Genomic DNA, 57671 nt, shown 5'->3' with positions numbered 1-57671 from the left:
CCGAAAGCAGCGCGAGCAATTCGAGCGCCGATGCGCGCGGCAACATCGTCGTCCGCTCCGGCGACCGCATTCCGGGGATTCCGTCGAGCACCGTGAAGCTGCGGCTCGACTATGCGGCGACGCCGACTTGGACCGTCGGCACCCGCATCACGTATCGCAGCGGCGTGTTCGCGCGCGGCGACGAGAACAACCAGGACGAAAATGGCAAGGTGCCCGGCTATTTCCTCATCGACCTCGACACGACCTGGCAAGTCACGAAGCAGCTGCAACTGTTCGCGTCGGTGACCAACCTGCTCGACAAGCGCTATGCGAGCTTCGGGATGCTCGGCCGGAACGTATTCAATGGTCCTAACCATTCGTTCGACGGGTTCAATGCCGTCAACGAACAGTTCGTCGGGCCGGGCGCGCCGCGCGGCGCGTGGGTCGGCGCGCGCTATGCGTGGGACTGAACGGGCGGCTCGGCGTGTTGCGGTGCGACTGCCGCCGTGACGTCGAGCATCTTGCGTACCGCGTGGGCAACGCCACGCGCGAGCGCAGCATCGCTCGCGAGATGCCCGGCCGGCACGCGCTCGACGATGGCGGCCGGCACCGCGCGCGAGAGTCGATCGACGTTGTCGACCGGGCACACGCGGTCGCGCGTGCCGTGCACCGCATGTATCGGCACGCCGGCTTGCGCGGCCTGCCGGGCGAGCGCCAGCAAGCGGCGTTCGCCGAGCCAGCAATGGCGTTGCAGGTAGTGCGCCTGGATCCGGTACTTGTCGATCAGCCGGTCGATCGCGGCTTGCGTCGGCCGCGCGCCGCGCGCCGGCCGCCCGGTCAGGATCGCGTCTTCATACGCGTTCCATGCGAGCGCGACCGCGCGCTGCCGCGCCGCGCCGGCGCCCGGCTGGAGACGCCGCGCGCAGCAGGCGATCAGGCGATCGGCGCGCGCGGTGCCGGCGGCGGCCGTCAGGCGCTGCCAGGCCCGCGGCGCCCGTGCGCGTGCACCGACGAACAGGCCGCGCACTTCGCGCGAAGACGTGAGGAACAACCCGCGCAGCACGACGCCGGTGACGCGCGACGGATGCCGTCCCGCGTAGGCGAGCGCGAGCGCCGCGCCCCACGACCCGCCGACGACGCCCCAGCGTGTGATGCCGAGCCGCGCGCGCAGCGCGTCGAGATCGCCGATCAGTCGCATCGTGTCGTTGTGACGCAGGCCGCCGCGCGGCGTCGACGCACCCGCGCCGCGCTGGTCGACCAGCACGACGCGTGTGCGCGTCAGGTCGAACAGGTGCAGCACGGCCGGCCGGCTGCCGCTGCCGGGCCCGCCGTGCAGCACGACGACCGGAGCGCCGCGCGGATTGCCGGCTTCAGTCCACGCGATCGTGCATGCATCGCGGGACAGGCGGCGCACGGGGAGGGCGGAGCGTTGGCTGCGTGATGGCGACATGTCGGCCGGGTATAGACGGAGAGGGAAAGGCAATCGCGCGATGCGGCCGCGCCCGACCCGTATGAAGCCAGATTCGCGCCGGCGATGAAGATAGGGATTCGTCCGGGTGGCGGCACGCGTGCGTTTCACGTTATCACGTCGATCACGCGCTCGGGACGCCGCATCGACGGCAAGCCAGTGCCGTCATTTCATTTTCCTTTCAATTTCGGTCGGCGCGGCGATGCAACGAAACCAGATCGTGCGCGCATCCCGTCGTGGCCCGATGTTTGCTTGCATCAAGGGCAAAGAGTCCGGCAGCGACCGGAAGGATCCCCGGAGGAGACAATGCGCGATGACGTTCATCCGACGGCCAACGCACGGGCCACGCATGCGCCCGGCTGGCCGACGCCGACGATCCAGAAGTCCCATGAGCGGTCCGAGACGTTCGGCCTGCAGGCGTCGGCACGTCCCGACTACGACCTGCTGTCCGGCGCCGCGCTGGCGCTCAAGCGCGAGCAGAACCGCGTGCTGTGCGTGCATGCGATGCCCGTGATGGAGACGCTGCACGAGCAGATCGTCAATACGCAGAGCATGATCGTGCTGACCGATGCGGAAGGGCTGATCCTGCATTCGATCGGCGACGACGATTTCCTGCGGCGCGCGGAGCGGGTCGCGCTGCGCCCCGGCGCGAACTGGGCCGAGAACCGGCAGGGCACCAACGCGATCGGCACCGCGCTCGCGGAGCTGTGTCCGATGGTCGTGCACGGCGACCAGCACTTCCTGGCCGCGAACCATTTCCTGACCTGCTCGAGCGTGCCGATTCTCGATCCGTACGGCGACGCGATCGGCGTGCTCGACGTGACGGGCGACCACCGCAGCTATCACCAGCACACGATGGCGCTCGCGAAGATGTCGGTGCAGATGATCGAGAACCACCTGTTCACGACGACCTTCCAGGAGACGCTGCAGGTGTCGTTCCACGGCCGCCCCGAATTCCTCGGCACGCTGATGGAAGGGATCGTCGCGTTCACCGCGGACGGCCGCTTCCTGTCGGCCAACCGCAGCGCGCAGTTCCAGCTCGGGATGCCGCTCGCCGCGCTGCGCGCGCATACGCTCGCGTCGCTGTTCGACGTGACGAGCGCGCAACTGATCGACCGGATGCGCGCGAGCACCGAGCCGCACGTGTCGCTGAACCTCGGCAACGGCGCGGTGGTCTGCGCGCGAGTGCAGTTCCGGCGTGCGTTGCGGGCCGAGGGCAGCCGGCCCGCCGAGGTGCACGACGGCGCCGCCCCCGCCGCGCGGCCGCCTGCCGCGCAGGGCGCGGCAAGCCTGTCGCGCCTCAGCTATCTCGACACCGGCGATCCGCAGGTCGCGGCGGTGATCGCGAAGGTCCGCAAGGTGATCGGCAAGGACATTCCGGTGCTGATCACCGGCGAAACCGGCACCGGCAAGGAACTGCTCGCGCAGGCGATCCACAACGACTCGCCGCGCCGCGACGGGCCGTTCGTCGCCGTCAACTGCGCGTCGATTCCGGAGACGCTGATCGAATCCGAATTGTTCGGCTATGAGGAGGGCGCGTTTACCGGCGCCCGCCGCAAGGGCGCGACCGGCAAGCTGCTGCAGGCCAACGGCGGCACGCTGTTTCTCGACGAAATCGGCGACATGCCGTATCCGCTGCAGGTGCGGCTGCTGCGCGTGCTGCAGGAGCGCATCGTCAATCCGCTCGGCTCGACGAAGGCGATCGGCGTCGACATCGCGATCATCTGCGCGACCCACCGCGACCTGCGCGAGATGATCGCGCAGAACCGCTTCCGCGAGGACCTGTACTACCGGCTCAACGGCCTCGTCGTACGGCTGCCGCCGCTGCGCGACCGCACGGACCTCGCGGTGGTCGTCCAGAAGATGCTGCAGCGGGAGACGCTGTCGGGGCCCGGCCGCCGGCCGTTGAGCGTCGCGCCCGACGTGATGGCGCTGTTCGAGCGTTGCGCGTGGCCGGGCAACTTCCGGCAGCTCGCGAACCTGCTGCGCACCGCGGCCGCGATGGTCGACGACGACTGCGAGATCCGCTGCGAGCATTTGCCGGACGACTTCTTCGACGACGTGCGGCGCGACTGTGGCGCGGCGGCGCAGGGCGCCGCTGCGCCGCCAGCGCTCGCAGCGGAAGCGCCCGTGCCCGCGTTCGCGAACGCGACCGCGGCCGGTGATGCGCGGTTGCAGGACGTGGCCGCATCCGCGATCGCGGCCGCGCTCGCGCGTCATGGCGGCAACGTGTCCGCCGCCGCACGCGCGCTCGGCGTGTCGCGCAACACGATCTACCGCAAGATGCCGGCCGCCGGGCCGGATGCGCTGGAGCCGGACGAACCCTGACGGAAGCCGCGACTGTCACACCGGTGTGTCAGGTTGCAACACCCGGTGTTCAAGGATTCAACACTTGCTCACCAGGCCGCGCGCATCGTGAACCGTCGCTCGACGGATTCTGAAATGTTTATGTCGGTCAATCGTAAGGATTTCGGTGCCGTGACCACCCGGCGGTGGCCGCACGCCTGCGCACACCGCCGCGCGACGCAAATCCGGCCCCGGCACGCTCCTTGCTGAATGGGTATCGGCCGCTCGATCGATGCGGTTTGTTCGACTCACCAACTCAACAAGGAGACACATCATGCAGTGGACCACCCCGGCTTATACCGACCTGCGTTTCGGTTTCGAAATCACGATGTACATCGCCAACCGCTGATCGACGCGCGCAGTGCCGCCCGCATCGACGGACACGATGCGGGCGGCACCCGGAGCACACGCAGATGAAGATCAAGATACTCGGCTCGGGCGCCGGCGGCGGACTGCCGCAATGGAACTGCAACTGCGGCAACTGCCGTCGCGCGCGGGCCGGCACCGACGGCATCGTGCCGCGCACGCAATCGTCGATCGCCGTCAGCGGCGACGGCAGCGACTGGGTGCTGGTGAACGCGTCGCCGGACATCCTCGCGCAACTGCGCGCCGCCCCCGACCTGCAGCCCGCCCGCGCGATCCGCGACAGCGCGATCGTCGCCGTCGTGCTGTGCGACGCGCAGATCGATCACGTGACGGGCCTGCTGATGCTGCGCGAACGCACGTCGCCGCTGCCGCTGTACGCGAGCGCACCGGTGCTCGACGATCTGTCGACCGGGCTGCCGCTCGTGCCGCTGCTCGGCCACTACTGCGGGGTCGACGTCCACCCGATCGCGCCGGGCCAGCCGTTCGCGATCGCGGGCGCCGGCGGTCTTCGCTTCACCGCCGTGCCGGTCGACAGCAAGCCGCCGCCGTATTCGCCGCGCCGCGAGGCGAGCGTGCCGGGCGACAACATCGCACTCCTGATCGAAGATACGGCGACCGGCCGGCACGCGTTCTACGCGCCGGGGCTCGCCGACGTCGACGACGGCGCGCGCGCCGCGATGCGCGACGCCGATCTCGTGCTGGTGGACGGCACCTTCTGGACCGGCACCGAGATGATCGACCTCGGCCTGTCGTCGAAGCACGCGGCCGACATGGGGCATCTCGCGCAGTGCGGCGACGCGGCGCGGCCCGGGATGATCGAGCAGTTGCGGCAGTTGCCGGCGCACACGCGCAAGGTCCTCACGCACATCAACAACACGAATCCGATTCTCGACCCAGGTTCCGCGCAGTGCGCGCAGTTGCGCGAGCACGGCATCGAGGTCGCCCACGACGGCATGCAATTCGAGGTCTGACCATGAACGCACCGATTCCCGCCGCCGCGTTGCACGCGACGCCCTGGAGTGCGCAGGAGTTCGAGGCGCGCCTGCGCGCGCTCGAATCGCGCTACCACATCCATCATCCGTTCAACCGGCGCTTGAACACCGGCGCGTGCTCGCCGGCGCAGATCCGCGGCTGGGTCGCGAACCGCTTCTACTATCAGGTCAGCATTCCGCTGAAGGACGCGGCGATCCTGTCCAACTGCCCGGACCGCGACACGCGCCGGCTGTGGGTCGAGCGGATTCTCGACCACGACGGTCACGGCGGCCAGGAAGGCGGGATCGAGGCCTGGGCGCGGCTCGGCGAGGCGGTCGGCATCGAGCGCGCGGAGCTGTGGTCGCTCGCGCACGTGCTGCCCGGCGTGCGGTTCGCGGTCGACGCCTACGTCAATTTCGCGCGGCACGCGCCGTGGCAGGAGGCCGTGTGCTCGTCGCTGACCGAGATGTTCGCGCCGCAGATCCACCTCGACCGGCTCGCGGGCTGGCCATCCCACTATCCGTGGATCGAGGCGGACGGGCTGCAGTATTTCCGCAGCCGCGTGCCGCTGGCGCAGCGCGACGTCGAACACGGGCTCGCGGTGACGCTGAGCCATTTCACGACACCGGACGCGCAGCGGCGCGCGCTAGACATCCTGTCGTTCAAGCTGGATGTGCTGTGGTCGATTCTCGACGCGATTGAAAAGGCGTACCCCGCATGAACTCCAACGAAGCCGTCAGCGGCGTGCCGCTGCGCCCCGCGCTGAGGGGTATGTACCGCCTGCAGTGGGAGGCGGCCCAGGATGCGTACGTGCTCCTGTATCCGGAAGGCATGGTCCGGCTCAACCCGAGCGCGGGCGAGATCCTCGCGCGCTGCGACGGCAAGCGCGAGCTCGACGACATCATCGACGAGCTCGAGCGGCTGTTCAGCACGTCGGATCTCGCGTCGGACGTCTATCGCTTCCTCGATCATGCGCGACTGCGCGGCTGGCTCGACTGACATGGACATGACACCGCCTCCGAACCGCCCGAGCGCGCCGCTGTGGCTGCTCGCCGAGCTCACGTACCGCTGTCCGCTGCACTGCGCGTTCTGCTACAACCCCGTCGACTTCGCGACGCACGGCGCGGAGCTCGACACCGACGCGTGGCGCACGGTGATCAGCGACGCGCGCGCGCTCGGCGCCGCGCAGATCGGCTTTTCCGGCGGCGAACCGCTGCAGCGCGACGATCTGGAGGTGCTGGTCGAGCATGCGCGGTCGCTGGGTTTCTATACCAACCTGATCACGTCGGGCGTGGGCCTGAATGCCACGCGCATCGGCCGGCTCAAGGCGGCCGGGCTCGATCATGTCCAGTTGTCGCTGCAGGATTCGACGCGCGAGCTGAACGACTTCCTGACCAGCACGCGCACGTTCGACCTCAAGCGCGGCGTCGGGCGGCTGATCAAGTCGCATGGCTATCCGATGGTGCTGAACTGCGTGCTGCACCGGTACAACCTGCCGCACGTCGGCCAGATCATCGAGATGGCGCTCGACCTCGGCGCGGATTTTCTCGAGCTTGCCAACACGCAGTATTACGGCTGGGCGATGCTGAATCGCGACCAGCTGATGCCGACCGCCGAACAGTTGCGCGAAGCGGAGGAAACGGTCAACCGCTACCGGAAGCTCGTCGGCGAACGGTGCAAGATCCTGTTCGTCGTGCCCGACTACTTCGAGCAGCGGCCGAAGGCCTGCATGAACGGCTGGGGCTCGGTGTTCCTCGGCGTCGCGCCGGACGGCACCGCGCTGCCGTGCCATGCCGCGCGCGGGTTGCCGGGCCTCGCGCTGCCGAACGTGCGCGACCGGTCGCTGCAGGAGATCTGGTACGACAGCGACGCATTCAACGCGTTTCGCGGCGACGGGTGGATGCGCGATCCGTGCCGCACCTGCGACGAGCGTCACACGGATCACGGCGGGTGCCGCTGCCAGGCGTACATGCTGGCCGGCGATCCGGCGCAGGCCGATCCGGTCTGCGCGAAGTCCGAACATCACGGCCGGGTCGAACAGGTCGTGCAGTTCGCGCGGCGGGCAGGGCGCGAGGACGAGCGGCCGCTGATCTTTCGCAGTATTGCGAATTCGATCGCGAGCTGAGCGGCAGCGGGCGGCATGTCGGTGAGCCTCACTTGTTCGACCGCTTGACCGCTTGCCGCGCCGCCTGCTCGAGCAGCGCCGCGAACGCCGCTTCGTCGACGCGCAGCCCCCTCGGCGTGCGGCGCACCTGCAGCGCCGCGAGCATCCCGGCCTCGAACGTATCGAGCACCACCGGATGAATGTAGCAGCGCCGGCACACGGCCGGCGTGTTGCGCAAGACCTCGGCGACGGTGCGCACCGTTTCGACGATCTGCTTGCTGGCGTGCGCGACGTCCTGCTGCGGCACGCGCCGCAGCAACGCCAGCGCCTGCACGCTGCCTGCCCACGTCCGGTAATCCTTGGCCGTGAACGCCGCGCCCGCTGCGTCGCGCAGATAGTCGTTCACGTCGCACGAGCCGACCGAATGGCGCGTGCCGTCTTCGTCCAGATACTGGAACAGCTCGTGTCCCGGCAGCTCCGCGCAACGGCGCACGATGCGGCCGACGCGCGGGTCGTCGACCGTCACGTCGTGCTCGATCCCGCTCTTGCCCGTGAAGCGCAGCCGCACCTGTCCGGGACCGATCGTCACGTGGCGCTTGCGCAGCGTCGTCAGCCCGTACGACGCGTTCTCGCGCGCATACTCGGCGTTGCCGACCCGCGCGAGCGTCGTGTCGAGCAGCCGGACGACCGTCGCGACGATCTTCGCGCGCGGCATGCCGGGCAGCGCGAGATCGCGCGCGACGCGTGCGCGGATGCGCGGCAGCGCGCGGGCGAATTCAGCCATCCGTGCGTACTTGTTCGCGTCGCGCGTCTCGCGCCACTGCGGGTGATAACGATACTGCTTGCGTCCGCGCGCGTCGCGCCCCGTCGCCTGCAAATGGCCGCGCGGGTCCGTGCAGATCCACACGTCGGTGTAAGCGGGCGGAATCGCGAGCGCGTTGATGCGGGCGATCTCGTCGGCGTCGCGGATCCGCGTGCCGTCCGGCGCGTAGTACGCGAAGCCGTTGCGCAGCCGCCGGCGCGTGTAGCCGGGGCGCCGGTCGTCGACGTGGCGCAGCGGCGCGGCGGACACGTCCGCGTCCGGAGGTGCCGCGCGGGGCGTGCGCGTCTTCATGCTGCGATGCGTCGATCGACGCGCGCGGTTGATCCGCGCATCGGCGCGGCGGGCTCCGCTCGTCGCTGCTGCTGGCATCGTCTTCTCCTTGTGGTTCGCGCGATTCGGAGCGTGACAGCAAGAAGCGTGCGCCGTGCTTGCGGCGCCATGCCGTTACCGTTGCGCCGGCCGATCATGGAGAAAAACAATCCATGTGGCGTTCTCGTTGATCGCCCCGAGTTCATTTCACGACGCGGCCCCGCCCGCTTAGGTGTTTATACGTATGCCGATACCGATATCGCTTCAATCCAATATTTCATTGGAAGGTTATCGGACTTGTTCCTAGACTGATCCGGGGCGTACATCTCGGGCCGGCCGCAACGGCCGGGCCGCCTCGCCCCGAACCGCGCCCGTGCCACGCAGAACCACAACAGCACGACACGGCACCGCGCCAGGCCGGCGCCGCGGCATACAACGACACCATCGGAGACGGACCATGACATTCATCAGGAAGCTGGCGGCCGGCGCGATCGTCGCCGCGGCGACGGTGCTGGCCACCGGCGCGCACGCGCAGCAAAAGCCGATCACGCTCGGGTTCTCGCAGGTCGGCGCGGAAAGCGCGTGGCGCACCGCGAACACCGTGTCGGTGAAGGGCGCGGCGAAGGAAGCCGGCATCAACCTGAAATTCTCGGACGCGCAGCAGAAGCAGGAGAACCAGATCCGCGCGATCCGCTCGTTCATCGCGCAGAAGGTCGACGTGATCGCGTTCTCGCCGGTCGTCGAGTCGGGCTGGGAGCCGGTGCTGACCGAAGCGAAGGCGGCCCGTATTCCGGTGATCCTGACCGATCGCGGCGTCGACGTGAAGGATCCGTCGCTGTACGTGACGATGATCGGTTCGGACTTCCTCGAGGAAGGGCGGCGCGCGGGCCACTGGCTGGAAGAGCGCTACAGGAACGATGCGGGCCCGGTCAACATCGTCGAGCTGCAGGGCACGGTCGGCTCGGCGCCCGCCAACGACCGCCGCGCGGGCCTGCTCGAAGTGATCAAGAACAATCCGAAGTTCAAGGTGATCGCGTCGCAAAGCGGCGACTTCACGCTCGCCGGCGGCAAGCAGGTGATGGAAGCGTTCGCGAAGACCTACGGCAAGCAGATCAACGTCGTCTACGCGCACAACGACGACATGGCGCTCGGCGCGATCCAGGCGATGGAAGAGGCCGGCATCAAGCCCGGCAAGGACGTGAGCGTCGTGTCGTTCGATGCGACCAAGGGCGGCTTCCAGGCGATGGTCGCCGGCAAGATCAACGTCGACGTCGAATGCAGCCCGCTGCTCGGCCCGCAGCTGATGACCGCGGTGAAGGACGTGGTCGCCGGCAAGCAGCTGCCGAAGCGCATCGTCACGAACGAGACGGTGTTCCCGATGAGCGTCGCGGCGCAGGTGCTGCCGACCCGCAAGTACTGAATCCCGGCGCACGCGGACGGCGGCGCGTTCGCCGCCGTCCGGCCGCCGCTTCGAATCGAGGGCGATCCATGACGAGTCCGCCGGTGGTCGAGATGATCGGCATCGACAAGGCGTTTCCGGGTGTCCACGCGCTGCAGCGCGTGAACTTCCGGCTGTTTCCGGGCGAGATCCACGCGCTGATGGGCCAGAACGGCGCCGGCAAGTCGACGCTGATCAACGTGCTGACCGGCGTGCACGCGCACGACGTGGGCGAGATTCGCGTCGGCGGTGCGCCGGTGAGTTTCGCCGCGCCGCGCGAGGCCGAGGCGGCCGGGATCCAGACGCTGTACCAGGAAGTGAACCTGTGCGCGAACCTGTCGGTCGCGGAGAACATCTTCGCGGGCCGGCAGCCGATGCGGCGCGGCGCGATCGACTGGAAGACGATCCACGCGCGGGCACGCGATGCGCTCGCCGAGCTCGACCTGTCGCTCGACGTCACGCGCTCGCTCGACGCGTATCCGATCGCGGTGCAGCAGATGGTCGCGATCGCGCGGGCCGTGTCGGTCGACGCGCGCGTGCTGATTCTGGACGAACCGACGTCGAGCCTCGACGACGGCGAGGTCGCGCGGCTGTTCGACGTGCTGCGCCGGCTGAAGGCGTCGGGCATCGCGATCCTGTTCGTCACGCACTTTCTCGAACAGACCTACGCGGTGTCCGACCGGATCACCGTGATGCGCAACGGCGAGCGCGAGGGCGAGTACCTCGCGCGCGACCTGCCGGTCGACGTGCTGGTCGCGAAGATGACCGGCCGTGAGCCGATGTCCGGCACGCTGCAGGCGGGCGCGGCGGCCGTGCAGCGCGATGCCGATGCAGCTGCGCCGTTCCTGTCGATGCGGCAGGTCGGCCGGCGCGGGATGGTGAGCCCGCTCGATCTCGACGTGCGGCCCGGCGAAATCGTCGGACTGGCCGGGCTGCTCGGCTCGGGGCGCACGGAGACCGCGCGGCTCGCGTTCGCGGCCGAGCGCACCGACACCGGCGCGATCGAGATCGACGGCGCGCGCAAGCGGCTCGCGTCGCCGCACGACGCGGTCCGCAACGGGATCGCGTATTGCCCGGAGGATCGCAAGAAGGAGGGCATCGTCGCGGCGCTGTCGATCCGCGAGAACATCGTCCTCGCGCTGCAGGCGCGGCGCGGCTGGTGGCGGCTGATCAGCCGTGCGCGCCAGCGCGAGCTCGCCGACACGTACATCGCGCGGCTAGGCATCAAGGCGCGCGACGCGGAGCAGCCGATCGGGCTGCTGTCGGGCGGCAACCAGCAGAAAGTGCTGCTCGCGCGCTGGCTCGCGACGGAGCCGAAGCTGCTGATCCTCGACGAGCCGACCCGCGGCATCGACGTCGCCGCGAAATTCGACATCATGGAGCGCGTGCTCGCGCTGTGCGCGCAAGGGCTCGCGATCCTGTTCATCTCGTCGGAGATCAGCGAAGTGGTGCGCGTGAGCCACCGGATCGCGGTGCTGCGCGACCGCCGCAAGGTCGCCGAACTGACCGGTGCCGACGCGTCGGAGGAACACGTGTACCAACTGATTGCGGGAGGCCGGTCATGATGCGGCTCCGTGGATTGCTTCGTCATCCGCTCGTGTGGCCGGTGCTGACGCTCGCGCTGCTGTTCGCGCTCGACGTCGCGCACCGGCCGGGCTTCCTGGCGATCGCGCTGCTCGACGGTCACCTGTTCGGCGCGCCGGTCGACATCCTGAATCGCGCGGCGCCGCTGGTGATCGTGTCGCTCGGCATGACGCTCGTGATCGCGACGCGCGGGATCGACATCTCGGTCGGTGCGATCGTCGCGATCGCGGGCGCCGCCGCGGCGATCGTGCTCGACGGCGATCCGGCGCGGGTCGGCACGGCGCTCGCCGCCGCGCTCGGCGTCGGGTTGCTCGCCGGCGCATGGAACGGCGTGCTCGTCGCGTTCGTCGGGATGCAGCCGATCATCGCGACGCTGATCCTGATGGTCGCCGGACGCGGCATCGCGCAGCTGCTGACCGGCGGGCAGATCATCCCGATCGGTGCGCCCGGCTACCTTGCACTCGGCGGCGGCTATCTCGCGGCCGTGCCGTGCGCGGTCTGGATCGCGCTTGCGACGATCGCGGCGAGCGCGCTGCTGGTGAACCGTACGGCGCTCGGCCTGTTCATCCGCGCGATCGGCGTGAATCCGGTCGCGACGCGGCTCGTGGGCTTGCGCGCGGGGGCGGTCGTGTTCGGCGTGTATCTGTGCTCCGGCGTGATGTCGGCGCTCGCCGGGATCCTCGCCAGCTCGAACGTGCGCAGCGCCGACGGCAACAACGCGGGGCTGCTGCTCGAGCTCGACGCGATCCTCGCGGTGACGCTCGGCGGCACGTCGCTGCTCGGCGGCCGCTTCAGCCTCGCCGGCTCCGTGCTCGGCGCGCTGATCATCCAGACACTCACCTACACGACCTATTCGATCGGCGTGCCGCCGGAGGCGACGCTCGTCGTGAAGGCGATGGTCGTGATCGTCGTGACGCTGATCCAGTCGGACGCGGCGCGCGCGCTGGTCGTCCGGCACGCGTCGCGGCTGCTGCCTTCCGCGCGTTCGCGCGCCACCACCGGAGCGACGCCGCGATGAACCGATTCCTCGCACGGCTCGCCGACCCGCGCACGCTGCCGATCGTCGTGACGATCGTGCTGTTCGCCGCGCTGTTCGGCTTCGGATCCGTGATGTATACGGGTTTCTTCTCGATGCAGGTGCTGACCGGGCTGCTCGTCGACAACGCATTCCTGCTGATCGTCGCGATCGGGATGACGTTCGTGATCGTGTCGGGCGGCATCGACCTGTCGGTCGGCTCGGTCGTTGCTCTGACAACGATCTTCTGCGCGGTCGGCGCCGAGCGATGGCACTGGCCCGTCTGGGCGATCGTGCCGCTCGTGCTCGTGTTCGGCGCGTTGTACGGTGCGGCGATGGGCGCGCTGATTCATTACTTCCGGCTGCAGCCGTTCATCGTCACGCTGGCCGGGATGTTTCTCGCGCGCGGAGCGTGCTTCCTGATCACGACGCAGTCGATCACGATCAACGAGCCGACCTTTCATGCGCTCGCGGGCATCAGCGTGCCGGCGGGCGGTGGGACGCTGAGCGCGGGCGCGCTGATCGCGCTCGCGACGCTGGCCGCCGCGGTCTACGTCGCGCATTTCACGCGCTTCGGCCGCAACGTGTATGCGATCGGTGGCAACGAGCGCTCGGCGCTGCTGATGGGGCTGCCGGTCGCGCGCACCAAGGTCGGCGTGTATGCGCTGAGCGGCTTCTGTTCGGCGCTCGGCGGCGTGGTGTTCACGCTGTACGTGCTGTCCGGCTATGGGCTGCAGGCGCAGGGCATGGAACTCGATGCGATCGCCGCGACCGTGATCGGCGGCACGCTGCTCACCGGCGGAGTTGGGTACGTGATCGGCTCGGTGTTCGGCGTCGGCATCCTCGGCACGATCCAGGTGCTGATCACGTTCGACGGCACGCTGAGCTCGTGGTGGACGCGGATCGTGATCGGCGCGCTGCTGTGCGTGTTCTGCCTGCTGCAGCGGATCATCGAGCGGCATGCGGCGCGGCGGCGGAGCGGCGGCACCGGGCTCGATCCGAAACGGCGCAAGCGGGAAGTCGCGCAGGCCGGGTCGGCTGCGCCGGGTGACGATGCGGCGCTGGTGTCGACGATGCGGCGGGTTTTGCGGGTGTGGCGCTTCACGCCGTCGGCGGCGCGCCGGTGACGGTTATGCAGGTTCGGGCATATCCATCTCCGGTTCGGCGTTGAACGGCGTATGTTTCGACGCATCGGCGATGCCGATGTGTTTCAGCAACGCGGTCAGCCGCTCGATCGCGTGCAGATCCGGCGCATCGAGCGGCTCCCGTACCGCCTGCACGAACGCCACATGCATGCTCGTCGAGTCATGCCACGATATCGGCAAGGCGGCCGTTGCCGGCGAGCACGGCCGGTTCGTCGAGCGCCGCGCCGGCCGTCACGAGTGTTTGGGGACGACCGCCGGACATGTCGGCGCCTCGAAGTGACGATCAGAACCGATGACGCAGCCCCAGATTGACCAGGGCCTGATTTTTCGTGCCGTTGTAGCCGTATGAACCGATCGACGCCTGTGCCGGCACCGCACCGCCGGCACCGTCCCCGGTATTCCCGCTTGCATGCTGATAAGCGGCCGTCATGTAGACATCCGTACGCTTCGACAGGTTGTAATCGGCACCGACGGATGCCTGGTGGTAGTTCGCCGAGGTGTCGCCGCCCGACTTCGTGAAGCTGTAGCCGACCCCGACGAGCAGCGCCGCGGACGCCTGATAGTTCAGGAAGCCCTGGGCGGTGTTGTAGTGTTCGTTCTTCGCGAACACCGATGCGCCGTCGCGTCGATACTGGGCGTTGCTGTAGCCGGCGCCCACGGTGAACGCGCCGATCACGTACTGACCGGCCACCCGAGCGATGCCGATGGAATGGGCCGTCTGGTAGCCGGTATTGATCGCGCCGTCGAACGTGCCGTCCGACGTGCTCGACCATGTCGTGCGGTTTCCCGTGACGGGATTCGCGTTGGCTGCATAGAAGTAGCCGCCGGCGAGACTCAGCGGACCGTTGGCGTACGACACGCCGGCCGAATACGACTGCTTCGAGCCGGTGCTGCCCGCGACACCGCCCAGCGAATACATCGCCTCGAACTGGAGTCCGGCGATGACGGGCGACGTGTATTTGACCGCGTTGTCGACGCGGAAGCTGTTGTCGTAGTTGTCGACATCACCGGCGGTGGCGAACACGCTGCCGAAGTAGTTGTCGGCGGTAATCGGCTGCACGAGGTCGATCAGCGGATCGTATTGGCGACCGAGCGTGAGCGAGCCATACTGGTTGCTGGTCAACCCGACATAGGCCTGGCGGCCGAAAATGCGGCTGCCCTGACCGAGGCCGCCCGTACTCGGATTGAAACCGTTTTCCAGCTGGAAGATCGCCGCCAGGCCGCCGCCGAGATCTTCCGAACCCTTGAGCCCCCAACGACTGCCCGACAGATTGCCGGCGCTGCTGTTGCCGAGCGCCCAAAGGTTCTTGCCGCCATCGGCGTTGCGCACGTACGTGAGCGACGTGTCGATCGTCCCGTAAAGCGTCACGCTCGACTGCGCGTGGGCTACGCCGCCCATCGTGACCGACGCGATCGCAAGGACAGGAAAAAATGCGTGTTTCATGGTCTCTCCTTTTGCAAGCATGCCTGCGTTCAAATGAACGGAAGCAGACTACATCGAGAGATTTATAGTGCGAAATTAAAATGGCGAGGTGTCTCAAAAAAATAACGGAGAGTGATGCATTTCGGTTCGTGCAGGCTGGTCGAATTGACGATGTCTTTGATCGAAGTGGAGTTTGCGGAGAGAAGGGAGGGTGATTTTTTTCGATGAATAAATGAGGGTGCGGCGGGATAACATAGTCGTGATACGCCAATGATTTGATTTAATCGGACTTCATGGTTTTTTGGGAGCGATTTTCGATTTTATTATTGGCGAGTCCGGGGCGAGCCGGCGCGGAGTCGGCACTCTCGTTCATCGTGCAGCCTCATCGTCCGGGGTATGTGCCGACTCTTCGGGAAACCGTGCCGAGGCGTATCGAAAGATCCGGGGCGAGACGTGCGGAGTCGGACCGGCAAGGAAACCGCATCGAGTGATGGTGGTGCAGACACGCTCATTTCCGAGGCTGGGGTGCAGTGCATTCTGCATGCTTGGTCTACAGGCGCTGCGGTATTAACTCATGGTTGTTCCGCAAGCGACATCATCCGGGAAGGAAGGCGTTTTCAAACTGCGTCCCACATTGGAAAATTCCCGGTTATGGGCGTTGAAGACGCAGGAATCAGTGGCCGGAAAATTCGAAGACGATGGCGAGCCGATAATCGCTGCACGATGAGCGAGATCGATGTGCGGGTCGACCGTCCGATCGAATGGTGTATGTAAAGCCTGTTCGACGATGCTTCACAGCGAGAGCAATCATCGCGACCGAAGTCATGCCGGCAGGAATTCGATTCCCGAGCGTGATTGGTTGAGGCGGGCGCCGCCAAGCGTCGGATGTCAACGCGCACGTCGTACGATCACGCCCGTGACAATTCGGTTTCCTTAGCGATTGGCAGGGCGATATCTCCGATTCGCGAGTTGCCGCATGCGCCTTCGAGCGGTCGACGACCCGGCAAGCATCACGATCGGCCGGCGGCAGAGTCGCATGTTCCGGAAACCGATGGCCCTGGTGATGTGACGCGCGGGCCGTGGCGCACGTCGGGTTTGATGTTACGAAATATTCGGGCATTCCCAGTCGCGCGGATTTATCTGCCGAAATTCGGCTATCATCGTCAAATAATATTTCGAATGCATCTGGAAGAATTTACTTAATATAGGCAAACGTTAAAGCGCTTGCCATCTATGATTTTTTCGTATCGCGCTTGCATGGTAAAGCTTGCAAGGTAATATCCCCTCCCGCAGAGGGAGGCATTGCGCATATTTTTTTGTCTCATCCCTCCAGCCGTCGAGGCGGCGGACAACGCGAACGCGTCGATTCCTTATGACCCATGCTGTAAGGATCTGTAAGGAACTGAACGCATGTTCTATTTCCGGAGTGAAACATGCGCTGCTCGTTGTGTTGCAAAAATGTTTCGTCAATGATCTGGATCAAATCTCCATGACTTTGTGCCGTCACGCCAGCTCCTATTCCTGATTATCAACAAATAATTGGTTCCATATCATCGCCTTGACTGATTCCGTCAACAATGAGGCGGGATCGGACACCGACGGATCGGCCGACGATTTAGCCGCATATGATGCGCTGCAGAAAATGCAAAAAATTGTTAAGAGGCCGAGATGATGCAAATAGCGCCGAACGAAACGACTACGGGGTTCAGAGTGAGTGGTGACCGGGGAAGAAGCGTCGGTCGTCGGCGGGACAGCGTCATCATCCTGCTGCTCGACGGATTTTCGATCATGCAAATGGGCCGGCTGGCCGCGGTATTCGAACTGGCAAATCAGCTCGAAGGCGTGAACGTCGCGTTTGCCGATCGCTATGAATTGCGGCTTTATTCCAGTCACGGCGGTGCCGTTCGTTCGTCGTCGGGTGTACAGATCTGGACGGAAGCGGCCCGCCCGCTCGATGCGAGCAGTGTGCAGGCCATGTTCGTGCTCGGTGGACAGGGGCGGGCAAGCGGCCTCGACGATGCGTTCATCAGCTGGTTGCAGCATGCCCATCAGCGCGCCCGCGTGGTCAAGGGCGACAATGCCGGCGCCGAAATGCTGACGGCGATTCGCCTGAACCAGAAAGTTCCGGAAGTCGTGCCGCAGGCGGTGCTTGCCGTTGGCGGTACGGGCGAATCGGGGCCATCCGACGACGATGGCGAAGGCATGTTCGCGGCCGCGTTGTCGATCGTCGTGCGTGACGCCGGCTACGAAGTCGCGCAAGAGATCGTTTCGTACATGATGCCGGGGGCGAACCGGAAATTTGCGAGCGTCCTGTTCGGGGCGCAGGAGGCGCGAGCCAGTGAATTGATTCGCGCGGCCGCTCAGCATCTTCGAGCCAACAGTGCGAATCGCATCTCGATCGCCAATGCTGCGCAGGCCGCTGCGATGAGCGAGCGGAATTTCCTGCGGCGCTTCAAGAACGAAATCGGCGTGACGCCAACCGAATTCGTGCTGCGGGTGCGGCTCGAAAAGGCATGCTCCATGCTGGTCGAGACGGATTTGCCCGCCGACAAGGTCGCGCGGCGGGTCGGCCTCGGTAGTGGAGACCGGCTGGCCAAGCTGTTCCGTCAGCATCTGTCGATGTCGCCGACGGAGTATCGCGCGGCCGCTCGGGACAGAATGTTCGCGTCGGTCGGCGGCTCGGACATTCGCAACGGTACATCGTCGCTTTGATGCCCGCGCCGGGCTAACGACCGGCGTCGGGTAGTCGATTTGTCCGCCGGAGCAGCGTTCGCCCGATTTCAGGCGGACGTGCCGAAGTAGGTTCGCGTATTCGAATGGACCGTTTGGTCGGCGACGATCTCGTCGGCGGTCGCCCATCGGTAGGCAGTGTGCTGGGCATTCGGCAGCGACACGAGGTCGAACTTGCCCCGGAGCTTGTATCCCATCACCACATAGTGCGTCGAGATGCCCGGTTCGCCGCCAAAGTTGTCTTCGTAGAGATGATCGTAGATGCCGATCAGTTCGGCATCCGCACGTTCCAGACCGCTACATCCGAGTTCGTCGCGCGCGATGCGATTGAACGCATCGTCGAGACGCTCGTTCTTGCGAATCCGGCCGCCCGGCACGAACCAGAAACCCTGCGCGGGACGATTGACACGGTGACCGAGTAGATACGCGCCATCGCCGTTCGAGATGATCAGGTCGATCGCAACGAGCGGGGTTGCGTCGACGACGCGCAAGAAAGTGTCCAGCGGAAGCATGGCGGATGGGCTCCTGGAAGTCTGTCGAAGTGCACCGGCATCGTTGCGCGTTCGAGGCGACTCGGTCACGACGATGACATGCCGGCTTCGGCGATGAGCGAACGTTGAATGTCCGTCTGCACGAATCTCATCATGGCCAGTCGAGGTTGCGCTCGTCGGCCAAAACACCGAAGCAATCCGCCAATTGCAGGAAGCGGATCGGGCGTGACGGCGCAATGCCCGTCGAGAAACGTGTGCGCGTGCATCAATACATTTTCATTCGGCCATGATCGTGGTCGAAGCCGCCATCTCGTTTTGAAACGGTCGATTCGACGTTACGCTTTTGTCTGGCCTTTCGAGGAGACGCGTTCACCCCGGAACTCTCCTCGGAATTTTGCCTGCGTGCCGTGTGGCACGCAGGCCTTTTTATTCATCACGGGTCGAGCTGCACGTACGGTGAATGTCAGTCGCCGTCGTTCGAGTCGTGGATCCGCAAGACGATCCGTGTGGCCTGGCTTCGAACATTACGAAGCAGTGCGAACATTCTTGCACGCGCGCGGTGCTTCGCGTCGCGCGCCGCCCGGAGGAAACGTACGGTAACCGGTTGGCGGAATCGTCGGATCAATTGTCATGTCCGGCATGCTGCATTGCAATGTACGCTATCGGCATCGAACCGCGCGCCATCTGATGCGCGGTATCTCGCCGAAAACGGAGCATCGCCGCCATGAACGTCGCGCTTCTTATCTTCTCGAGGATTTGCTTCGTCTGGATTCTCGTCTACCTCGTCTTCAGCACCGCGTCCGGCCTTTGGGCCGGCGCACGACATGGTCAGGGGCTGCTGCTGCTCGAATTTCAGTCGCGCCGGGCCCGCGGCTCGCGTGAGGTGGCGCGAGCTAGAATCTTGAAAAGGATGGCGCTGTCGGCGCTGTTCGCGCTACCCGTGGCGATTGCGTCGCTCGTTGCGAGCGCGGTTATGTCGTAGACGCCCGGCTCGCATGTGCGTCGTCATGCGGCTGGAGCGAGTACCGGCCGGCTCGAACAAAAAAATACAAGGAACTGAAGGGGCGGCGGATTGCTGCATCGCGTCGTCAGCGCGTTTCGCCAGGCGCCGGGCTGGCGGATCCGGGCTAATCGGCCTTGCGCGGCACCCGTGGCCGAATACGACGCATCGATGCAGGCTGATCGTCAACGACGCCGATCGCGTTGCGCCACCGCACTGTCGAGTCCCAAGGCCGAATCGACTGCTCCACGACGATGCCCGTCTGCACATGATCATGTCGCACCACATTGCTTGCTGTCGCAATTCATGCACGAAGGTGCCGCGCATCTTGCCGAACGCCTGACCGCCCCGTGGGGCGCACCACGACGCTTCGATCACCGAACGACTGCCGTCGGATATCACTCGCTCGTCATGCGAGCGACGCTGTTTCTGCAAGCTCTTCGTCATCCGTTTCGCTGCCGCGAGGTAGTCGGAAACCGCCAACATTTGGCCGATCAGGGAATTCCCGCAGACTAATCCGACGACTGTTTGTTCGAATCGGCCAGTGTTTAAACGCCATTCGGCGCCCTCGGTATGATGCGTCGCAACGGAGTAAAAAACGACGACCGAAGTTGATTGGACTGATTGTCCGAGAGCACGCCATGACGCACACGAGTGTCGATCATTCGGGAGATGAAGCGGCAGCAGATGTTGGGGGAAAGCGGTCACGCAGGAATCGGGATATCGGCGTTGTCGTCTTCGACGGGTTCTCGTTGTTTGCGGCGGGCGCGGTATTCGAGGTGTTCGAAGTAGCCAATGAAATCTATGCGCCGCGCGCGACAGGGCTTCCGCTGTACGACATTCGCTTCTATTCGTCGAAAGGTGGAAACATCGTCTGGTCGTCGGCCATCAGCGTGCGGACATTCGCATGCGATGCGGGCTCGGCGCACGCATTCGATGCGCTCTTCGTCGCGGGTGGCGAAGGTGCGAGGCGCGCGTCGCGCGACGCCCGGGTGATCGACTGGTTGCGGATCGTGCTGCCGAAGGCGGGCATGGTCGAGACGATCGGCGAAGGCAGGATGTTGATCGATGCGGCGCTGAATGGCTCGCACGTGATCGATGCAGTGGATGCGGTGCGCGTGGGTCGCGGCGGCTACGAGCCGGCAAGAGCCGCATTGGCGCTCATCGAACGTGACCTGGGTGGCGACGCGGTGCGAGGCATTGTGGCGCGGCTCGCGCTGGGCGACGCATTCGAGCCGGCCGAGCAGGAGGGTGAAGTGCGCAATGGCACGCCTGCCGATCGGGTCCGCGCGACGGCGAGCTGGTTGCGCAAGAACTGTGGAAGAGCCATATCCGTCAGCGATGCAGTGCGGGTTGCTGCAATGAGCGAACGGAACTTCCTGCGCCATTTCAAGCAGGAAATCGGCATGACGCCGTCCGAATTTCTGCTGCGGGTTCGCCTGGAGCGCACGGTGCAGATGTTGATGGAAACCGAATTGCCGATCGGCACGATCGCACGGCAATGCGGGTGGGGGAACGGTGATCGCCTGGCCAAGATTTTTCGGCGACACCTCGACGTGACACCCTCGGAATACCGGTTCCAGGCACGCTCGAGCCAGACGGAACTGGAGTTGTAGAGAAGGCTGGATAAGCTTCGGCGAAGGGACGGAGCTCATTCCCGGATTTTCAGATCGAATTATTGCCTGAGAGAATAGGAGTGCAGATTATGTCGGCATCCATCGAAACAGAGCGCGGCGAAACAGCACCGGTCGGCTCCGGTCGCAGCGACGCAGTCGACGTGAAGGTCAGCGTCGCGCCCGTCGTTCTCGCGGGCGGATCGGGGTCGCGCTTGTGGCCCATGTCGCGCGAACAGTATCCGAAGCAGTTGATCGGCGTACTGGGTGCGGATTCTCTGCTGCAGGCAACCGTCCAGCGCATGACGGGCTTTTCGATCGAGGAAGGCGGTGTGTCGGCGCCCATCGTCGTTTGCGGCGACGAGCATCGTTTCGTCACGGCGGAGCAGCTCCGGGCCAGCGGCCTCGATGCCCGCGTCATCGTCGAGCCGGCCCGGCGCGATACGGCGCCCGCACTGACGCTGGCGGTCGCTGCCGCCAGTGCGGACGGGAAGGACGCGATCGTCGTCGCGATGCCGGCCGATCACGCCATTGCCGATACCGCCGCGTTTCATCGTGCGATTGCACTCGCGGTGGAGCATGCGCGGCGCGGTGCGATCGCGACGCTTGGCGTGCCGCCGACCCGGCCCGATTCGGGGTTCGGCTACATCAAGATCGGCGAGGCCCTTGGCGCCGGTGCGCACCGCATCGAGCGATTCGTCGAGAAGCCGGCCGCCGAACTCGCGGCGCAGTACGTCGAATCGGGCTCGTACTGGTGGAACAGCGGCATTTTCGTCGTGCGCGCGAGCGTCTGGCTCGACACGTTGCGCACGCTCCAGCCCGATATGCACGCCGCATGCCTCGCGGCACATGTACACGGCAAGCACGATGGTCCTTTCTTCCGGCCGCATGAGGATGCCTTTCTCAAGTCGCCGTCGGATTCGATCGACTACGCGGTGATGGAACGCCTCGTGTCCGACACGAGCCTGGTGGAGGGCGTGGTCGTGCCGCTCGATGCGGGCTGGTCGGATCTCGGCTCGTGGGATGCGGTTTGGGAGGCGCTCGACAAGGATGCGGACGGCAACGTCGGGCGCGGCAAAGTCGTGTTCGAAGGTGCGACTTCGAGCTTCGTGCATTCGGAAGGGCGGCTCGTCGCATGTGTCGGCATGACCAATGCGGTGGTGGTCGAAACCGCCGACGCGGTGCTGGTGGCGGACCGCTCGCGCGTCCAGGACGTAAAGGGCCTCGTGAACCGGATCCGCGCGCAACAGGCGCCGGAAGCCGACACGCACCGGAAGGTGCGCCGCCCGTGGGGCTACTACGACTCGATCGATCACGGCGCCCGATTCCAGGTGAAGCGCATCGTCGTGCATCCGGGCGGACGATTGTCGCTCCAGCTGCACCACCACCGTGCCGAGCACTGGATCGTCGTGAGCGGAACTGCGCTCGTTACCCGCGGCGACGAGCAATTCATGCTCGGCGAAAACGAGTCCACCTTCATTCCGCTTGGTGTGACGCATCGGCTCGAGAACCCGGGAAAGTTGCCGCTCGAGCTCATCGAAGTGCAATCGGGATCGTATCTCGGCGAGGACGACATCGTGCGGTTCGACGATACGTACGGGCGTGCGTAATGCCCCGATTCGACTGTGATCGTTGGCGTCAGACGGGAGATTGAAATGTTCGGTCTACAAGGCTTGATGGCTCGACTCGTGGATATCGCGTTGATCGTCGCCGGCTCGTTGCTTGCGTCGCAATTTCGCTATCAGACGGTTTCCGAGGGGCACTTCGACAGCGCGCTCGTCACGTTCGCGATCGCGTTCACGCTGGTGCTGTTTCCGGTATTCGGCGTGTACGAATCGTGGCGGGGACGGTCGATGCTGAGGTTGAGCGGGAAGATCTCGCTCGCGTGGCTCGTCGTTCAGGCGTGCGGGATCGTGTTGATGTTCTCGCTCCATCGCTCGGACGTGATTTCCAGGCTGTGGTTCGTGTACTGGACCGCGATGACTGGGGGCGCACTGATCGCGTCGCGAATCGGCACGCATCTGTTTCTGCGCAGTGTTCGTCATGCGGGCATCAACCTGCGCAGTGTCGCGGTTGTAGGACACGCTCAGCACTGCCAACAGGTGGTTCGAAACATCGAGGAGTCGCCGGCGAGCGGATTCCGGCCGGCGGCTGTATTCGACCTGCGCCCGGTTGCCGCGAATGCTTCGCATCGCTTGCCGGTATTCACGGAGCTCGACGCGTTCGCGCAGTTCGTCCGGGAGAACGGTGTCCAGGAAATCTGGCTCGCGCTGCCTTTGTCGGAGGAGGCGACCGTTCTGCGGTTCGTCAATACGTTCGGCGACGATCTCGTGAACATCCGCTTCATTCCCGACGTGCGCAGCGTCGCGCTGTTCGACGGCGCGATGATCGACCTCATCGGCGCGCCGGCGATCAATCTCGTGGCGTCGCCGCTTCCGCGTCATGCGATGTGGCAGAAGGAGGTGTTCGATCGCCTGTTCGCCGCAGTCGCGCTGGTGGCGCTGATGCCGCTGATGGTGCTGATCGCCATCGCGGTGAAGTTGTCGTCGCGCGGGCCGGTGTTCTTCAAGCAATACCGCAAGGGTGCGGACGGGCGCAAGTTCCAGATCCTGAAGTTCCGCACGATGCGCGTGCACGCCGAACAGGCTGGCGTGGTCACGCAGGCGACGAAGAGCGACTCGCGCATCACCCGTGTCGGACGCTTTCTCAGGCGAACCAGTCTGGACGAGCTGCCGCAGTTTCTCAACGTGCTGCGCGGGGAGATGTCGGTGGTCGGGCCGAGGCCGCATGCGATCGAGCACGATCGGCTTTATCAGAAAGTCGTCGACGGGTACATCCATCGCTATCGGATCAAGCCGGGGATCACCGGATGGGCCCAGGTGAACGGGTATCGCGGGGAAACCGATCGTCTCGAGAAGATGCAGAAGCGTGTCGAGTATGACCTCTATTACCTGCGGAACTGGTCGTTCGCGCTGGATATGCGGATCGTGTTGGCGACGGTGGCGAAGGGGTTGGTGAATGCGAATGCTTACTGAGCGGGTTTCGACGTCGTGATTTGTCGCATCTCTAAACATAAACCGGGGAAGACGAGATGAGATGTATTTGGGATCGGCGCGAAAGCCGGGCAGCGGAATTTCGCCGTCATGGCGCCCGAATCGTGATCGGTGCAACGATGAGCGCGGTGCTGTCGGCGTGTGCTGTGGCGCCGGGTATGCGTATGTCGTCGCAAGCGACATTGCCGGTGACTGCTGGCGATGAAAACACGTCGCAGCAGGAACTTCATATTCCGATTACTGATATCAACATGGCGTTGATTCAGGAGATGCGCGAGGAGGGGAAACGGACAGGCGAAACGCAGTTTGAAGACCTGATAGGAAAACCGGAGCCGTACACGCTCGGCGTGGGTGACGTATTGCAGATCACGGTCTGGGATCACCCCGAACTTGCTGTTGCACAGGGTGCGCAAACGTCGACGAACTCACGGCCGAACGACCCTGTTCAGGGCTTCGTCATCGACGATAACGGCAACGTACAGGTTCCATACGCCGGCAACGTGCATGTTTCCGGTATGCGTATCGAACAAGCTCAACGCGCCGTCCAGTCCGCGTTGCAACGCGTTTTTGTGAGGCCGCAGGTTTCGGTGCGCGTCTCTTCGTTCCGGGCGAAGCAAGTTTACGTCGACGGAGAAGTCCATACACCCGGTGTCGTGGCAGTCAATGATGTCCCCATGACGTTGAACGAGGCGATCAACCGAGCGGGCGGATTCAATCCAACGGCAGACCAGAGCCGGATGGTTGTCGTGCGGAATGGCAAGTCGTACCGGATCGACCTCACGCGGATGCTGGACCGAAACGTGAATCCCTCGAGAATTTTGCTTAGAAACGGGGATCTGCTACGCATCGTCTCACGAGAAGACAACGGTGCTTTCGTCATGGGCGAAGTCAACAAGCCAATTACGGCACTGCCGTTGAGGAACGGACGGCTCACGTTGAGTGATGCACTCTCCCAGGCTGGCAGTGTGAATAGCGCCAGTGCGGATGCTGCTCAGTTGTACGTGATTCGCGGAGCGTCGGAAGCCAACCCTCAGGTTTTTCATCTCAATGCTCGCTCGCCAGTTTCGATGGTGCTAGCGAACCAATTTGAACTGCAGCCAAAGGATGTCGTGTATGTCGACGGTAACGCGCTGGTGCGTGTCAGTCGCGTGCTGAGCCTGCTGCTGCCCGCAATCAATGCAGGTTTGACCGGCGCAGTGTTGGCGAAATGATCGACAACATCCTCGTCGTGTGTGAAGGGAACATTTGCCGGAGCCCGATGGCGCAAGCGCTGCTGGCCCGGGAATTGCCGTCGGCTCGAGTTGGATCAGCTGGATGTTCGGCGCTGGCAGGGCGGCGCGCAGATCCACTGGCCGTCGAATTGATGGCTGAGCGCGGTATTGACCTTGGTGAACACATCGCAATCGATTTGAACCTGCAGCACATGCGGTCAGCGGACCTGATTCTCACGATGACGGAGAGCCAGCGAAGAAGAATCGAAGCCGGCTATCCATTCTCGAAGGGCCGAGTTTTTCGTATCGGCGAGTTCGAAAAGATCGACGTTATCGATCCATACCGGCGAGGACGATCGGTTTTTGAATTGGCGCTGAATCAAATCGAAAAGAGTATGAAGCGTTGGGTTGACAAAATGAATCGGATCAAGAATTGACTATGGAATCCGTAAATAAATCCAGAATAATCGACGTGCAAGACGGTGACGAGATCCATCTGTCTGACTATGTCGCTGTCGTCGCGGAGAACTGGAAACTCATTTCCGCGATTGCTGCCTTTGTACTTCTACTCGGGACGGTCTACGCATTTGTTGCGAGACCGGCCTATCGTGCCGACGTGATGATTCAGGTCGAAGATAGCGCTAACTCGACGCAGAATGCGTTGGGCGAGCTGGCATCGATTTTCGATACGAAGCAAACCGCCGACGCCGAGATCGAGCTGCTTCGTTCCCGTCTCGTCGTTGGTCACACGGTGGAGGCGCTGCATCTGGATATTTCGGTCCAACCGCGCTATTTACCGGTGGTTGGGGCGATGCTGGCACGCATCGCAGGAAGCAAGAAACTGGCATCCCCCTGGTTCGGATTGACACACTTCGCATGGGGAGGGGAAAAAATCGAAGTCTCCCGGTTCGAGGTGCCAAAGGAACGCTACGGTGCCAGGTTCGAGCTGATTGCCCGGGATGAAGGCCACTACGAACTCGTGAACCCGGAGGGTGATGTCGTTCTGAAAGGGACGGTCGGCCGGGTTGAGCATGGCGTTGATCAATACGGCCCGGTGGAGTTGACGGTCGAAAGTCTTCGTGCGCGACCAAACACGGACTTCGTTCTCAGTCGCGCATCGACACAGGCGACGATCAAGCAATTGCAGGACAGTCTCGTAATTGCCGAGAAGACCAAGCAATCGGGCGTGATCGGTGCATCGCTCGACGGCCCGGATAGTGCACGGACAGCCAAGATCCTCAACACGATCGCATCCACGTATGTGCAACAGAATATCGATCGAAAGTCGGCTGAGGCGGAGCACACGCTTGCGTTTCTTGATCAACAACTGCCGCAGTTGCGCAAACAGCTTGACCAGTCAGAAGACAAATACAATGCTTTTCGCAACAAAAAAGGTACGGTCGATCTAACCGAAGAGAGCCGACTTTTGCTGCAACAGATCGTCGAAGGCAAGACCAAGCTCGTCGATCTGGAACAGCAACGTGTCGAAATGGCTCAACGCTTTACGGGCGAGCACCCCGCGCTAGCAGGGTTGAATGCACAGATAGCAACACTCAACGAACAGCAGGATCGGTTGAACAAGCGCGTGCTGACGCTTCCGGATACCGAGCAGTCTGCACTGCGTCTGTTGCGCGATGTGCGCGTGAATACCGAGCTCTACACGAGCTTACTGGACAATGCGCAGCAACTTCGCATCGTCAAGGCAGGGCAAGTCGGTAACGTTCGTGTCGTCGATTTCGCAGTGGTAGCCGATGAACCGGTGAAGCCTAAGCGCCCGCTCGTCGTCGTGTTGGCCGGGTTGCTCGGGCTCGTAATCGGTACTGTGACGGCGTTCGCGAAGCATGCACTGTTTGGCGGTTTGAAGCATAGCGACGAAATCGAGAAAGCCATCGACTTGCCCGTATATGCGACGATCCCGCACAGCCAGGCACAGATCAACCTGCAACAAGCAATGGATCGTGGGCTACCTGGCCCCCACGTGCTGGCGTCGCTCGAGACCGAGGATCTGGCGACCGAAGGGATTCGCAGTCTGAGAACGGCATTGCAGTTCGGATTGCTGGATGCTTCCAATAACGTGATCGTGATAACCGGCCCTCGGCCGGACGTCGGAAAGTCATTCGTGTCCGTGAACTTGTCGGCCGTTATCGCAAGCAGCGGTACCCGCGTGCTTCTGATCGATGCGGACATGCGTCGCGGCAACGTTCACTCGTATCTCGGGGTGTCAAAGCAGCCCGGGTTATCCGATGTCATTACGGGGTTCAATCTTGACGAGGCAATCCAGCGTGACGTCGTGACGGGCGTCGATCTGCTTCCGAAGGGGTCTTTGCCACCGAATCCGGCCGAGCTATTGCTGAGCGATCAGTTCAAGACGCTCCTCGATGAAGTGTCGCGACGCTACGATCTTGTCATCGTCGATACACCACCCGTCCTGGCGGTCACCGACTCCACGGTGATCGGACGGTATGCCGGTGCGACGCTACTCGTCGTTCGTCATGGACAGCACCCCCGCGCAGAACTCATCGAATGCGCAAACCGCTTGCGTGGTGGCGGAGCGGCGCTGAAGGGCGCGTTGTTGACCGACGTACCGCGGCACCGATTCGGCTACGGCAGCTACTACTCCGGGTATTACGGATACGAAAGCGTTTCAGAGTGAACAACATCGCGGAATGTGTTTGAAATCGACACGTGCGGCACGTCCAATTGGGAGTATCGAATCATGAATCGTAAAGTTGCTTTAATTACCGGCGTGACAGGGCAAGACGGCTCGTATCTTGCAGAACTGCTGCTGAACAAGGGCTACGAAGTGCATGGCATCAAGCGTCGCGCTTCACTGTTCAATACCGACCGGATCGATCATCTCTATCAAGACCCGCATGTATCCGACCGGCGCTTCGTGCTGCATCATGGTGACTTGACCGATTCGACGAGCCTCGTGCGCATTATCCAGCGTGTGCAGCCGGACGAGATTTATAACCTCGCCGCTCAGAGTCACGTCGCCGTTTCGTTCGAGGAACCGGAATATACGGCGAATGCCGATGGTATCGGCGCGCTGCGGATCCTTGAAGCAATCCGGATTCTCGGGCTCGAGAAGAAGACCCGCTTCTATCAGGCATCGACGTCGGAGCTTTACGGTCTCGTGCAGGAGATTCCGCAGAAGGAGACGACGCCCTTCTACCCGCGCAGCCCGTATGCGGTCGCGAAGATGTACGCGTACTGGATCACCGTCAACTACCGTGAGGCATACGGCATTTATGCGTGCAACGGCATCCTGTTCAACCACGAATCGCCAGTGCGCGGCGAGACCTTCGTGACGCGCAAGGTCACGCGTGCGATCGCACGTATTGCAGCCGGCCTGCAGGATTGCTTGTACCTTGGAAACATGTCGGCGTTGCGCGACTGGGGCCATGCGCGCGACTACGTCGAAATGCAGTGGATGATGCTGCAACAGGAGCAGCCAGAAGACTTCGTTATCGCGACGGGCGTGCAGTACAGCGTCCGGGAGTTTGTCAAGCACGCGGCTGCTGAACTCGGCATTACCGTGCGATTCGAGGGTGAAGGCGTCAGCGAGGTGGGTATCGTCGAAAAGGTGGAAGGCTCGGAAGCAAAAGTGACGCCTGGCACTGTGATCGTCCGTGTCGATCCGCGCTACTTCCGTCCGACTGAAGTCGAGACGTTGCTGGGTGACCCCACCAAGGCTCACGAAAAGCTGGGTTGGAAGCCGACCACTTCGTTCGAATCGTTGGTCACTGAAATGGTACGTGCGGACTATCAGGTTGCAAGACGCGATGCGCTGGTGACCCTCGCCGGCTTCAAGACATTCGAATACAACGAGTGAGCGTCATGGACAAGGACACTCGAATCTTTGTGGCCGGGCACAGGGGCATGGTCGGCTCGGCCATCGTGCGCAACCTTGAGGCGAAAGGCTATCGCAACGTGGTGACGCGTCGTCGTTCCGAACTCGACTTGACCGATCAGGCCGCCGTGGAAGCCTTCTTCCGCGACGGTGCGATCGATGTCGTGGTGCTTGCGGCGGCCAAGGTGGGCGGAATTCTGGCGAACGACACTTATCCAGCCGATTTTCTATACCTTAACGTGATGATCGAGGCCAACGTGATTCACGCCGCCTATCGGGCCGGGATTCAGCGCTTGGTATTCCTCGGGTCATCGTGCATCTATCCGCGGGAATGTCCGCAGCCGATCAAGGAAGAGTATTTGCTGACCGGGCCGCTGGAAAAGACGAACGAGCCGTACGCAATCGCAAAGATTGCCGGCATCAAGCTTTGCGAGTCGTACAACCGGCAATACGGGACGAAGTACGTGTCGCTGATGCCAACAAACCTGTACGGCCAGAACGACAACTATGACCTGAATAATAGCCACGTGTTGCCCGCATTGCTGCGCAAGGCGCACCAGGCGAATCTCGAAGGGAAGGACAAGCTCCAGGTGTGGGGAACCGGTCGCGCGCGCCGTGAATTCCTGCACGTCGATGACATGGCTGAGGCGACAGTCTTCGCTTTGGAGAGGGACATCGATTCGAGCCTGTACAACGTGGGATGCGGAGCGGATGTCACGATCGAGGAGCTGGCGCGCGCCGCTATGCGAGCAGTGGGATTCGACGGGCGTATCGAATTCGACGCGACGAAGCCCGATGGCACGCCGCAGAAACTGCTCGACGTCAGCAAGTTGGCCGAGTTGGGATGGACTGCGAAGATTGGTCTCGACGAAGGACTGGCCTTGACCTACCGCGATTTTCTCCAGCGTCCCGAAGCGCGGATGACTGAACGGGTTTAAGCGGGTAGAGACGGCAAACCACGATGATGCGATTTGACGAGAGCAGCGCGACCTGGGTGTTCGCGCAACAAGGTGTGTCGCGCCTACTGGTGGCGTTCAAGTTCTTTCTTTTGGCACGCTTGTTGGGGCCGGAGTCGATCGGTCTGATTGCCGCGGCCCTGATGGCTCTGTCGATTGCGGAATCTCTCACCGAAATGGGATTGAGTCATGCGCTGATCCAGCAACGTGAGTTGCTGGATCAGCGCAGCCTGGATGCATTATGGACGGCAAATGCAGTGCGGGGCACGATCCTCTCAGTCGTGTTGTTCGTGACTTCGGCGCCGATCGCGCGCCTGATGAGCATTCCGGAGAGCACGACGCTGTTGCAACTTGTCGCGCTGGTGCCGTTTGCGCGATGCATGGCAAGCATGCGCGTTGCGATCGCCCAACGCGAAAGACGGTTTCGCACGGTCGCGCTGTTGACGACGACATTCGTCGTCGTTGACTTCGTGATGTCCTGTGTTGCGGCATTCGCCTATCACGACGTGGTATGGGTGCTTGCGGCGCTTCCGCTGGCCGAGTTACTGAAGGCTATCGCGTCGCACGTCGTGTTTTCCACACGACCGCGTCTGAACTTCGACACGGCGCCGCTTGGTGAGGTCATGGGGTTTGGCCGCTGGGTCTGGGCGAGCAGCTTGTTGACGATGGTCGTCAACCAACTTGATCGGCTTATCACGGTCAAGACCTTTGGCGTACAGACTCTGGGTCTATACCAGACGGCGAGTCGCCTTGCCCAATTTGGCGTGGCCGATTTCGGTATTGCACTTAACCAGTACCTGTTTCCGAACTTTGCCGAATTGGCCCGGAGAGATAAAGAGCATGCGGTAAGGTATGCATTGGCCCTGTTTAGCCATCTGGGCGCGATCGGCTTGGTGCTTGCGACATTCCTTTGCGTGGCGGCGCCGGACATCGTCAGTTTGACTCTCGGCAGCCAGTGGAGCGGCGCCGTGCCATTTTTCCGGATCTTTGTCTATTTGATGGCGGTGGGCGTGCTCGTCGGTCTGCTCAACGCATATCTTCGTGGAACGGGGCGGCCGAGTCGGGTCACGGTTGCCACATCGATACAACTGGTCGTGTTGCTAGGTCTATCTGCTATTGCAGTACCTTTGCTTGGTGCGATTGGTGTCGCACTTGCGTCTGCTATTTCGGTTTTTGTCTGCTGCTTGATCATGCTTCGGGAAATGATTACCGACGCGCGTGGCGAATTACGGGAGTTGTGGCCGCTCGCTACCATCGGAGTACCGATTTCAGGGTTGATTATATTGCTCGGATATCTGTTGTCGGAGATCCCGTACCACGTGGTACCGATCGGATTCTTGAGCGCTGCTGCAATCGTTTTGCCCCTGCAAAAATTGCGGGCGGGCTTTTCGCTGTCTGCTTGAGGAGACTCGGCCATGCGAATTCTCCATATTGTTTTGACGCCACGGCATTCAGGCGCGGAAGTCCTTGCGTGCAGCTTGGCGGACGCACACGCCGGGCATGGCGCAGTCACGGGCATCGCGGCGTTAAATCCGGCCGATCCGGATTTCGAGAAAATTATTGATCCGCTTGTACAACGGGGTGTCTGGTACACGAGCCCGCAACATGTGTCTGGACGTCTAGAGCGATTGCGCTTGATCAACCGCGCATACCGCGAATTCCAGCCGGACATTGTCGTCGCGCATTCAGTGATTCCGGCCGCGTATGCCCGGGCGGTGGCGAGATTGTCGGGCGCTTCCATTCCGGTCGTCAGCGTGCTGCACTCTGCGACGAACGACGACTATTCGAATGCAGGATTGCGTACTTCAGAATATCTGTTGCGCTTCGCGGCGGCGGCGGTTGTAACCGTGACCGACACTGCTCGCGACAACTACAGAAAGCGATTCGGTAGCGTGGGCCGGCTCGAGACGATTCCGAACGGTACGCAGATTGATCGTTTTCGTTTCAATCCGGCCGAGCGCTACAGGCTGCGCCGTGCCTTGCAGGCGGGTGAGAAACAGATAGTTCTGTTGCAAGTCGGTCGCGTTGCGCGAGTGAAGGGGCAAGTGTCCAGCGTACTGGCGCTCAAGCGGCTCGTGGACGCTGGCCACGATGTCGTGCTTTGGTTCGCCGGCCTGACGGAGACCGAGGAGTATCGCCAGGAAGTGGTCGACACAATCGCCGAACTGAGTCTCGAGCACCATGTCTTGTGGCTGGGCAGCCGGTCGGACGTGCCTTCGCTTCTGTCCGCGGCGGATGTCTACCTGATGCCCTCGCTGCGCGAGGCACACAGCGTTGCAATGATCGAGGCGCTAGCCAGCAGCATTCCGGTCGTCGCGTCGAATATCGATGCGTTTGCGAAGCTGAACGGGTTTGAAGGAATCCGATGTATTCCTGTGTCTGACAGCGTGAGTTACGCGGCGGCGATCGAATCATTCATCACGCATCAGACGCGGTTCAAGCGGGATCTCAGCGCTTTTTCCGTTAAACGTGTAGCCGAACGGTATTTTGATCTCTTCAAGCAGATCTTGATGCGTAATGACTTCAGGACAGAACGTGCGTAGGGGAACGGAATGGCGACATTGATGATTGTCGAACCTGACGCGACCGGTCACCGTATGGTGCTGTACGTTCGCTTGATCGTGGCTGAGGCGCTTGCCCGTGGACTGAAGGTCGTTATGCTGACCAGCACCGAAGCTACGCGTCACGACGCATGTAAAGCGCTGTTGTCTGAATTCGGCGACCGGTTGAAGATCGCAACGATGCCAGACGTGCCGCCAGCGGGGACGGGTCGGTTCGAGTTGTTCCGCTTGCAGTACCGATGGATTCGTGCGTTTGAGGCGGGCTATCGAACCGTGTCCGGGTACGAGAAGATTGATTTCGTATATGTGCCTTTCTTCAACAACATCGATAAGGTGATCGGCTGGTTTGGATCACCATTCGGCGATACGCCGTTCGGCGGGATGTTGTTGGCTGCAAAGTTTCATCATGCGGCGTCCGGCATTATCGGCGAGCACGGCAAGCAGGATACTGTTAACAAGTTCTTTTTTGACCGTGCGCTCAAGACGCGAAATCTTGCCGTGCTGACATCGATCGACGAGCCGCTAGCCGAATTTGTCGGCCGAACGATGAAGCGCCATTCCGCTAAGGTTCGCTACGTTCCCGACGTGTCCTTCATCAGGCAACCCGCAGAACGATCGGCGGCGCGTTTGATTCACGGCCTCTCGCCCAGCGATTTCGTGATCTTGCTGTATGGCTCGGTTAGCCCTCGCAAAGGGCTTGCGAAGCTGTTGAAGTTGTTTGACGCACCAGATCTGCCGTCGCATTTCCGTGTGCTGATGATGGGCGCACAGAATGCGGAAGCGAAGCGGATGATCGCCGAGTATCTTGAGCGTCGGCCGGAGCGGAAACACCAGGTTATTTCTGTCGATCGCTTCGTGACGGATCTTGAGGAAGGGCAGGCCTTCGCCTGCGCAGACGTGGCGTGGTTGTGCTACGAGAACTTCAGTGGAATGAGCGGTGTGTTGATTCAGTCGGCGCAGGCTGGCGTGCCGGTTGTGACGGCAGGCTACGGACTAATTGAACACTATCGAGAGCGCTACTTGCTAGGCGTTCGTTGGAACGATTTTGTCACGGATGGACCGGGCGAGGTGCGTTTCAATTGGTCAAGCCTTATCGACAGCGTGGCCGCGATGAGCGGATCGGGGCGGCTGCGTGCGTTCGCGATGGCACATACGCCGGGGGCTTTTGGACGCAACGTCGTTAATGCGATTGCTACATCGCAGAACTGGACCTTCGACGAAGTGGATTGTTGGGTTTCGTGAGTCGAGTTGATCATTTGGACGGGACAGTGACGAACCACAAAACATCGAATCGGAGTGATAACGGCGCGGGCACAGCCACTCAGTTTGCGTTGAAGCATACGGTCTATTACGTGCAACCGTTGATTGCCCGATATCGGGTTGAGGTTATCGTGGCGCTCAGACAACGCTTCAACGTGAAGGTCTTCGCGAGTTCCGTCGGGGTCGAGTCGCGAGGGTTTTCGCGCGAACGTCCCGAATGCGAAGAGTTCGTCGAAACGCCGATCAACAATGTGTTTCGCAAGCGCGTCAAAATCCAGACAAGGGTCGTGCCGCGCATCATGCGCGAGCGGCCGGCAGCTGTGTTCATCTTCGCCGATGTGACTTACGTTTCGTTGTGGCTGGCATTGGTCGTTGGTCGTCTGACGCGCGTTCCGATGGTGATTCACGGACAAGGACTTTACCGTTACGAGAAACCTGGCCTGTTGCGTACCCTTTGTTATCGCGCCGCGGTCGCACTTTCCTCACATTACGTCTGCTACGCGGAGGTATCGAAGCGTTCACTCGAGCGCATTGGTTGCCCGCCATCGAAGCTTACCGTCGCGAGCAATTCGCTCATGGTCGAACGGACGGTCTCGCCGTCGGAGAAGACTGGTACCGAACAAGGCGTGCTGTTCGTCGGGAGGTTGCGCGAGGGCTGCAACGTAGAAATCCTGATCCAGGCCGTGGAAGCGCTCGTGAGCGAGGGACATTGTATTGTGCTGCACGTCGTTGGTGACGGCGAGCAACGAGCCCGCTTGCAGGACAAGTATGCGGGGAGAGCTCACGTGATCTGGCACGGAGGGATTTTCGATGACGGCGAGATCGCCGCGATCAGCAGAAAGTGCCGGATTGGCTGCTATCCGGGCGCTGCCGGCTTAAGCGTCGTACATATGTTCGGCCTCAGTCTGCCGCCCCTGGTGCATGACCGGCTGCCGATGCACATGGGCCCTGAGCCGGAAAATGTGGAGCCCTTCGAGACCGGATTTCTCTATGCTCAGGACGGCGGGGCGGATGCGTTGGCAGCGGCTTTGACCGAGATCTGGAATTTGCCGCCGGAGATCGTTCGCAACACGGCTTCGCGTGCGTTTGCGAAATATCATCAGCTCAACTCGCCGAGTTTGGGCCAGAGACTGGCGGATATCGTTGATAGAGTGATCGAAGCATGACGCACGACACCGAGACAGAGTATTCCGATCGCCTTGGCGATCGATCGACCTATCAGGATTTGAGTCGCTTTGCTGTACCGAGCGGCTTCCGAGGACGCAGCATGGTGATCGTTCAACTCTGGTGGATCTGCCAGTCGATCCTGTTTCGGGCATCACCGCAATTCATGTATGGCTGGCGGCGATTCCTATTGCGGTTATTCGGCGCGCGAGTCGGGAAGGGCGTGCTGGTCCGACCGACGACCGTGGTGACGTACCCATGGAAAGTAACGCTAGGCGATCACAGCTGGATCGGGGACGATGCGGTGCTATACAGCTTGGGTCCGATCGAGGTCGGTGCGCACGCGGTTGTCTCGCAGCGCTCGTATTTGTGTGCTGGTGATCACGATCCTACTCGTGTTGACTTCGCAATTCGCAGCCGATCGATCCGCATCGAGGAACAGGCGTGGATAGCCTCGGATGTATTCGTCGCCCCAGGTGTGACTGTCGGCCGCGGCGCTATCGTTGGCGCACGAAGCTCGGTGTTTTCGGATATGGACGAAGGGATGATTTGCGTCGGAACCCCTTGTCGACCGGTCAGGCGCAGGGTGTCGCAATGATCGCTTGATAGATGATTCGAATTCCGCATTGGGGTCGAACGTATCGAAATTGTTGATATAAAGGTGCCTTGTGAAAAGTATGGGGTTAACAGTCAAAGCAATCGGCGAACGCGCGCCAGTTGCGAACGTTGCCGTTGTAACCTCGTCAGTGTCACGCAATGCCGGCGGCTTGTTCGATGCAGTTAGGGGGTTGGTTCTGCAGTTGCCCGATGCGGGGATCTCGCCGCATGTTTTCGGCTTGGAAGATAACCACACACTGGAGGATCGTGCGGAGTGGGGCGCGATTCCGCTGACTACCTCGAAGCCTCTGGGACCGAAATCCATAGGTTTTGCTCCCGCGATGCGTCAGGCCCTGTTGAGTTCCGGAGCGGAACTCGTGCATACGCACGGCATCTGGATGCACCCATCGGCGGATGTTGTTGCGTGGCGGCGCAGATACGGCAAGCCGTACCTGATCTCGCCGCACGGAATGCTGGATCGCTGGATTCTGAATCGCTCCAAGATCAAGAAGTGGATCGCGTTGACCGGTTATGAACGCGCGCATTTACGGGGCGCTGCTTGCTTTCATGCACTGAGTTTGGAGGAGGCGCGCGGCATTCGCGCAGCCGGGTTCGAACAGCCGATCGCGATCATACCGAACGGTGTGCATATGCCCCAGACGGAGGTGCGAACGAAGCCGTCGTGGTGGAGCGATAACCTTGAGGGCAAACGGTTGTTGTTGTATTTCGGGCGCTTGCATCCAAAGAAGGGCTTGGACAATCTTTTGCTCGCGTGGAAAGCGACGTTTCAGGATGGAACGCTGGACCCGCGCCTGGTGCTGATTGTCGGCGGCTGGGGGGACCAGGCTTATATCGATCACTTGCATCAGATCGTCGAGGCACGGGGAGCGGATTACCAGGTTCGATTCATTGGGCCGCAATTCGGTGGGGCGAAACAGCAGACCTATGCGGCCTGTCAAGGGTTGATCTTGCCGTCGTTCAGCGAGGGTCTGCCAATGGTCCCGCTGGAAGCATGGTCGCTAGGCGTGCCGTGCGCACTGACGGACGCATGCAATCTGCCGGAAGGATTTGATGCCGGGGCGGCGTTCAGAATCGGGGCGGATGTCGACAAGATCAAGCAGTTTCTGGTGAAGTTCGGCGCGGCGGATGAGAGAACACTGAGCGAGATTGGGGAGCTCGGACGGATGATGGTCGCGGAGCGGTTTATCTGGCGCAGCATCGCGGAACGGATGGCTGCAGTGTATCGCTGGTTGCTTGCGGAAGGGGAGAGGCCGGAGTGGGTAGTAGACGGGGCTGTTTAAGAACGTCTTCCGTCTATCGGTCAGGTCGAATTCGAGCGCAAACCACCGATGCACCGGACGCAGCGAAAAATAGCAGGCAGGCGACGGATTCCGCCAAGATTTAGGCGGACGCCGCCATTCATAATCGGACACCATGCAGAAATATGCCGCGTCGCTGCACCGGATGCGATGGGACACGCTTCTGAATAGTGGGTCACATGGTTCATACCTAGCTGCCACTCGGCGATAGGGATCAAGCCCTAGCCTCACGCTAGATTACGCATCATTACACTCGTACGTTATGCTTCATACGGGCTGCCATCTCACGCAAGCAGACATATCGAAATAATCGGTTTATGAAAACCCCGCAACCGGGCTGAGACTGATCATCACTCCGAGTGGAAGAGAAAATTCGGTTTACTTGCAGCGGAAAAAATATGCACATATGTAAGAAAATCTCCTGCATTTTCCTAACGCTTGGAATTTTCTTGGCGAACGGTACGGCGGTAAACGCACAAAGTGGATCAAATAAAGGGCAAACGCGACGCCAATGGAGTAATGTTGCAATGCCTGCGGGGACATTGACATCTCCGCAGTTGGGAGCTGCACACGGAATTGATGGTAGGCCAACAGGTGTTCCTGGCCGCAATAATGGCAAAGCTTCGGCGAGCAGCGGCCAGGCACGGAACTCAATAAGTACCTCCCGGGCCCCCGCAAACCCGTTGCTCGGTGCACCGAAAGATTACGACGAGCGGTATAGCGCGAATCTCGGTGAGGAGCTTGGTGGAAAGCAATTCGCTGACTCGTCGGAAGGTTACAGCCGAACGCCGGTGGAGCGATTGCTCTCGCCAGAATCCGCCACGCGTGTTGCTAACTACGCCGGACAAAGTAATCAGGGAAAGGGCTTGGCGCGGAAAAATACGGCGGCCTCAGTGTCGTATCGTGCTTCGTACTCTGGTTCGCTTTACGGTGACCACGGTACGCTTGGCAGAAGCAACGTATACCGCTCGCCCTGGTGAATGAATCAAGTGATCGGCAGTCTGGCTACGTCGCTGCTCGCGAGGCGGACATGATTGTGCTGAGGGCGCGAGCGCAGCAGTTGGATATGCCGAGGGACTGGCTGATTCGCTCGCACCATGATCGCGCGCTGCCCGAAGGGGCGAAGCCGTGGAGCGCTGCGAGCGAAGGCGAGGCGATCGGAAAGATTGTTTTTACCGCGGGTTCGCGTCACGGGGTGAAGGCCCGCCAAGTACGTCAGCATGTGCGGCTGCGGCGCATCGAGTTGCCGGCAGACAAAGGCCAAACGGTCACAGCGCGTACTTGCTCACCGAGGCCAAGTAGCCGGCCCGGCCGAAGCTCAACGAGGTGCTTCGCTTGATCGCACAACTGGGCGGTTCCCCGATTGCAGTGACGATGGCGAACCCGACGCGAAGGCCATCTGCCTTGGACCGAAAAGGTTCATGTCGCTGCTAACACTCCATGAGCATTACACGGCCGCCGTAACCCTGACACTTCTGTATGAGCCGAGGGGTAGACCGTCCCTGAAAACCGCTTTCCAGCACCACGGAAAACGGCATTTCAGCAATCTGGTAGGTGATGTATCGACGCAATGCATGAATAGATGCGGGACTGCGACTTCAACTTCGTCGAAAGCGCTGCAAAGATTTAGATTTAGTAGAATTTTGACGTCGAAGGCTTGCTCATCGTAATTTGCTGCTTCTATCCCAGACACTCGGAGTAAACGCCGACCAGTTTTTCAACGTATTGGTTCCAGTTATGATTATCGGTGGCGGCGAGGCTTGCCTGACGAGAAAATTCCCTGAGCCTTTCAGGTGCGCTAGCCATCTCGTCTATTGCGTTGGCCAGTTCGGTGGTGGAAGCGGCCGGAATGATTTTGCCGCTACGGTTATGTTCGATGATCTCCGCAGCTCCGGATTCGCGTGTCGCGACGATGGGGAGTCCTGTAGCCAAAGCTTCGCATAGCACTACCGCCAAACCTTCTTCAAGGGAGGGCAGCACGAAGAGATCGGCCGAATTATAGTGCTCGTTGAGTTGTGCGTTATCAACGTGTGGAATGTGCGTGAAGAGATGCCGATATGGCTCCAGTAAGAATTTGATCTGAGGATCAATTTTTCCGATCAGAGTGACATGAAAGCGCTTGTTATTGAGTTGCTTGACGGCCTCCAGGAGGTAAAGCTGGCCTTTTCGCAAGTTGATTTGTCCGACGCACAATATATCGAAGCGATCTTTCGAGTTTTCGCGTTGATTTAATGGGTGAAATCTTTTCACATTGGCGGCATATGGAATCACTTTTATTTTGCTTGCCGATACCCCTTGCTGAATGAATGAATCTCGTACGATCGCTGACGGCGCGAGTACGCAATCGTACATTTCTAGTTCTTCGATCAATCTCTTTTGCTGTCGATTAATTCTGTTGACGTGTGGAAGCCCTCGCTTGTTCTCCTCCATGGTGAGAATGTTGTCACGATAAATTGGATGTGTATTGACAACCTCGCCGATTATGATAGAGCCTTCACGTTTTGCGGTCTTGACAACTTGTCGCGATGTGCCGTGCGCCATGACGTGTAGCACTTGAGTCGGCCGCCAATTCAGACGTACTCCAAGTTGCCAAAGATCGTGATATGCCGGATATAGCAAGTCATTCAACCGTCCCTTTAGCATTTTCGCGTGTGCTCGGACGGCATATTCCTTTGCCCAAACATTGACAGCGCGGCCGCGCGCCAGCGAGAACGCGGAATTATGTATTTTGTGGGAGTAGTAAAATGTATCTAGAATTCCGGACTTATCTAGATTTTCAATGTAGTTGTGGAAGTGGAAGCGACCGCAAACTGCTACACTAACCTTCATGATTCGATGCTCCGCAAAATTTTTTTGTTAGGTTAGAATGGGCGGCGGGATTTATTCATTGAATTTATAAAAATTTAATTGTATCGGTCCTGCTGGCAACAGGACCTTATGAACAAGTGGGTTATCTGTATGGTGCGCTGCACACAGTGTCCGGTTTTAGATCCAAAAACCGCTATTCTTAAGTTCCCTGAACGGAGTTCACTTCAGTTGCTGGCTCGAGGTCTGGATGTAGACCCCAAGCCAAGAAGTTGCACGTTCACGCCCTTGCCACGCTCAGCGTCCTAACTGCCTCAGACACTCCTCGCACACCAGCCCGCCCAATACTGTAATACTCGACCCCCAACTCCCGCATAGTCTCCGGCTCATAAAGATTCCGCCCATCGAAAATCACCGGCTCGCTGAGCAACTCGACGAGCGCCGCAAAATTCGGGCTCTTGAACACCTTCCACTCCGTGACGATCACGAGCGCATCGGCCCCTGCAGCGGCCTCTTCCGACGTCGTCACGAACTCGAGTCGCGAATGCGCGGCCGGATCATCGCTCAGATCGAGCGCAAGCACGCGCCGCGCCTCATCCGTCGCAACAGGATCATAAGCACGCACGTTCGCACCACGCTTCAGAAGCCCAACCACGAGCTCACGGCTCGGCGCTTCGCGCATGTCATCGGTATTGGGCTTGAACGCGAGTCCCCACACCCCGAACGTGAGCCCCGACAGGTCATCCCCGAAGCGTTCCGAGATCTTCTCGAGCAGCACCTTCTTCTGCGCATCGTTGACCGCCTCGACGGCTTCCAGAATGCGCAGCGACTGCCCATACTCGGCAGCGGTTTGCACCAGCGCTCGCACATCCTTCGGAAAACACGAACCACCGTAACCCACACCGGCGTAAAGGAAGTCATACCCGATCCGCGGATCCGACCCGATCCCCCGGCGCACGGCTTCGATATCCGCGCCGACGCGATCTGCAAGATTCGCGAGCTCGTTCATGAACGAGATCCGCGTCGCCAGCATCGCATTCGCCGCATACTTGGTGAATTCCGCCGAGCGCACGTCCATGTAGCGCGTACGCTCGTGATTGCGGTTGAACGGCGCATACAGCCGCTTCATCTGTTCGCGTGCATGCTCGCCGGCCTCGTCGGCGTCGGTGCCGATCACGATACGATCGGGCCGCATGAAATCGTCGACGGCAGCGCCTTCCTTCAGGAACTCCGGATTCGACACGACCGAGAATTCGTGGCGCAGGCCGCGGCGGGTCAGCTCGGTTGCGATCGCATCGTGCACGTGCAGCGCGGTGCCGACCGGAACGGTCGACTTGTCGACCACCACCTTCGGCCCGCTCATATACCGTCCGATATTGCGCGCGGCGGCGAGCACGTACTGCAGATCGGCGGAGCCATCCTCGTCGGGCGGCGTGCCGACCGCGATGAACTGGATGTCGCCGTGCGCGACGCTGGCTTCGATGTCGGTCGAGAACTGCAGCCGGCGGCTCGCACGATTGCGATCGATCAGCTCTTTCAAGCCGGGTTCGTGAATCGGTACGCCGCCGCCGTTCAGGATATCGATCTTGCGTTGATCGACGTCGACGCAAAACACGTCGTTGCCGATTTCGGCAAGGCATGCGCCCGTCACGAGGCCTACGTAACCGGTACCGATGATGGTGATTTTCATGTTGCCGTATGGAGAGGAATCGATTGCGGGTTCAAAAATCCGGATGCCGTGCGCCTGACACGTCGGCATTGGACGGCTCGGGGCGCAATGCGCGCAACCTGGTGTCGAATTCGCTCAACACCGCGTCACGCGACAGGACGGCCTCGGCGAATCTGCGCCCGGCCTGTCCCAGGCGGGTGCGCTCGGCCGCATTGGCGGCGAGCGCGTCGATACTCGATGCAAGCGTTTCGGGATCGCCCGGCGGCACGACGATCCCGCGCGGTGCGACCACGTCATGCAGCTCGGTTCCCGGGCTCGCCATCGCGATCACGGGCCGTCCGCTCGCGAACATCCCGGTCAGCTTCGACGGCATGACGAGGTCGGCAGCGTCGGCGCGTTGCGGGAGGACGTGAATGTCGGCCAGGTTCAGCAGCTCGTTGAGCCGGCCGATAGGCTGCAGCTCGATGAAGCGGCAGTTGCTGAGGCCGCCGCAGCGCATGAGGAGTTCGGCGCGCGCCGGCCCGTTGCCGCAGAAGACGAACACCAGATTGTCGCGCGATACGAGTCGCTGGGCCGCGTCGGCGAGAATATCCAGCCCTTGCTTGGCACCCATGTTGCCGGAATAGAGCACTACCGTCGCGGCGGGAGAGATGTACAACGCCGTTCGCAGCTCGCTCGGCCGTTTGAGCGGATAGATCGAGTGGGTGTCGGCCCAGTTCGAGAAATGCACGAGCTTGCTCGAATGAATCCCCTTGCGCAGCGCGTGCTCGACCATCTTCCCGGAGATCGTCGACACGGTATCGAAGCGCTTCAGCAGCGTACGCTCGATGGCAAGCACGGCGCGCTTCAGCAGAGATCCCTTGAGCATTCCGAGGCTGAACGCCGCATCGACCTCGTAATCCTGGATATGGATCCACGCGTGGGCGCCGGTCAACCGTGCGACGAGCCAGCCGGCTGGCGCGTTCAGCAGGCTCGGCGCGATGCACACGACGACGTCGGGCCGCCAGAACGCATGCCGCAGCATGACGGGGAAGCTCGAAAGCGCGAAGCTCGCGAGATGCGCGATGCGGCGCGCACCGCTCGGTCGCGACGGAACCCACAACGGTGCGCGCCAAAGCGCGACGCCGCTGCGGCGTTCGGTCGAGTAGCTGAGCGCCGAGTAGCCGCTGGCGACCCGCCATTCGGGGTAGTACGGCGGTGCACACACGACGCGCACGGTATGGCCTTTTTCGACGAGCGTTTCCGCCATTTCGGCGGTGTACTTGCCGATGCCGGTCAGCTCGGGCGCGTAGTTGATGCCGTATACGAGGATCTTCATCGGCTCCCAGCGAAAGATAAAAATGGTGCGGTGCGTTATAAGCGCATTGTCGGTAATGCTTATCGTGCGAGTCCGACAGAATGTTGATCGGTGCCGCCAATCGTCTGCGGCGGCCGTGCGAATCGTGGGCGAGATTGCACGCTGCGGGCAGCGTTACCCGATGCGGCAGACAGTCGTCAGAAAAGACGCGTGCAAACCAGCGGCGAATACATCTCGATCGCCGCCTGAATCGGTGCGTGATATCCGTAGGCGACGGCGGACACGGCAAGCGTCGAAGCCACGGCGAGCGGACGCATGGCCGGCGGCAGGATCGGTGCGTCCGTCCATCGTTTCAGCAACACGACGGTAACGAGCGCGCCGAGCATCCACCCCGCGATCACCTCGGACGCGCTATGTGCATCGTCGCGTACGCGTGCAACGCCGATCGTCGCGGCGAGGACGAGCCCCGGCAACAGCGCCGGGCCAGGGCGAACGTTCCACCCGTCGTGCAGCATCAGCAGGCACGCCATCGGCCAGACAGTCGCGGCAAGCATCGTGTGCCCGCTGATCATGCGGAAGTTCATCGAGCGGATCTGCAACCCGCATCCGGCATAGAGAACTTTCGTCAGTCCGACGGCGAGCATCGCGACGGCAAGCAGCACGACCCACGACAACGCAATGCGCCAGCCATACATCGAACGAGTGAGCCACGCGAAACAGATGGCGGCAAGCGGCAGCGTCAGCGCCGCTTCACCGAGGTTGCCGATAGCGAGCCACATGTCCGGTCCTCGCTGGACGAAACGGAGTTATCGATCGCTCGTGGGATGAAAAGCCGGCAACGCGACGCGCCGCGCGTCACCGCGGCGCACGATCGGCATCAGACGACCAGCTGTTCCGACATCCGCGCAAGCAAATACCGCTCGAAGTCCGCCGCAACCTCCGGATGCCGCAGCGCGAACTCGATCGTCGCCTTCAGGTACCCGAGCTTGCTGCCGCAATCGAAGCGCGTGCCGTCGTAGCGATACGCGAGCACCTGTTCATCGGTGAGCAGCGACTGGATCGCGTCGGTCAATTGCAATTCGCCGCCCGCGCCGGGTTTGAGCCCGCGGAGATGCTCGAAGATCTTCGGTTTCAACACGTAACGGCCGACGACACCGAAGTTCGACGGCGCATTCGCCGGTTCGGGCTTCTCGACGATGCCGGACAGCTTGAAGAGATCGTCTTCCCAGCGCTTGCCGTCGATCACGCCATAGGATTTCGAATCTTCAGGAGCGATTTCCTCGACCCCGATGACCGACGCGTGATAGTGATCGAAGACGTCGATCATCTGGCGTAACACCGGCTTCGGGGCATCGAGCAAATCGTCGGCGAGGATCACCGCGAACGGATTGTCGCCGACGAGCTTCTCCGCGCACAGCACGGCATGACCGAGCCCGAGCGCTTCGGCCTGGCGCACGTAAAAGCAGTCGACATGGCTCGGCTTGATGCTGCGCACCAGCGACAGCAGCTTGTCCTTGCCGCGTGCCTCGAGCTCCGCCTCGATCTCGTACGACTTGTCGAAATGATCTTCGATCGCGCGCTTGCTGCGGCCGGTCACGAAGATCATCTCCGTGATGCCCGCTTCGATCGCTTCCTCGACCGCATACTGGATCAATGGTTTGTCCACGACCGGCAGCATTTCCTTGGGACTGGCCTTGGTGGCCGGCAGGAACCGCGTGCCCAGGCCGGCGACCGGAAAGACGGCTTTCGTCACTTTCAACATAGTGGTAATTCCATGAGTTCGGAATGAAGAGCAGACAACGTCGAGGTGCGATGTCGGTGTCCGGACGCAACAAGAGATTCGAAGTCGCACAGGACGCAATTGCTCGGCCGCGCACGTGCGATTCGGGAAATCCTAATGTGTTCGGAAATAAAGCGGCGACTGAATCTTGGACGAATCCGACAGGTTGATTGCGAAACCATACGTTGGCGCAAGAATTATTTTGAAACAGTGTGCAAATGGCCGGCTCGGCGTTATATAGCGGATGACGGCTGTCGTTTGTCGACAGGCGTTCGCTTGGTTGGGATACGGTTCGAAGCGAAAGCCCGGAACCCGGTCGGATTTTTGCAGATGCGAGTGTGTGCCGATGCATCGCGTTCACGGGCATGTCTTTAGGAGAGCGTGATGACGGAAGAGGATGATATTTGCCGGGCGTTGGGCGCACTCGATCCTGCCTATCTCGAACTGATGCAGCAGATGTTGAAGATCGATTGCGAGGTCGCGGCACGCGAGTTGGGCATCTCGAATCAGATCGCGTCACGGATCATCGCGCTGACGCCAACCGAGATCGAAGCGCTGGTCGGCCGCGGATCGCAGCCGTAGCTGGCAACGCTGGCGTCGTCTCGTCGCAACACCTGCTGGCAAATGTGCGGGCCGGATTGCGATGGTGGCCCCGCTGCCGGGAGCCGTCGAGTTTCCGGCATGCGTGGACGAAAACGCGCCACGGTCCCGCTATATGCGAAGGAAGAAAAAGAACCGAACGAAATATATTTAGCGTTGAAACGCAATTGCCAAACAGAAGGGCGAAAGTGGAGTCACCATGACGCATTCGACCATAGACACCATGACGATATCCGAACAACGGCAGCGCACCGGCTGGGCCGGTGTCTGGCTTCCATGCACCGATCCTCCCGCGGAACCGATGTGGTGTGAGGGCCGATGGCCGGGACATCCGTACGGCTTTCCCGTGTATTGGGACGGCACCAAATGGTGCAGCAAGATTTTCGGCGCCCGCGGCGATTTCTGGCGCGAGCGCGTGATACGGGCTGCATAGCAGGCATCTGACGGCGGCGCTGCGCGTTCCGGCAAGCATTTGGGTGGGCCGGCGATCTTCACGCGACTTTGCCGAACCGCATGTCGCCGGTCCGTCGTGTCGTGCATTCACGAACGGAAATACGGGCAACCCGCGAGGTGGCGGATTACCGCTAGGTTTTGTCCGCTCGTCGCCGTGCGCGACACGTAGAGTGCGGGGCCGAAACTCCGCGTATTGCCAATACGCGCCCTGCGGCCGGCTGAATGCAATCACCGTCCAAAATCAGGAACGCCCATGCCCGAACAGGACGACATCTTCGACGCGATTGCGGAATTCAACCGTTCGTATCTGACGCTTGCCCAGCGCTTGCTGCAAGCGGATCGCGAAGCGGCGAAACAACAACTGGGCATGTCGGATGAGACGGCTGCGATCGTCGCCGCATTGACGCCGGCACAGATCGACGAACTCGCCGAGCGTCGCGAACTGTTCTGCGAATTCCGCGCGGAATCCTCGCCCGGCCGGGCCTGATACGGCAACCTTTCCAACGTTTCATGCGTCGCGCCGCGCACGAGCCTGGCCGTATACCGGCTTGCCTGTCCGCGACCGATCGCAGCTCGGCGCCCGCCGAGGCCGCAGCCGTCAATTGTCGGCAGTGGCCGATAGTTTGGCGTTTTTCGGCTAGATATCAAATCCCATTCGTCTAATTGGATTCGCTACGATGCGCAAAAACGCTGTTGCCACGATGTCCGCACGCGAAGCACACGATGCGGCCACGCCGATAATTGTCTTTCACCGGGGATTCGTCGTCCATGCAGGGAATGTTGGAGCATCTACTCGAGCGCCAAGTATCGATCCAATGGCGCGGCTTCCTGGAGGCATTGGCCGGTGAATTCACCGATCAGCTCGATCGGGACGAGCTGAGGCAATTGATGGCGCGCATCGGCATGCGCTTCGCAGCCGCGCATCCACTTGGCCCTTGCGAGTCGACGGACGATCTCGCGGATGCATTGAATGCCCGCTGGCGCGACATCCAGTGGGGTTACGCCGAACTGTCCGACGAGCACGATTTCCTGCGCATCGTTCATTACGCCGCGCCGTTGCGCGCGTTCGGCGACGGCTGTCTCGCATGGTCTTCCGCCTTCCTCGAAGGCGCGTATCAGGGCTGGTTCGACAGTGTCGGCGCGACCGGTTTGCGCGTGACGCAGGACGTCGCGCCGCCGGACGATTCGCGGATCGAGCTGCGTGTTGCGCGCGCAAAGAGCTGAGCGACCGGGCCGGCCGGAACTACCGCGACAACCAATGGGCACGCTATGTCGACTTCACGGGATATCGAATCGTTGTTCAAGCGTTTTGGCGGCGATGCCGGACGCTATCACGAAGTACGTGCGGAAGCGGATGCCGAAGTGGCCCGCGCGCGTTGGCCGCTGCTCGGCGGTGTCGAATTGCGCGCGAGCGCGTCGCAGGGGCAGCCGGGCGCAGGGTCGCCGGACGGCGCGGATAGCCTGCGCAAAATCGTACTGGCCGACACGCGTGCGTTGCCTGCGTCCGCGCAGGATAACGGCGGGCGGGAACCAGCATCCGGCACGCTGAAGAAGCTGGTCGGCAGGCCGGCGGCATCGGATGGCACGGACACGCAAGGTCCGTCACAGCCGCTGGTTCGGTTGTTCGAGCGGCTGCGCACGGAGCCGACGGGAGAGGCGCCGAAGAAGCCATCGGTGTGGACCGGCCGCTCATGAAAATCGTCGCGATCGCTTCGGCAAAGGGCGGCGTCGGCAAGACGACGCTGGCGGCGAATCTCGCGGCCGTGTTGGCGGCGTCGCGGCGCCGGCGCGTGAGCGTGGTGGATCTCGATCCGCAGAATGCGCTGAAGCTGCATTTCGGCGTGCCGCTCGACATGACCGACGGGCTCGCCCATGCCGCGCTCGACAGGCTGAACTGGCCGGCGGTGGTCGTCGACGGGATCACGGTGTTTCCATTCGGCCTGGTCAGCGAAACGGATCAGCGCCGCTTCGAGCGGCTGCTCGACCGCGATCCGTCGTGGCTCGCGCACGGGCTTGCCGCGCTCGGGCTCGGCGACGACGACATCGTGATCATCGATACACCGCCGGGCACCTCGGTATACATGCGCGCCGCGCTGACGGCCGCGCATTTCGTGCTCAAGGTCGTGCTGGCCGATGCGGCCTCGTACGCAACGATTCCGCAGATGCGGCGGATGCTCGACGCGTATGCCGCGAGCCGCGCGGATTTCGTGGGTGACGGCTACGTGGTCAATCAGGTCGATCAGTCGCGCGAGTTGGGCCGCGATGTGCTGCGCGTGCTGTGCGACAGCCTCGGCGCGGCCCGGTTCGGCGGCGTGATTCACCGCGATGAAGGAGTCGCGGAATCGCTCGCGTCCCGGACGACCGTGAATCGCTACGACCCGCGTTCGCAGGCCGCCGCCGACCTGAACGCGTGCGGTGCATGGCTCGAGCGCGTGCTCGAACGGCGCGACACCGCGCGGAGCATCGCTTGAGCGCCCGCGGGGAGGGCGCGCGGCCGTCGGCGGTCGACCGGTTCGTCGATGCGTTGCCCGGGAGCGGCTGGTTCGTCGCGCTGCCGGTGGCCGCATGCACGCTGCTGGCGCTGTATTTCGTGTGTACGGTGCCGCTCGACGCGATCGGGCAGCTCGTGTTCGCCACCTGCTGCATCGCCTGTTCGCTGGTGGTCCGTCGCCTGGGCGGACGCTATGCGACGCTCGTCATGATCGTGCTGTCGGTGGTGGCCACCGGCCGTTACATGTATTGGAGATTGTCCGGCACGCTGGTGTGGTCGCATCCGCTCGACGCGGTGTGGGGCACGCTGCTCGCGGCGGCCGAAGTCTATGCGGCGGCGGTGCTGATCCTCGGCTACTTCCAGACCGCGTGGCCGCTCGGGCGCAAGCCGCTGCCGTTGCCCGCGTCGCGCGCGCATTGGCCGAGCGTCGACGTGTTCATTCCGACGTACAACGAACCGTTGAGCGTCGTCAAGCCGACCATCTACGCGGCGCTCGCGCTGGATTACCCGACCGACAAGCTGTCGATCCACGTGCTGGACGACGGACGTCGCCCGGAATTCCGCGCGTTCTGCGAGTCGGTCGGCGTGCACTGGACGATTCGCGATCACAATCGCCATGCCAAGGCCGGCAACCTCAACGAAGCGTTGAAGATCACCGACGGCGAATACATCGCGATCTTCGATTGCGATCATGTGCCGACGCGCTCGTTCCTGCAGATCTGTCTAGGCTGGTTCATTCGGGATCCGAAGCTGTCGATGCTGCAGACGCCGCATCACTTCTTTTCGCCGGACCCGTTCGAGCGCAACCTCGGCATTTTCAGAAAGGTGCCGAACGAAGGCGAACTGTTCTACGGACTGGTGCAGGACGGCAACGATCTCTGGAACGCGACGTTTTTCTGCGGATCGTGCGCGCTGATGCGCCGCTCGATGGTGGAGGAGATCGGCGGCATCGCGACGGAGACGGTGACCGAGGATGCGCACACCGCGCTCAAGCTGCATCGCCGCGGCTATACGACGGCCTATCTTGCGATACCGCAGGCGGCGGGGCTGGCCACCGAGAGCCTGACCGGGCACATCGGCCAGCGCATCCGCTGGGCGCGCGGCATGACGCAGATATTCCGCATCGACAACCCGCTGTTCGGGCGCGGACTGACGCTGAGCCAGCGGCTGTGCTACCTGAACGCGATGATGCATTTTTTCTACGGGATCCCGCGGCTCGTGTTCCTGACCGCGCCGCTGTCGTTCCTGTTCTTCGACGCACATGTGATCCATGCCCCGGCCACGATGCTTGCGCTCTATGCGCTGCCGCACGTCATCCATGCAAACGTGACGAACTCGCGGATGCAGGGCCGCTTCCGGCATTCGTTCTGGGCCGAAGTCTACGAAGCCGTGCTCGCGTCGTACATCGCGCTGCCGACGATGCTTGCGCTGATCAATCCCCGGCTGGGCAAGTTCAACGTGACGGCCAAGGGCGGACGCATCGACCGTGGCTACTTCGACTGGGCAGTGTCGAAACCGTATCTGAGCCTGGTGGTCCTGAACGTGATCGGCCTCGCGGTGGGCGTCCTGAACCTGTCGCTCAACCGTCACGTCGGCAGCGAAGTCCAGACGACGGCGTTCAATCTGGCATGGACGACCTACAACATCCTGATTCTGGGTCTCGCCGTCGCGGCGGCGAACGAGCGCCGGCAGGTACGCGTGTCCCATCGTGTCGCGGCGCGGATTCCGGTCATGCTGCGCTTCGCGAATGGCCGGACGCTGGCATGCGAAACGCGTGACTACTCGGAGGGCGGGATCGGCGTGGCGGTCCCCGACGATGCGCGCATTCCGCGTGGCGAACCGGTGACGGTATCGCTGTTTCGCGGTATCGAAGAGTACGCATTTCCCGCGACGGTCGAATACGTCGAACCGGGGCGCGTCGGCATCCGGTTCGAGAGCCTGTCGCAGCAGCAGGAGTTCGATCTCGTCAGTTCGACCTTTGCCCGAGCCGACGCATGGGTCGACTGGACGGACGGCCGCCGTCCCGATTCGCCGCTGCGTGCGTTCCTGCATCTGTTGAAGGTCGGCGTGCAGGGCTTGCTTCGCCTGATCGCACGCCTGTACGCGGACCTGCGCGTGTACGCGCGTGGCGGCCGCAGCAACGAAAAAAAATAGCATGAGGCGGAAAGAATGACGTGGGCGTCGCGACAGCGCGGCAGCACGCGCCGCAAGGCGTGCATTTCGCAGGGCGCGGTTGTCGCGGTTCCTGCACGTGTCGGCCGGTATGCGCGCATGTCGCGCAGGATGGTGTCGCTACTGCTCTGGGCAATGGCGGGCGGCATCGCATCGGGCAGCTGGGCCGCGGCCGCCGGGATGCAGGCACCCGGCGCGATGCGCGCGGCGGACGGCGCGATGTCGTCGGGCGATGCGGCGCCGCCGTCGCCGGCCATAGTCGTCGGGCCCGACACCGCGCGCCCCGCGCCGCTCGCCGAACCGGTGCCGGCGGCCGACGCCGCGCGTCGCCGCTTCGGTATGCTGCCGACCACGGCCGAGCCCGGCACGCTCGTGCCCGGCGGCCGGCGCCAGGCATTGACGTTCGCGGATCTCGGGGCACGCGATCCGCTGCAGCTGCGGGGCACCGACGGCCAGAACGGCATCGCGTTCTCCGTCCGGCGCGACGAGGTCGTCATGGGCGCGACGCTGCATCTGGTCTACAGCTACTCGCCCGCGCTGCTGCCGGATCTGTCGCAGCTCAAGGTGCTGATCAACGGCGAAGTGGCGGCGACGCTGCCGTTGCCGGCCGCTCAAGCCGGCATGACGGTTGCGCGCGACGTGTCGATCGATCCGCGCTTCGTCACCGAGTACAACCATCTGAACGTTCAGTTGATCGGTCATTACACGAAAGACTGCGAAGATCCCGCCAACTCGTCGCTGTGGGCAACGGTGAGCAACGCGAGCCGGCTCGAGCTGACCTACGCGGCGTTGCCGGAGCGGCCGGAACTCGGCGTCCTGCCCGCACCGTTCTTCGATTCGCGGGACGTCCGGCGGCTCGAGCTGCCGTTCGCATTCGCCGCGCGACCGCCGCGGGAGACGCTGGAAGCGGCGGGCATCGTCGCGTCGTGGTTCGGCGCGCTGGCCTCGTATCGCGGCGCGCGGTTTCCTGCCCGGCCCGGCAGCCTGCCTGAATCGGGCAACGCGGTGGTGTTCGCGACGGCCGACGATCGTCTGGACGGCGTGACGCTGCCGGCGATCGACGGACCGACGCTGGCCGTCGTCGAGCGGCAGGCGCCGGCTCACGGCCAACTGCTGCTGGTGCTCGGTCGCACGCCGGACGAAGTGAAGGTCGCCGCGCTCACGCTCGTGCTCGGCAGCAAGACGCTTGCGGGTACGCATGCCACGGTGAGCCGGCTCGAGAACGTCGCGCCGCGCGTGCCGTACGACGCGCCGAACTGGCTGTCGTCGACGCGCCCGGTGCGGCTCGGCGAACTCGCCGACGGGCGCGCGCTCAGCGTGTCCGGCTACGACGCGGGCGCCGTCCGGATCGATCTGCGCGTCGCCCCCGATCTGTTCACCTGGGATACGCGCGGCGCGCCGATCGACCTGCGTTATCGCTACACGCCGACGCTGCGCGCGGACCGTTCGTCGCTCAACCTGAGCGTCGGCGACACGTTCGTGAAGGCGTTGCCGATCCCGGCACGGGAAACGTCGCGCTGGAGCCTGAGCCGCTACCTGCCGTTCGTCGCCAACGGTATCGACCGCGCGACGCTGCACGTGCCGCCGCTGCTGCTCACGCCGCGCACGCCGTTGCAGTTGCACTTCTTCTACGAGATCCCGGACATGGGCCGATGCACGGGGCGGCTGCTGCAGAACGTCGCGGGTTCGATCGACCCGGACTCGACGATCGACGTGTCGTCGTTTCCGCACTACAAGGCGCTGCCCGACCTCGCCGCGTTTGCGAACAGCGGCTTTCCGTTCACGCGGATGGCCGACCTGTCGGACACGGCCGTCGTGCTGCCCGCCGAGCCGGGCGCGGACGTCTACGGCCTGTACCTGCTCGCGATGGGGCGCATGGGCGTGTCGACGGGCTATCCGGTCAGCGGTGTGACGGTGACGGACGCCGCCGGTGTCGGCGCGTTCGCGTCCAAGGATCTGCTGATTCTCGGCGCGCCGGACACCCAGCCGCTGCTGACCCGCTGGGCGGCGCGCATGCCGTTCGGCACGGATCGCGACGGCGGCCTGTTTGGCGGCCGGTTCGGCGGCCTGTTCGGCGGCGCCGAGGCGGCGCCGTCGCCTGGCGCCGAGCGCGAACGCGTGCGCGCCGGCCTGTCGATCGTCTCGGACGGCACGCGCGCGCTGATCGCCGGCTTCGAGTCGCCGTTGCGCAAGACGCGCAGCGCCGTCGCGTTGATCAGCGCGAGCGGGCAGGCGGACGAGGCGCTCGGCCGCGCGCTGCTCGACGACGACATGCTCACGTCGGTCCAGGGCGCGATGGTCGTGATTCGCGATCGCACCGTCACGGTGACGTCGAACGAAACGTCGTATCACGTCGGTGCGCTGCCGCCGCTCACTTACCTGCGCTGGTTTCTGTCGGGGCGTCCGCTGCTGCTTGCGCTGTTCAGCGTGCTGGCCGCGTTCGTCGCGGCGGCGCTCTTCTATCGTCTGCTGCGTGCGCGTGCGGCGCGCCGGCTGAAGGAGTGACATGCGAAACCGACGGTTACGCGGGCTCGGCGCCGCCCGCGCGGGCGGTATCGCGAGTCTGCTGCTCGCGCTGACACTGCCGCACGCGGCGGCGGCCGGCAGCGACCCGCTGAAGGTACTCGTCGATCAGGGGCGATACTGGCAGGCGCATGGCCGGGGCGACCTCGCGGCGCAGGCCTGGAAGAAGGTGCTGGGCGTCGATCCGAATCAGCCCGACGCGCTGTTCGGCATGGGCATGGTGCTCGCCGATCGCAAGGACGTCGACGGTGCGCGCCGCTACCTGGAACAGTTGCGCCGGATCGCGCCCGGCTTCGCGCGGACCGACGAGCTGGGCCAGCGTCTGGGCGAGACGAGCGTGCGCGACGGCGAGATCAGCGACGCGCGCCGCCTCGCGCAGACGGGGCAGAGCGCGCTGGCCGCGCAACAGTATCAGCGCGCGCTGCAAGGCGCGCCGTCGTCGCCCGCGCTGCAGCTCGAGTACTTCCAGGCGCTCGCGGCGACGCCGAGCGGATGGGCCGAAGCCCGCCGCGGCCTGGAGCGTCTCGCGCGTGACAACCCCGACGATCCGCGCTACGCACTCGCGTATGCGCAGCACCTGACCTATCGCGACGCGACGCGCCGCGACGGCATCGCGCGGCTCGAGTCGTTGTCCGCCGACGCGAAAGTCGGGAAAGCGGCGCGCGAGAGCTGGCGCCAGGCGCTGCTCTGGCTCGCGGCCAGGCCGTCGGATCAGGCGCGCTACCTCGCCTATCTGAAGGTGGTGCCCGACGATCCGCCGGTCAAGGCACGCTACGACAGCATGGTGCGACAGGACCAAACCGCGCGCGAGGGCGATCAACGCAGCGCCTCGAACGAAGCGCGCGGCCACGCGATCGAGGATGGCTTTGCGGCACTCGAGCGCGGCGATCTGGACACGGCGCGCGCCCGCTTCAATGCCGTGCTCGCCACGTCGCCGAACGACAGCGACGCGCTGGGCGGCCGCGGCATCGTCGAGCTGAAGCAGGAGCACTTCGCGCAGGCACGCAGCGATCTGGAGCGCGCGTCGCGAGGCGGGAATGCGGCGCGCTGGCGCTCGGCGCTCGGCAGTGCGACGTACTGGTCGTACACGAGCGAGGCGCTCGGCGCGCAAAGCAACGGCGACTTCGCGCGAGCGAAGGCGCTGTTCGAACGCGCGATTCTTGCGGATCCGTCGAACGTCACCGCGCAGGTGATGCTCGGCGACGCGCTGCTGGAGAATCGCGATGCGCGCGGCGCCGAGCAGGCGTACCGGATGGCGCTGCGGCGTCAGTCCGACAACCCGGACGCGATACGCGGTCTGGTCGGCGCGCTGGCCGCGCAGGGGCGCGGCGACGAAGCGTTGCAGTTCGCGACGCAACTGAGCGCCGAGCAGCAGTCGAAGGCCGGCGGCCTCGACCGGTTGCGTCGTACGGCCGAGGCCGCGCAGGCGCGGCAAGCCGAAGCGCGCGGCGATCTGGGCACGGCGCGCAGCCTGTTCGAGGACGCGCTTGCCGGCAATCCGGACGATCCGTGGCTGCGGCTGGATCTGGCGCGCGTGTACGTGCGGCAAGGCGCGATCGCGTCGGCGCGCAGCATGATGGACGGATTACTGGCCGAACGGCCCGACATGACCGACGCACTCTATGCCGGCGCGCTGCTGGCCGAGCAGACGCAAGACTGGAGCCTCGGGCTGCAGCGGCTGGAGCGCATCGCGCCCGCGCAACGCACGGCGGCGATGACGACGTTGCAGCACCGCCTCTGGGTGGGCCAGCAGGTTGCACTCGCGACACGGCTGGTGCGCGAAGGCCGCCGCGCGCAGGCGCTCGGGGTGCTGCACGACGCCGAGGGGATCGGCCAGTCGGTGCCGGGACTCGCGGCGCAGTTGTCGGCGGGCTATGCGGCGGCCGGCGACACGTCGCGTGCGCTCTGGATCGTGCAGCGTGCGCTGGCCCGCGAGCCGGACAACGCCGATTTGCTGCTGCAGTACGCGCGGACGCTGCTGACCGTGCGCAACGATGCGCTGCTGAGCGACGCGATGCGCCGGCTTGCCGCGCTGCCGCTGTCGCCCGCGCAGCGCGGCGACTTCGAACGCCTGAACCTCGAGATAGTCGTGCGTCAGGCCGATGCGGTGCGCCAGGCCGGCGACCTCGCCGGCGGCTACGCCGTCATCGCGCCGTGGCTGGCCGCGATGCCGGACAGTCCCGAACTCCAGGCCGCGCTCGCGCGGCTGTACACGTCGGCCGGCGACGCGCCGAACGCGCTGAAATGCTATCGGGTCGCGCTGGCCCGCCGGCCCGACGATACGGGATTGCTGGTCGCGGCGATCTACGCGGCGAGCAGCGCGAAGGCATGGCGCGACGGTGAAGCGTTCGCGGCCACGGCGCTGCGTATCGCGCCCGACGACCCGGGCTTGCTTGCCGCGACCGGCCGGCTGTATCGCGCGGAGGGGAATCTTTCGCTCGCCGCGCAGTATCTGCAGCGTTCGCTGCTGGCCGCCAATACGCCGCCGCCGGGCAGCAAGACGGCGCCATCGAACGTGCCGCGCGGCTGGGAAGACGCGATGCGGCGCATCGGCGCGAACCCGCTGCCCGGTACCAATCCGTTCGAAGGCAAGACCGCCGTCGATGTCGTTCATCCGTCGACCGGCTTCGGGGCCGCGGTATCGCCGCTGCCAGGCGTGCCTTCCTGGTCCACCCCGTCTTCTTCCGCTCCGACCGTGCCCTATACGATGCCTCCCGCGCCGCCCGCGACCTACGTCACCCCGTCCGCCGTGCCGGCCGCGCGCATGGTGCCGCTCGCCATGCCGCCGCAGGCGGTCACGCCCGATCCCGGCGATCCCGGCGGCTATGGCCCGGCCGCCGCCGGCGCGGGCGAGTCGGGCGGGCCCGCGACCGCGCGGCGCTATCAGTCCTACCAGTCCTATCAGCCCTATCGGGAGCCTGCCGCCGACGTACCGCCGGCGGGGGCGTCCGCAGGATGCGTGGCGCAGTCCGATCCGAACGACGACTGTGCCGGCTACGTCGCCACGCCGTGGCCGATGTCGCCCGCGTCGCGGGCCGCAGCGGCGACCGGTTCGCCGGCGGCCGCGTCCGGTGCCAGGCCGGGCCGGCCGGCCCGCGGCGGGACGAAGGTCGCCGCGGCGCGCGCGCCCGTTCTTGCATCGGCCTACGGGCAGGCCGATGCGCCGCCTCGCTATATCCCGCAGCCGCCGGCCGGCTATGCGGGAAGCGAGGCCGTGGCCCGTGCGCCGCAGCGGGATGCGGGCGCGGGCGCCAACGCCCAGATGCTCGACGTCGCGTCGGAACTGGCCCAGGTGAACAGCGAGCAGGCCAGCACGGCATCGGGCGGCCTCGTGTTCCGAAACCGGACGGGCGAGGCGGGGCTGTCCGGCCTCACCGACATCGAGGCGCCGCTGGAAGGGCGTATCAAGGCAGGCAACGGTCACGTCGTCGTGACCGCCACGCCGGTCATGCTCGACGGCGGCAACTCGGCCACCGACGTGCCGACCCTCGCCCGGTTCGGCGCGGGGCTCTCGAGGTCGGCCGGCGGCGGCTCGCCGGGTTCCGAAACCGCGAGCGGCGTCGGTCTCTCCCTGGGTTACGAAGGCAAGCAATTGAAGGCCGACATCGGCGCGACGCCGGTCGGGTTTCCGTACCAGGATGTGGTCGGCGGCGTGCGCTTCAACGGTGCGATCACCGATCGGGCGGCCTACTCGCTGGCCGTCACGCGTCGCGCGGTGACCGACAGCCTGCTGTCGTTCGCGGGCGCACGCGATGCGAGTGCCGGCCTCAAGTGGGGCGGCGTGACGCGCAGCGGCGCGCGCGGCGCGCTGAGCTGGGACGACGGCACCAGCGGCGCGTACGTCGCGGGCGCGTTCGACTACTACGACGGCCATCACGTCGAACGCAACTTCGCCGGCAAGGGCAGCGGCGGCGCCTATACGCGCCTGCTGCGCGACGCCGACCGGACGCTCACCGTGGGCGTCAATGCGACGTGGATGCGCTTCAGCAAGAACCAGTCGTATTTCACGTACGGCCAGGGCGGCTATTTCAGTCCGCAGCAATACGTGATCCTGAATATACCGGTCGAGTACGCGGGACGAACGGGCGCGTTTGCGTACGATTTGAGCGGTTCGTTCGGCGTGCAGCATTACCGGCAGAACGCGGTGCCGTATTTCCCGCTCGATTCCGGCATGCAGGCGCAAGCGGCCGCGAATGCCGCCGCCAGCCAGGCGGTAGGGCTGGACGCGGGGGCCGTGTATCCCGCGCGCAGCAAGACGGGCATCGCGTATTCGCTCGCCGCGCGCGGCGAATACCAGGTCGCGCCGCAGCTGGCCGTCGGTGGAGCGGCTTCATTCGGCAATGCGTATCAGTACCGCGAGTGGACGGCGGCCGTCTATCTCCGTTACAGCTTTACGCCGCAAGGCGGCCTGCCGGCGTTCCCGCCGCGCACGTTCACGTCGCCGTATCTCGCCGACGCCGACTGAACGGATCCGCATCGCGCCGTGGCGATGCCGCGCGAATCGACGTGCACGCCACGGTACGCGCGCCGGCGCGCGCTGGCGGATCCGTTCAGAGCTTTGTCGGTCCGGCGCTGCGTTCGCGACGTACAGTGTGTCATCGAAAATCCGGCGAGTGCCGAACCACCGGGTCGAAGCGAATCGACCGGCAAAGCACACGCGCTGGCCCTTCAAGACCGACCATGGCCGAACAACACGACATTTCCGATGCGATCGCGGAATTCAATCGATCGTATCTCATGCTTGCGAAGTGGCTGCTCCTCGTCAACCGGAGCGAGGCCACACGACAACTCGGCGTCTCGGAAATGACGGCATCGCGCATCGCATCGCTGACACTGGCCCAGATCGACCACCTCGCCACGCGCGGCAAGCTGTTTTGCGAGTTTCGCGACGAGTTCGCGCCAGGCTGTGCGTGAGTTCGTTGCGCGACGGTTCACCATCGTCAGGACGCAGGGACGTACGCGCGCCGTGACGGCATCCTGAATCCGAACGCAGTGCGCGATCACGCAACGGTCCGACTGCTTCGTGCACGCAACCCAGAGAGAATCGATGATCTCCCAATCCATCTTCAAGGCATATGACATTCGCGGTGTGGTCGGCAAG

Annotated in this window: 47 protein-coding genes (1 of these 47 running past the window's edge); 37 read left to right on the top strand and 10 right to left on the bottom strand. The window is 63.4% G+C overall.

What is annotated here, in order from left to right; translation table 11 throughout:
* Window positions 1-449 carry the final stretch of a TonB-dependent receptor gene (locus DIE16_RS29520; RefSeq protein WP_124646675.1) on the top strand. It extends 1852 nt beyond the left edge of the window, so the window shows 449 of its 2301 coding nt (coding positions 1853-2301); the start codon falls outside the window, past its left edge; its stop codon occupies window positions 447-449.
* Here DIE16_RS29520 and DIE16_RS29515 read toward each other — a convergent pair.
* Entirely contained in the window at window positions 434-1429 is a 996-nt protein-coding gene (locus DIE16_RS29515; protein WP_124646674.1) for an alpha/beta fold hydrolase, read from the bottom strand. The two genes, DIE16_RS29520 and DIE16_RS29515, sit on opposite strands and share 16 nt — an antisense overlap.
* A gap of 324 nt (window positions 1430-1753) precedes the next feature.
* On the opposite strand from DIE16_RS29515, the gene DIE16_RS29510 reads away from it, so the two are divergent.
* The 6 genes from DIE16_RS29510 to pqqE all read left to right on the top strand — a co-directional run bounded on the left by DIE16_RS29510 (window position 1754) and on the right by pqqE (window position 7256).
* On the top strand, window positions 1754-3775 hold the full coding sequence (locus DIE16_RS29510) for a sigma-54-dependent Fis family transcriptional regulator (protein ID WP_124893938.1): 2022 nt from the start codon (window positions 1754-1756) through the stop codon (window positions 3773-3775).
* Between the two features lie 292 nt (window positions 3776-4067).
* Window positions 4068-4142 carry a pyrroloquinoline quinone precursor peptide PqqA gene (gene pqqA / locus DIE16_RS29505; RefSeq protein WP_006410019.1) on the top strand — a complete coding sequence of 25 codons (75 nt, stop codon included), beginning with the start codon at window positions 4068-4070 and terminating at the stop codon, window positions 4140-4142.
* A 64-nt stretch (window positions 4143-4206) separates the two neighbouring features.
* On the top strand, window positions 4207-5130 hold the full coding sequence (pqqB, locus tag DIE16_RS29500; RefSeq protein WP_124571957.1) for a pyrroloquinoline quinone biosynthesis protein PqqB: 924 nt from the start codon (window positions 4207-4209) through the stop codon (window positions 5128-5130).
* Between the two features lie 2 nt (window positions 5131-5132).
* Complete coding sequence (gene pqqC / locus DIE16_RS29495) at window positions 5133-5852, top strand: pyrroloquinoline-quinone synthase PqqC (protein ID WP_124489109.1); 720 nt, start codon at window positions 5133-5135, stop codon at window positions 5850-5852.
* The gene (pqqD, locus tag DIE16_RS29490) at window positions 5849-6130 is read left to right on the top strand and encodes a pyrroloquinoline quinone biosynthesis peptide chaperone PqqD (RefSeq protein WP_044849078.1); all 282 of its coding nucleotides are present in this window, start codon (window positions 5849-5851) and stop codon (window positions 6128-6130) included. Before pqqC ends, pqqD begins: the two co-directional genes overlap by 4 nt.
* Window positions 6131-6137: 7 nt before the next feature.
* Complete coding sequence (gene pqqE / locus DIE16_RS29485) at window positions 6138-7256, top strand: pyrroloquinoline quinone biosynthesis protein PqqE (protein WP_124523763.1); 1119 nt, start codon at window positions 6138-6140, stop codon at window positions 7254-7256.
* Between the two features lie 28 nt (window positions 7257-7284).
* Here the strand turns inward: pqqE and DIE16_RS29480 are convergent, their stop codons facing one another.
* Window positions 7285-8349, bottom strand: a complete 1065-nt coding sequence (locus tag DIE16_RS29480) for a DNA topoisomerase IB (RefSeq protein WP_124893940.1) — start codon at window positions 8347-8349, stop codon at window positions 7285-7287.
* A gap of 475 nt (window positions 8350-8824) precedes the next feature.
* On the opposite strand from DIE16_RS29480, the gene DIE16_RS29475 reads away from it, so the two are divergent.
* The 4 genes from DIE16_RS29475 (at window position 8825) to yjfF (ending at window position 13531) form a co-directional block, all read left to right on the top strand.
* On the top strand, window positions 8825-9787 hold the full coding sequence (locus DIE16_RS29475; RefSeq protein WP_124523762.1) for an ABC transporter substrate-binding protein: 963 nt from the start codon (window positions 8825-8827) through the stop codon (window positions 9785-9787).
* Between the two features lie 68 nt (window positions 9788-9855).
* Window positions 9856-11370, top strand: a complete 1515-nt coding sequence (locus DIE16_RS29470; protein ID WP_124893937.1) for a sugar ABC transporter ATP-binding protein — start codon at window positions 9856-9858, stop codon at window positions 11368-11370.
* Window positions 11367-12407, top strand: coding sequence for an ABC transporter permease (locus DIE16_RS29465; protein ID WP_124489104.1), 1041 nt, complete (start codon window positions 11367-11369; stop codon window positions 12405-12407). The genes DIE16_RS29470 and DIE16_RS29465 overlap by 4 nt, the downstream gene beginning before the upstream one ends.
* Window positions 12404-13531 (top strand): galactofuranose ABC transporter, permease protein YjfF, encoded by a 1128-nt coding sequence (yjfF, locus tag DIE16_RS29460; protein WP_124489103.1) that lies wholly within the window; start codon window positions 12404-12406, stop codon window positions 13529-13531. Before DIE16_RS29465 ends, yjfF begins: the two co-directional genes overlap by 4 nt.
* 3 nt (window positions 13532-13534) lie before the next feature.
* Here yjfF and DIE16_RS36785 read toward each other — a convergent pair whose 3' ends face one another.
* Window positions 13535-13699, bottom strand: a complete 165-nt coding sequence (locus DIE16_RS36785; RefSeq protein WP_185735532.1) for a hypothetical protein — start codon at window positions 13697-13699, stop codon at window positions 13535-13537.
* Between the two features lie 133 nt (window positions 13700-13832).
* On the bottom strand, window positions 13833-14993 hold the full coding sequence (locus DIE16_RS29455) for a porin (RefSeq protein ID WP_124489102.1): 1161 nt from the start codon (window positions 14991-14993) through the stop codon (window positions 13833-13835).
* Window positions 14994-16640: 1647 nt separating this feature from the next.
* Here DIE16_RS29455 and DIE16_RS29450 point away from each other — a divergent pair.
* Entirely contained in the window at window positions 16641-17684 is a 1044-nt protein-coding gene (locus tag DIE16_RS29450) for a GlxA family transcriptional regulator (protein ID WP_185640906.1), read from the top strand.
* Window positions 17685-17752: 68 nt separating this feature from the next.
* On the opposite strand, the gene DIE16_RS29445 is transcribed toward DIE16_RS29450, so the two are convergent.
* Window positions 17753-18214, bottom strand: coding sequence for a GDP-mannose mannosyl hydrolase (locus tag DIE16_RS29445; protein WP_059681343.1), 462 nt, complete (start codon window positions 18212-18214; stop codon window positions 17753-17755).
* 703 nt (window positions 18215-18917) lie between these two features.
* On the opposite strand from DIE16_RS29445, the gene DIE16_RS29440 reads away from it, so the two are divergent.
* The 15 genes from DIE16_RS29440 to DIE16_RS29370 all read left to right on the top strand — a co-directional run bounded on the left by DIE16_RS29440 (window position 18918) and on the right by DIE16_RS29370 (window position 36762).
* A complete protein-coding gene (locus DIE16_RS29440; protein WP_044846981.1) occupies window positions 18918-19175 on the top strand; it encodes a hypothetical protein in 258 nt (85 codons plus the stop codon).
* A gap of 659 nt (window positions 19176-19834) precedes the next feature.
* Entirely contained in the window at window positions 19835-20809 is a 975-nt protein-coding gene (locus DIE16_RS29435; RefSeq protein WP_124893936.1) for a GlxA family transcriptional regulator, read from the top strand.
* A gap of 89 nt (window positions 20810-20898) precedes the next feature.
* Window positions 20899-22416 carry a mannose-1-phosphate guanylyltransferase/mannose-6-phosphate isomerase gene (locus DIE16_RS29430; RefSeq protein ID WP_124893935.1) on the top strand — a complete coding sequence of 506 codons (1518 nt, stop codon included), beginning with the start codon at window positions 20899-20901 and terminating at the stop codon, window positions 22414-22416.
* Between the two features lie 45 nt (window positions 22417-22461).
* Complete coding sequence (locus DIE16_RS29425; RefSeq protein ID WP_124489099.1) at window positions 22462-23841, top strand: undecaprenyl-phosphate glucose phosphotransferase; 1380 nt, start codon at window positions 22462-22464, stop codon at window positions 23839-23841.
* A gap of 137 nt (window positions 23842-23978) precedes the next feature.
* Window positions 23979-25070 carry a polysaccharide biosynthesis/export family protein gene (locus DIE16_RS29420; RefSeq protein WP_260427351.1) on the top strand — a complete coding sequence of 364 codons (1092 nt, stop codon included), beginning with the start codon at window positions 23979-23981 and terminating at the stop codon, window positions 25068-25070.
* Complete coding sequence (locus DIE16_RS29415) at window positions 25067-25507, top strand: low molecular weight protein-tyrosine-phosphatase (RefSeq protein ID WP_124489097.1); 441 nt, start codon at window positions 25067-25069, stop codon at window positions 25505-25507. Before DIE16_RS29420 ends, DIE16_RS29415 begins: the two co-directional genes overlap by 4 nt.
* A gap of 2 nt (window positions 25508-25509) precedes the next feature.
* Window positions 25510-27723 (top strand): polysaccharide biosynthesis tyrosine autokinase, encoded by a 2214-nt coding sequence (locus DIE16_RS29410; RefSeq protein WP_124893934.1) that lies wholly within the window; start codon window positions 25510-25512, stop codon window positions 27721-27723.
* 63 nt (window positions 27724-27786) lie between these two features.
* Window positions 27787-28905, top strand: coding sequence for a GDP-mannose 4,6-dehydratase (gene gmd, locus DIE16_RS29405; protein ID WP_124893933.1), 1119 nt, complete (start codon window positions 27787-27789; stop codon window positions 28903-28905).
* 5 nt (window positions 28906-28910) lie between these two features.
* Window positions 28911-29861 (top strand): GDP-L-fucose synthase, encoded by a 951-nt coding sequence (locus tag DIE16_RS29400; RefSeq protein WP_124893932.1) that lies wholly within the window; start codon window positions 28911-28913, stop codon window positions 29859-29861.
* A gap of 23 nt (window positions 29862-29884) precedes the next feature.
* Window positions 29885-31282 (top strand): oligosaccharide flippase family protein, encoded by a 1398-nt coding sequence (locus DIE16_RS29395; protein WP_257775641.1) that lies wholly within the window; start codon window positions 29885-29887, stop codon window positions 31280-31282.
* Between the two features lie 12 nt (window positions 31283-31294).
* A complete protein-coding gene (locus tag DIE16_RS29390) occupies window positions 31295-32422 on the top strand; it encodes a glycosyltransferase family 4 protein (protein ID WP_124893931.1) in 1128 nt (375 codons plus the stop codon).
* A gap of 9 nt (window positions 32423-32431) precedes the next feature.
* A complete protein-coding gene (locus tag DIE16_RS29385) occupies window positions 32432-33682 on the top strand; it encodes a hypothetical protein (RefSeq protein WP_124893930.1) in 1251 nt (416 codons plus the stop codon).
* A 26-nt stretch (window positions 33683-33708) separates the two neighbouring features.
* Window positions 33709-34866 (top strand): glycosyltransferase, encoded by a 1158-nt coding sequence (locus DIE16_RS29380; RefSeq protein WP_124893929.1) that lies wholly within the window; start codon window positions 33709-33711, stop codon window positions 34864-34866.
* Window positions 34863-35462: a putative colanic acid biosynthesis acetyltransferase gene (locus tag DIE16_RS29375; RefSeq protein ID WP_124893928.1), complete on the top strand. Its 600-nt coding sequence runs from the start codon at window positions 34863-34865 to the stop codon at window positions 35460-35462. The genes DIE16_RS29380 and DIE16_RS29375 overlap by 4 nt, the downstream gene beginning before the upstream one ends.
* A gap of 79 nt (window positions 35463-35541) precedes the next feature.
* Window positions 35542-36762: a glycosyltransferase gene (locus DIE16_RS29370; RefSeq protein WP_124893927.1), complete on the top strand. Its 1221-nt coding sequence runs from the start codon at window positions 35542-35544 to the stop codon at window positions 36760-36762.
* A gap of 1698 nt (window positions 36763-38460) precedes the next feature.
* Here the strand turns inward: DIE16_RS29370 and DIE16_RS29365 are convergent.
* The 5 genes from DIE16_RS29365 to galU all read right to left on the bottom strand — a co-directional run bounded on the left by DIE16_RS29365 (window position 38461) and on the right by galU (window position 44313).
* On the bottom strand, window positions 38461-39609 hold the full coding sequence (locus tag DIE16_RS29365) for a glycosyltransferase family 4 protein (RefSeq protein ID WP_124893926.1): 1149 nt from the start codon (window positions 39607-39609) through the stop codon (window positions 38461-38463).
* Window positions 39610-39865: 256 nt separating this feature from the next.
* Window positions 39866-41275, bottom strand: coding sequence for a UDP-glucose/GDP-mannose dehydrogenase family protein (locus DIE16_RS29360; protein WP_124893925.1), 1410 nt, complete (start codon window positions 41273-41275; stop codon window positions 39866-39868).
* Between the two features lie 31 nt (window positions 41276-41306).
* Window positions 41307-42572: a glycosyltransferase WbuB gene (locus tag DIE16_RS29355; RefSeq protein ID WP_124893924.1), complete on the bottom strand. Its 1266-nt coding sequence runs from the start codon at window positions 42570-42572 to the stop codon at window positions 41307-41309.
* 176 nt (window positions 42573-42748) lie between these two features.
* Window positions 42749-43330, bottom strand: coding sequence for a phosphatase PAP2 family protein (locus DIE16_RS29350; protein ID WP_124893923.1), 582 nt, complete (start codon window positions 43328-43330; stop codon window positions 42749-42751).
* Between the two features lie 98 nt (window positions 43331-43428).
* Window positions 43429-44313 carry a UTP--glucose-1-phosphate uridylyltransferase GalU gene (gene galU, locus DIE16_RS29345; protein ID WP_124489822.1) on the bottom strand — a complete coding sequence of 295 codons (885 nt, stop codon included), beginning with the start codon at window positions 44311-44313 and terminating at the stop codon, window positions 43429-43431.
* Window positions 44314-44715: 402 nt separating this feature from the next.
* Here galU and DIE16_RS29340 point away from each other — a divergent pair, with 402 nt between their 5' ends.
* The 10 genes from DIE16_RS29340 to DIE16_RS29295 all read left to right on the top strand — a co-directional run bounded on the left by DIE16_RS29340 (window position 44716) and on the right by DIE16_RS29295 (window position 57484).
* Entirely contained in the window at window positions 44716-44913 is a 198-nt protein-coding gene (locus DIE16_RS29340; RefSeq protein WP_044846963.1) for a flagellar transcriptional regulator FlhD, read from the top strand.
* 217 nt (window positions 44914-45130) lie between these two features.
* Window positions 45131-45364 carry a hypothetical protein gene (locus DIE16_RS29335; protein ID WP_124893922.1) on the top strand — a complete coding sequence of 78 codons (234 nt, stop codon included), beginning with the start codon at window positions 45131-45133 and terminating at the stop codon, window positions 45362-45364.
* A gap of 213 nt (window positions 45365-45577) precedes the next feature.
* Window positions 45578-45871, top strand: a complete 294-nt coding sequence (locus DIE16_RS29330) for a flagellar transcriptional regulator FlhD (protein WP_260434471.1) — start codon at window positions 45578-45580, stop codon at window positions 45869-45871.
* A gap of 281 nt (window positions 45872-46152) precedes the next feature.
* The gene (gene bcsD, locus DIE16_RS29325) at window positions 46153-46608 is read left to right on the top strand and encodes a cellulose biosynthesis protein BcsD (protein ID WP_124646745.1); all 456 of its coding nucleotides are present in this window, start codon (window positions 46153-46155) and stop codon (window positions 46606-46608) included.
* Window positions 46609-46653: 45 nt separating this feature from the next.
* Window positions 46654-47079 (top strand): cellulose biosynthesis protein BcsP, encoded by a 426-nt coding sequence (gene bcsP / locus DIE16_RS29320; protein ID WP_124893921.1) that lies wholly within the window; start codon window positions 46654-46656, stop codon window positions 47077-47079.
* On the top strand, window positions 47076-47855 hold the full coding sequence (gene bcsQ, locus DIE16_RS29315; protein WP_124893920.1) for a cellulose biosynthesis protein BcsQ: 780 nt from the start codon (window positions 47076-47078) through the stop codon (window positions 47853-47855). The genes bcsP and bcsQ overlap by 4 nt, the downstream gene beginning before the upstream one ends.
* The gene (gene bcsA / locus DIE16_RS29310; protein WP_124893919.1) at window positions 47804-50029 is read left to right on the top strand and encodes a UDP-forming cellulose synthase catalytic subunit; all 2226 of its coding nucleotides are present in this window, start codon (window positions 47804-47806) and stop codon (window positions 50027-50029) included. Before bcsQ ends, bcsA begins: the two co-directional genes overlap by 52 nt.
* A gap of 15 nt (window positions 50030-50044) precedes the next feature.
* Window positions 50045-52552, top strand: a complete 2508-nt coding sequence (bcsB, locus tag DIE16_RS29305; protein ID WP_124893918.1) for a cellulose biosynthesis cyclic di-GMP-binding regulatory protein BcsB — start codon at window positions 50045-50047, stop codon at window positions 52550-52552.
* 1 nt (window position 52553) lies between these two features.
* Complete coding sequence (locus tag DIE16_RS29300) at window positions 52554-57035, top strand: cellulose synthase subunit BcsC-related outer membrane protein (RefSeq protein ID WP_124893917.1); 4482 nt, start codon at window positions 52554-52556, stop codon at window positions 57033-57035.
* 215 nt (window positions 57036-57250) lie between these two features.
* Window positions 57251-57484: a flagellar transcriptional regulator FlhD gene (locus tag DIE16_RS29295; RefSeq protein ID WP_044846956.1), complete on the top strand. Its 234-nt coding sequence runs from the start codon at window positions 57251-57253 to the stop codon at window positions 57482-57484.
* Window positions 57485-57671 lie beyond the last annotated feature (187 nt).

The sequence above is a fragment of the Burkholderia sp. Bp9090 genome (assembly GCF_003857985.1).
Classification (GTDB): domain Bacteria; phylum Pseudomonadota; class Gammaproteobacteria; order Burkholderiales; family Burkholderiaceae; genus Burkholderia.
This window is presented reverse-complemented; position numbering and strand designations above follow the sequence as displayed.

What these genes read in the sequence shown, in the direction of transcription:
- DIE16_RS36785 (WP_185735532.1), bottom strand. Translation starts at nt 13,699, where the DNA reads ATGCATGTGGCGTTCGTGCAGGCGGTACGGGAGCCGCTCGATGCGCCG.
- bcsB (WP_124893918.1), top strand. Translation starts at nt 50,045, where the DNA reads ATGACGTGGGCGTCGCGACAGCGCGGCAGCACGCGCCGCAAGGCGTGC.
- DIE16_RS29355 (WP_124893924.1), bottom strand. Translation starts at nt 42,572, where the DNA reads ATGAAGATCCTCGTATACGGCATCAACTACGCGCCCGAGCTGACCGGC.
- pqqC (WP_124489109.1), top strand. Translation starts at nt 5,133, where the DNA reads ATGAACGCACCGATTCCCGCCGCCGCGTTGCACGCGACGCCCTGGAGT.
- DIE16_RS29420 (WP_260427351.1), top strand. Translation starts at nt 23,979, where the DNA reads ATGAGCGCGGTGCTGTCGGCGTGTGCTGTGGCGCCGGGTATGCGTATG.
- yjfF (WP_124489103.1), top strand. Translation starts at nt 12,404, where the DNA reads ATGAACCGATTCCTCGCACGGCTCGCCGACCCGCGCACGCTGCCGATC.
- DIE16_RS29415 (WP_124489097.1), top strand. Translation starts at nt 25,067, where the DNA reads ATGATCGACAACATCCTCGTCGTGTGTGAAGGGAACATTTGCCGGAGC.
- pqqE (WP_124523763.1), top strand. Translation starts at nt 6,138, where the DNA reads ATGACACCGCCTCCGAACCGCCCGAGCGCGCCGCTGTGGCTGCTCGCC.
- DIE16_RS29295 (WP_044846956.1), top strand. Translation starts at nt 57,251, where the DNA reads ATGGCCGAACAACACGACATTTCCGATGCGATCGCGGAATTCAATCGA.
- bcsA (WP_124893919.1), top strand. Translation starts at nt 47,804, where the DNA reads ATGGCTCGAGCGCGTGCTCGAACGGCGCGACACCGCGCGGAGCATCGC.
- DIE16_RS29395 (WP_257775641.1), top strand. Translation starts at nt 29,885, where the DNA reads ATGATGCGATTTGACGAGAGCAGCGCGACCTGGGTGTTCGCGCAACAA.
- DIE16_RS29470 (WP_124893937.1), top strand. Translation starts at nt 9,856, where the DNA reads ATGACGAGTCCGCCGGTGGTCGAGATGATCGGCATCGACAAGGCGTTT.
- DIE16_RS29450 (WP_185640906.1), top strand. Translation starts at nt 16,641, where the DNA reads ATGATGCAAATAGCGCCGAACGAAACGACTACGGGGTTCAGAGTGAGT.
- DIE16_RS29350 (WP_124893923.1), bottom strand. Translation starts at nt 43,330, where the DNA reads ATGTGGCTCGCTATCGGCAACCTCGGTGAAGCGGCGCTGACGCTGCCG.
- DIE16_RS29370 (WP_124893927.1), top strand. Translation starts at nt 35,542, where the DNA reads ATGGGGTTAACAGTCAAAGCAATCGGCGAACGCGCGCCAGTTGCGAAC.
- DIE16_RS29440 (WP_044846981.1), top strand. Translation starts at nt 18,918, where the DNA reads ATGAACGTCGCGCTTCTTATCTTCTCGAGGATTTGCTTCGTCTGGATT.
- DIE16_RS29390 (WP_124893931.1), top strand. Translation starts at nt 31,295, where the DNA reads ATGCGAATTCTCCATATTGTTTTGACGCCACGGCATTCAGGCGCGGAA.
- DIE16_RS29445 (WP_059681343.1), bottom strand. Translation starts at nt 18,214, where the DNA reads ATGCTTCCGCTGGACACTTTCTTGCGCGTCGTCGACGCAACCCCGCTC.
- DIE16_RS29430 (WP_124893935.1), top strand. Translation starts at nt 20,899, where the DNA reads ATGTCGGCATCCATCGAAACAGAGCGCGGCGAAACAGCACCGGTCGGC.
- DIE16_RS29435 (WP_124893936.1), top strand. Translation starts at nt 19,835, where the DNA reads ATGACGCACACGAGTGTCGATCATTCGGGAGATGAAGCGGCAGCAGAT.
- DIE16_RS29335 (WP_124893922.1), top strand. Translation starts at nt 45,131, where the DNA reads ATGACGCATTCGACCATAGACACCATGACGATATCCGAACAACGGCAG.
- DIE16_RS29365 (WP_124893926.1), bottom strand. Translation starts at nt 39,609, where the DNA reads ATGAAGGTTAGTGTAGCAGTTTGCGGTCGCTTCCACTTCCACAACTAC.
- DIE16_RS29360 (WP_124893925.1), bottom strand. Translation starts at nt 41,275, where the DNA reads ATGAAAATCACCATCATCGGTACCGGTTACGTAGGCCTCGTGACGGGC.
- DIE16_RS29300 (WP_124893917.1), top strand. Translation starts at nt 52,554, where the DNA reads ATGCGAAACCGACGGTTACGCGGGCTCGGCGCCGCCCGCGCGGGCGGT.
- DIE16_RS29510 (WP_124893938.1), top strand. Translation starts at nt 1,754, where the DNA reads ATGCGCGATGACGTTCATCCGACGGCCAACGCACGGGCCACGCATGCG.
- gmd (WP_124893933.1), top strand. Translation starts at nt 27,787, where the DNA reads ATGAATCGTAAAGTTGCTTTAATTACCGGCGTGACAGGGCAAGACGGC.
- bcsD (WP_124646745.1), top strand. Translation starts at nt 46,153, where the DNA reads ATGCAGGGAATGTTGGAGCATCTACTCGAGCGCCAAGTATCGATCCAA.
- pqqB (WP_124571957.1), top strand. Translation starts at nt 4,207, where the DNA reads ATGAAGATCAAGATACTCGGCTCGGGCGCCGGCGGCGGACTGCCGCAA.
- DIE16_RS29465 (WP_124489104.1), top strand. Translation starts at nt 11,367, where the DNA reads ATGATGCGGCTCCGTGGATTGCTTCGTCATCCGCTCGTGTGGCCGGTG.
- DIE16_RS29410 (WP_124893934.1), top strand. Translation starts at nt 25,510, where the DNA reads ATGGAATCCGTAAATAAATCCAGAATAATCGACGTGCAAGACGGTGAC.
- DIE16_RS29340 (WP_044846963.1), top strand. Translation starts at nt 44,716, where the DNA reads ATGACGGAAGAGGATGATATTTGCCGGGCGTTGGGCGCACTCGATCCT.
- galU (WP_124489822.1), bottom strand. Translation starts at nt 44,313, where the DNA reads ATGTTGAAAGTGACGAAAGCCGTCTTTCCGGTCGCCGGCCTGGGCACG.
- DIE16_RS29455 (WP_124489102.1), bottom strand. Translation starts at nt 14,993, where the DNA reads ATGAAACACGCATTTTTTCCTGTCCTTGCGATCGCGTCGGTCACGATG.
- DIE16_RS29425 (WP_124489099.1), top strand. Translation starts at nt 22,462, where the DNA reads ATGTTCGGTCTACAAGGCTTGATGGCTCGACTCGTGGATATCGCGTTG.
- DIE16_RS29375 (WP_124893928.1), top strand. Translation starts at nt 34,863, where the DNA reads ATGACGCACGACACCGAGACAGAGTATTCCGATCGCCTTGGCGATCGA.
- pqqD (WP_044849078.1), top strand. Translation starts at nt 5,849, where the DNA reads ATGAACTCCAACGAAGCCGTCAGCGGCGTGCCGCTGCGCCCCGCGCTG.
- bcsP (WP_124893921.1), top strand. Translation starts at nt 46,654, where the DNA reads ATGTCGACTTCACGGGATATCGAATCGTTGTTCAAGCGTTTTGGCGGC.
- bcsQ (WP_124893920.1), top strand. Translation starts at nt 47,076, where the DNA reads ATGAAAATCGTCGCGATCGCTTCGGCAAAGGGCGGCGTCGGCAAGACG.
- DIE16_RS29385 (WP_124893930.1), top strand. Translation starts at nt 32,432, where the DNA reads ATGGCGACATTGATGATTGTCGAACCTGACGCGACCGGTCACCGTATG.
- DIE16_RS29480 (WP_124893940.1), bottom strand. Translation starts at nt 8,349, where the DNA reads ATGAAGACGCGCACGCCCCGCGCGGCACCTCCGGACGCGGACGTGTCC.
- DIE16_RS29475 (WP_124523762.1), top strand. Translation starts at nt 8,825, where the DNA reads ATGACATTCATCAGGAAGCTGGCGGCCGGCGCGATCGTCGCCGCGGCG.
- DIE16_RS29400 (WP_124893932.1), top strand. Translation starts at nt 28,911, where the DNA reads ATGGACAAGGACACTCGAATCTTTGTGGCCGGGCACAGGGGCATGGTC.
- DIE16_RS29515 (WP_124646674.1), bottom strand. Translation starts at nt 1,429, where the DNA reads ATGTCGCCATCACGCAGCCAACGCTCCGCCCTCCCCGTGCGCCGCCTG.